Here is a 57,671-nt window from a genome sequence, read left to right on the forward strand (position 1 = left end):
GTTTTTAAACAACTTCTTGTAGTCATCTATGCTTGGCTCATCGTCACCAATAAAACCAGTCAAGCATTTGTCTTTATATGCTTTTCCCTTAAATTCAGGATTGAAGGCATTTGGATTTGCATCGTCGTCATCATTTATTCCATCCCTGTCCTTATCTTGGTAGAGATTCATCTTGAAAGTTTTCTTGATGTTGTTTCCATCTTTTGTTGCATGGATTGTTACATCAATCACCTTATTAGTTCCATCGAACTTATCATCTGCTATTTCAATAGTTCCTACTATCTTATTTCCTTCTAGCCTTAGGCCATCTGGTAGTCCCTCAGCAGATGTTATTGTAACACCATTGGCAGCCTTGATTGTAAGGTCATCAATCTTTCTGTGGTTAAGGTTCTTATCAGCAAATGTTAGGTCGATATCACCATCGCTAGCTTCAGTTTCTGGTTTTTGTGGATCTACTTCATGACCTGGCTTACTTGGAGTTGACTTATCTTCACTAATAACAAGGAAAACTGCAAATGATGCGTTGTTATTTTTCTCATAAGAATTATCTGTACAAAGAAGTCTTATGCTATCAAACTTAACTCCATCTTTGTCACTCTTGTAGGTGTAAGTCTTTCCACTTACTGTAGTAGTCTTAACTAAGATTTGCTTTCCTAGCTCATCTTTCTTTAGCATTATGCTTTGCTTATCAGCTATATTTTTCTTGTTTTCATATGATAAAGCTGGATTTGCTATCTCTTTCCAATTTTTGCCATCATCTAGGCTATATTCCATTTTCTTTATATAGTCCTTGCTATAAAGACCGAATTTAATAGCTAAATCTACACTTCTCTTTGAGTCCTTGTGGGTAATTGTTGCATTAAGAACTTTTTTATTCTTTACTTCATCTGTAAAGTTCATCTTATCAGAAATAGCTTTTCCATCTTCACCTTTGATTTCTAGGCCATACTTAGCAAAATCCTTGTAGGAAACTATTTCTTCCTTCTTATCCTTGTAAATAAGTTTTACTTTTAAATCACTCAAATCAAGTAAGTCAGCTTTATTTGAAAGCAACTCTACCTTTTTGGTGTAGAAGTTTTTCTCTATCAAGGCATCCTTGTTTTCTACAATTTCAATTTTGTCTATATTGCTATTTGTCTTTTTATCATTTTCTGCTTTAGCAAGGGCAGCATCTACAGATAGGGCTGTTCCTCCAGCTGATAATGTGGCACCTGATACTGCATCATACATTTCCTTAGCCTTGTATTTTGGTGATAGGTAGGCTTTGACTGCATATGAAGCGTAAGCTCTTAGAGGGAAGGATGGATTATCCTTATTATTCTTGATATAGTTTGCTCCATAATCCCCAACAAGCTCCCTAGCCTTAGCAACAGGATCTGTAGCATTTGCAATTTGCTCTACCATATCCATGTGCATTTTCATTATAGCTATGTTACGCTTACCATTTACAGGGTCTTTTAGGAATTTAATTATCTTGGCAGATGTTGTTCTGAATGAGTCTCCATCATCTGGGTAGCTATCTTCATCTCTTACAATGTCTATGATTTTGCCATCTTTTATTTTTACTTTTGTCTTAACTTTTCCTTTTCCAGTATTGTATCCAGAGCCTTCTCCGTCAAATGAACCCTCAGCAAGCTCTCCCTTTCTCATGTTCTCTTCTAGGGCCTTTTCTTCCTTGCTTTGTGGTTTTTCGCCTGGTTTTTCTTCGCTACCTGGACCTGGTTGTGGTTTTTCACCTGGTTTTTCTTCACTGCCTGGGCCTGGTTGTGGTTTTTCGCCCGGTTTTTCTTCACTGCCTGGGCTTGGTTGTGGTTTTTCGCCTGGTTTTTCTTCGCTTCCTGGGCTTGGTGCTGGTTTTTCGCCTGGTTTTTCTTCACTACCTGGGCCTGGTTCTGGTAGTGGTTGTGGTAGTGGTGGAAGAGATGGGTTTGGTTTAGGAATTTCTGGAATCTTACTTGATGAATCATCTATAGCCTTGTTGATTGCATCATTTACTGCATTCATTATTCCCACACTTGAGTAGGTTGCTCCTGATATTGAATCAACTGTTCCGCTTTGTTTGCCTATCATCTTGTTGATTACTCCAAGAGCACTGTTGAAGTAGGCCTGATCATCTTCATTCGTTGTTATATCGACGCTTGCTATTTTACCATCTTTTATTGTTACTGATACGCCGATATTTCCCTTAAAGCCTCTAGCAGATCCTGTGTATGTTCCATCTTTTAGCTTGCCTTCTTTTGGTGGAAGTGGGCTTGGTGTTGGCACTGGGCTTGGTGCTGGTGATGGACTTGGTGTAGGAAGTGGACTTGGTGCTGGTGTAGGAAGGCTTGGGATTTTACTTGATGAATTATCTATAGCCTTGTTGATTGCATCGTTTACTGCATTCATTATTCCCACACTTGAGTAGGTTGCTCCTGATATTGAATCAACTGTTCCGCTTTGTTTGCCTATCATCTTGTTGATTACTCCTAGAGCACTGTTGAAGTAGGCTTGGTCATCTTCATTCGTTGTTATATCGACGCTTGCTATTTTACCATCTTTTATTGTTACTGATACGCCGATATTTCCCTTAAAGCCTCTAGCAGATCCTGTGTATGTTCCATCTTTTAGCTTGCCTTCTTTTGGCCTTGTAGCTTGGGTTGATGGCTTATCTTTGGACTTGCTTCCAGGTTTTTTGTCATTTTCTGTTTTCTTATTTTTTGCTAGTGGCTTGTTTGCAGCTTTTGAATTTGCTTTTCTTTTATTATTTTTACCTTGAGATGGGCCTTCAACTGCCTTATTTAGAGCATCATTTACAGCATTTATTATGCCCACGCTTGAGTAGGTTGCTCCTGATACTGAATCAACATTAGCACTTGTTTGACCAATCATCCTGTTGATTACTGCAAGGGCACTGTTAAAGTAAGCATCATCATCATTGTAGCTAAGGATGTCTACGCCAGCAATTTTGCCATCTCTTACGCTTACAGATACGCTTATATTTCCCCTATATCCTGAGGCAGATCCTTGGTATGTTCCATCTTTTAGGCGACCACCTTCTGGTATATTAACTGATGATGAAGCCAGAGACCTTGCTGGTCCAGAAGAATGACCAATAGCTGATCCACTAGATCTAGATTTTCTGCTTCTAGCGCTAGATTTTTTCTTATTCTTATTCTTTTGGGATTTTCCTTTTTTTGAAGTTCCCTTCTTCTCAGCTTTTTGCAAAGCGTTTTGAACAGCTTCTTTTAAGGCATCTGATGATATGGTTGCTCCTGAGATAGAATCTACGTCAGTACTGTTGGCATCAATTATATCATCTAAGACTTTTACAGCTTCATTAAAGTATTCAGGTGTTTCATCTTGTGAAACAACTTCAATATCCGCTATTTTTCCATCTTTTATAGTAACTTTAACTGTTACATCACTGCTATAACCTCTTGCGCTTCCTTCATAGACGCCGTCAGTATAGGTACTATCATCATTAAGATCATCTTTTTTGTGTTTTTCTGTATTTTTGTCTTTGTCTTCCGTCTGCTCGGTCTTGTTTTTTGGACTATCAGCTTTTTTAGACTGAGAGCCTATGGAAATTGTTCCGAATACAATTCCAGCAGAAATAGCGAGTATAAGTGACGATACAGATATCCACTCTAATCTTTTATTCCCCATTAACTACTCCTAACTTATTTTATTAATTACAGTTATTATTTTTATAATTGTATAAGTTTGTTTGCAATCTTTTCGCTATAGCCAAGTCTTAGAACTAAGTTTCGAATAATAGCAAAGTCCAATCCTATCTAGTAGACAATAAGTTAGCATCAATATTTTCTTATTTTTCGATAAATAAGCTTTTTCATTTCTTTTTCTTATTTACTAGCCTAAGTTCGCCTTTAGCTATATTTAGAGGCTTTAGCCTTGATATCGTTTTTATACGTTCAGTTGAGTATGTAACATTCAAAAATCTAACCTATAGACTCTTAATAATAAATCCACTTTCATAGTGAACAATAAGGATTTTTGTGAAAATTAACAAGACTTCTATGAGATATGGCTTTTCCTATAGGATTCTAACAAGAAGATAAAATACCATAGTTAAGTAGCTTAACTTATCCTTCCTCTGGTCACAGATATTTCCTATGAGTCTAGCTAGAAATTAATCCTAGCTATAGCAATGTAATCCACTTTGCATTTTAAATGTTTGCCGGTTGATAGCTTATAGGGCTTGCAAGCTAGAGAAAATCATCTAGAAAGCAAGCCTATAAACTATATAAAGCCCAGCTTATAGACAAAATCTTTGAGAGCACTAATAGAAACAAAGAAAGAAATAACATATACCTTAGCCGTCAAATTGTGGGAGTTTTGTTTAGACTCAGGTTTTGTTTTCTAGAAAGGATTATCAAGGAGTTTTGTCTATACTCTCAACTTTATATGCAATATTTTATGCAATTATGCAACTATATAAATATAATACTGCAATCAATTCTTATTATAAAGAGAACAATTATCATTGTCAATACTTTTTTAAATTTTTTTAGGGATTTTTTATAATGATTTATTAGTTTCTTATTCTGGGGGTTTATCGCTATAAATGTTGATGTTTACAATTTTTTTGGAGTGCTTCTTTTCTTAGAAGCTTGTAAAAGTGTGATTTGCTTATAAAAAGTTTATTTTTCCTTGAGTCTTGACCACAAAAATTTTAATTTTTTTAATTTTCCCAAATTTTATAAAAGGTTAAAAATTTTATATTTGTGAATAAATATAAAATCATATACTATACCCTCTGGGTATAGTATAAATGATGTGATATTAAATTTCTGTTAAGATTTTATTTTTTTATCTAAAAAGCCCCAGGCAAAAGATAAAGCTTTGAAGGCGTTTTAGAGCGATTTCAAAGCTTTTAGTCTGTTTTTTATTATTTGATTTTCCAGAAAGCCATAATTTTTTTATAGGCGTTCATAAATTTCTTGGCATTTTAGCCGATTAAAGTTTTTTTCTAGTTTTTATTTTCCCAAGACCTCTTTTACAACTTCTCTGATATTTGCTAGTTGGATTATTTTTAGGTCATTAAATTCTTTTTCATCTACAGAATTTTTTGCCACATAGGCATTTTTGTAGCCAAGTCTTTCGATTTCTTTTAGTCTTTGCTTGATTTGGGGAACTTTTTTAAGCTCACCAGTTAAGCCCACTTCGGCTATAAATACGCTCTTATCAGATACTGGGACTTTCATTAGGGATGATGCAATGGAGATCATTATTGCCAAGTTTACTGAAGGCTCGCCTAGTTTTAGTCCTCCAGTTGTTTTTATTATGACATTTTGATCATAGAGATTAAGGCCTGCTCTTTCTTGAAGAATCGAGATTAGGGTGTTTAGGTCATCCCTTCTTAGGGAGTCGCCTATCCTTTGAGGATAGGGCATAAAAGATCTTGATACCAAGGATTCGATTTCTACTTCTAAGAGTCTTGAGCCTTCCTTGGTTACAGAGATTGCCGAACCTTCTATGGCGGTATTTCTTTCTGTTATGAAGTATTCGCTCGGATTTGTTATTTCATTAAGTCCGTCCTCATCCATAGAAAATAGACCTATCTCACCAGTTCTTCCGAATCTATTTTTTGTCGAAGTAAGAACCCTCAAGTCTTCTTCGCTTTCACCATCTAGGATTAGGACGGTGTCAACTAGGTGCTCCAAGGTCCTTAGCCCTGCCATCTCGCCTTTTTTTGTCATATGGCCTATCATTATAACCGCTCTTTTTCTTTGACTATCTTTGGCAAGTTCTACTGCCTTGTTGGCTACTTCTATGGTCTGAGTAGGGCTTCCTGCCTTACTGTCAAATTCAGCTAGGCTAAAGGTTTGAATAGAGTCTAGAAAAATTATATCGCAATCTATCTTCTTTATCTCTTTTATAGCAAGGTCCATAGACCCTGTCGAAAGAATCCAAATATTTTCTGGAAGTGAAGGCATAATCCTATCAGCCCTCGACTTGATTTGGCTTTCACTTTCTTCTCCAGAAATGTAGAGAACTTTTAGACCCTTATCGGCGTAAGATTTAGATAATTGTAGAAGGAGGGTTGACTTTCCTGCTCCTGGTCTTGCTGTAAGGATAGAAACAGAGTCCCTAACAAGACCTCCTCCAATAGCTCTGTCAAATTCACTATAGGTCGACTTGATTCTTTCCGATTCGTCAAGGGCTATGGTCTTTAGCTTTATGGCGTTTTTATTTTCCACTACTAGGCTTTGCTTAGGACAAGTTTTCTCGGAAATAGTTTCATGCATGGTTCCCCACTTGCCACATTCTGGGCATTGACCAGCCCACACAGGCTGGCTATGACCACAATTACTACATTCGTAAGCCTTTTTTAGCTTTGCCATCACTTACTCCTTTGTGAATTATTAGCAGAGAAAACTCTTATGGCCTCTCTAGGATCTTTTTTGTAGAGCTTTTCGTAAATATCTCTAGGGCTTTTTCCTTCTTCAAGAATTTCTCTTAGGGGGTCTAGGAAATCTCCCTCATCATCCAAGGCTTTTTTTGCCAAATCTATAAAGTCTAAGGCCCACTTATAGATTTCCTTATCCTTATACTTGGCATGAAGGCCATATCTTTCGCATCTACTCTTTAGATTAGTTACTTGTGGATAGTCCATATCCTCAAAAATCTCATAAAGTTTGTTTAGGTTATCCTCATCATAAAACAAGCCTTTGATTAGGGCAAGGCAGGCAAAGTTGTAAGGGTAAGGAAGCTCATCTGGCATCCTAATTTCTAGATATTTTTTAGCCCTAACATCAGGAAATACTATGGATAGGGCGTGAAAAATCATCTCATCACTAAAGTCTTCATCCATGATCTCAGAGAATTTGACCCTTCCCTTATAGCTTTCTTCTCCATCTTCCTTGATAAAGATTATGTCTGTATCAAGGATTTTTCTAGCATATTTTTCATAGGAAAGATCATGATCAAAGGCAAAAGGATAGACTCCCGTCCTTTGTCTATCACAATTATCCCAAATCATCTGGCGGAGATTTCTTTTATCATAAACTTCGCCCTCAAAAATATAGGCATTATCGAAAATCGAATACAAAAAGGGGCTTAGGGCACTCGCTAGGAAGTATTTTCTCTTAAAATCTTCTTCATTAGCGTAATCTATGGTTACTTGAAGGCTCGCTGTTCCCTTCATCATATTGTGGGCGTAGGCCCCTCCATTTATCCTAAAATATTCGTACATGAAATCATACCTTTTCTTTGGAATGATTTTTATAGCAGAGATTTTGCTTTTGGGATGATATCCAACACTTGCCAAAATTTGACCCTTATTTTCAAATATTGGGACAAGTTCTGCCATAGCCCTTGTATAGTCCCTATAAAGGTCATTAATGCTCTTTTTCGACCTTATGGCTAGCTCGAATTGACTGGCAGGTTCGATGGAAATATCAAAATTCTCCTTGCTAAGGCCAAGAATGTTTCCTTCTTCTTCTTTTATATCATAGCCAAGCCTTCCTATCTCTGCCATGGACTCACAAATCCCATCTTTACCATAATAGGAAATAGTCGTTAGGCTGTCTTTATCAACTACAAAGTGTTCCGACTCAAAGCCTATAGAAAAGTCTTTAGTCTCTTTTTCTCCACTCTTAATAAAATTTACAATTTTTTCTATCTTTTCTCTAAAATTCATATCAACCTTTCTCTTTAATCTTGCAATTACTATTACTATACGCTTTGTGGCATATTTATCTTCAAATAATATAGTTAAGACATGATCTACGCATATTACAAGACAAAATTAGGCTTTATAAAATTTAGCTATGAAGATTTGATTAAGAAAATAGAATTGGTCGATAAAGTTTCCACAAATGACGAAAAATCTGAAATCACAGATAGGGTTTTTTTTGAAATTGAAGAGTATCTGGAAAATAAAAGAAAGATTTTTACTTCCTATGAGCTCCTCGATACGAGTTTAAGTCCCTTCCAGAAGAAAGTTCTCTCTGAGCTTAGAAAAATTCCCTACGGAAAAACTTCTACCTACAAGAAATTAAGCGAAAAAATAGCAAGGCCCAGAGCCTACAGACCAGTAGCCAGGGCCTTAGCCACTAATCCTTTTTTTATAATCTATCCCTGCCATAGGGTCAAAAAATCAGATGGAAGTCTCGGAGGCTTCGCCTATGGAGAAAAAGTTAAAGAATATTTACTAAATCTTGAAAAAGGAGGAAAGTAAAAGCTCTCGATTGAGAGCTTTTGTTTTAGTTAATTCTTTCAGTTGTTTGGCCATCAAAGAAGTGTAGGGCTTCAGGATCTAGGGTGAAGTCGTGGTCTTCTCCAACAGCATAGTCAAGGTAACCTGGTTGACTTACTGTAAGTTCTGTGCCATCTTTTAGTTTTGTATAGAGAAGTTGTTCCTTACCCAAGGACTCTATTACTTCTATGTTAGCATTTACTGAGTTGTAGTCTCTTTCTTCTGCTATAAATCTTTCAGATCTTATGCCGAGGTGAACTTCTTTACCCTCGTAGGCTTTAATCTTGTCCCAATCTTTATCAGTTGGGCGAACCTTTATTTCTCCAGATTCATTTACAAAAAGACCATCTTTGATTTTTCCTTTGATAATATTCATGGTAGGAGAGCCGATAAAGCCTGCTACGAAAAGGTTGTTTGGTTTTTGGTAAAATTCATTTGGAGCACCGACTTGTTGGATAATACCCTTATCAAGAAGAACTATTTTTGTCGCCATTGTCATAGCCTCTGTTTGATCGTGGGTAACGTAGATACTTGTAGTATCTAGTTGATTGTGGATTCTTACAATTTCAACTCTCATGTGCTCACGAAGTTTGGCATCTAGGTTGGATAATGGCTCATCCATAAGGAATACTTCTGGGTTTCTCGCAATCGCACGACCTAGGGCAACCCTTTGTCTTTGTCCACCTGAAATATCTGATGGTCTAGAGTAGAGGTAATCTTCTAGTTGAAGAATCTTTGCTACGTCTTGAATCCTTTGATCTATAACTTCTTTTCTTTCCTTTTTCATATTTAGTGAAAAGGCCATGTTATCATAAACTGTCATGTGTGGATAAAGGGCGTATGATTGAAATACCATAGCTATGTCCCTATCCTTTGGTTCAACTGTGTTCATGATTTTGTCATTGAAACGTAGGGTTCCTTCTGTAATTGAGTTAAGTCCAGCTATCATCCTAAGTAGGGTTGACTTACCACATCCAGATGGACCTAGTATTACACAAAAATCATTGTCATCTATTTCTAGATTTATATTTCTGATCGTAAATTTATCACGACCCTCATATTTTTTTCCTAAGTTATCTAATATTACTTTCATTTTTAACTCCTATCCCTTAACTGCACCTGATGATAGTCCGCTTACTAGTTCATCTTGTAATACTAAAAATAGTAGCATTACAGGAATAGCTGACAAGAATCCTCCTGCCGCAAAGGCTGGTTGGTTCATATTTCTAACATCTGATATCAATGTGAAAAGTCCTGTAGCAAGTGTGTAATCACTTGGATTTGTTAGTAAGATTTTTGGCATCATGTAATCTAAGAATGGTCCTATAAAACATTGAAGGGCAATTATTGCAAGCATAGGACGAACAAGTGGCATGATTATTAATCTATAAACTTGTATATTTGAACATCCATCTATTTTTGCAGCCTCATCAAGCTCTGGTGATATAGTATCTAGATAGCCCTTTAGGATAAAGGTGTTAGAAGCTATTGCTCCACCAGAATAAATTAAAACTAACATAGCTGCTCTAGAAAATACTGGGATTATTCCAGAAACTATAGAGTGGATAGCGTAGTAAGCTGTAATTCCTGCGAAGGCTGGAATTATTTGTACTAGCATTATAGTTATAAGACTAGCCTTTTTACCCTTAAATCTAAATCTTGAATAAGCATAGCCTGTAAAAGATACAAAGATTAGGGTTAGTAGGGTAGTGGCTGTCGCAATTTTTAAGGTATTAAGTACCCATCTTAAAAATTCAGTTTTCTCAAACAAGTATTTGAAATTATCAAGTGAGAAGACAAAATCTCCACTCATTGATATATATTGACCTTGATTGCCATTAAATGATGATACAACCATTATAACAAGTGGAACTAAGATAAAGGCTGCCCATATCAATAAGATGATGTAGCTAAGGCCTAGTAGGGTCTTTCCGCCAGCAGATAAGGGTTGAAGATCTGATAAATATAAATCGCTATTTTTCTTTTTCTTAAACATATTAATACTCCTTAAAAGCTGAAGAATTCTTATATCCAAAATAAGAAATTATGATTAGTATTATGGATATGAATACTGTAATCGCAGCACCTATAGCCTGGTATTGATTCTCCATAGTTAACTTATATATATAGGATATCAAGATATCTGAGCTTCCTGCAAGGTTTCCATAGACTTCTGGGTTGAATGGACCACCTTGGTTATATAAGTAGATAATTGAGAAGTTGTTAAAGTTAAAGGTGTATTGGTTAATTAGCATTGGAGCTATTTGGAAAAGAACTAGTGGGATTGTAATCTTGAAGGTTCTTTGAGCTCCAGTTGCACCGTCAATACTTGCTGCCTCATAAAGGTCTTTTGGTATAGCTTGAAGCACACCAGTAGTTAGGAGGAAGATATAAGAATGTCCCAACCAACCTTGTAATAATATCAAAGTCGCCCTAGTCTGATAGGTGTTGTTCTTTATATCTAGACTTAGGTGGAATAAGGAATTGATTGCCTCAGCTATAACTCCACCACGGCTGGTCATTATTGAGAAGAACATGATGGTAATAAAGGCTGGTATAGCCCAAGGCAAAAGATATACAGTCCTAAAGAACTTCTTTCCCCTAATTCTTTCGTTATTTACCAAAAGAGCAAAAATAAAACCTAATACTATAGCAAGAGTTGATGCTAGTATAGTCCAAATTATAGTCCAAGCAAAGATGTGCCAGAAGGCTTGACCTGCTATTCCTTGGCCCTTGGCTATGGTTATATAGTTATTTAGGCCTATCCAAGTAAACTTATTTTGGTGTTGAGGATCCATATTAGTAAAAGATATCATTATAGCTGTAAGTATAGGAACTATAACTATAAATATTATTACTATTAGGGCAGGAGCTGTAATTAAGAATGGGAATCCATCTGTTCTTAGCATCTTCTTTGTTTCAAAGAAATTGTTAGGTCTGATACCTGCCATCTCCTTTTTCTCGACACTCCTTACGTCCTTAAAGGATAGGACATAGATTAGAAAAGAAAAAGTTATAAATACTATAGCAAGTATTCCTTCAATCATAAACAGTATTGATCTATCTAGTCTTTTTCCGCCAGCAGCAAGAGAAATAAGTCCTGCTATACCCTCGCCTTGGTAATTACCAAAACCTAGGGCATAAGGTATGGCTATTAGGTAGATAAATAAAGTGCCAAGCAAAAATAACAAGCCTTTTTGCCATTGACCATTTAAAAATTGACCTAGACCTGGAATTGGCAAAGAAATAATAGACCTGTAGGCAGAAGTTTTTTCTACCTCTACTGGAGTCCTTCTCCTAGCCTCAGCCTTGTCAGCTTCAAGGATTTTCATTTCCTTTTTGTAGTCTTTTTCTATCTTGTATTTTATAGAAGCTATTTCTTCCTTTAAGGAAACCTCAGGATTTCTATAATTTAGTCTCTTGTTTTGATCTTTGAACTTTTGTTTTAATTGTTCCTTTTCACTTTGGAAGGCTTTTTTGGAAATTCTTCCACCCTCAAAAGACTCTTTGAGATTGTTATTATCTGCTTCAAATTTATCCTTGAGTACATCCCTATCAGCTTCAATTAACTTCTTGTTTTTTTCAATTTCATCAGTAGTCAATTTCTCAAGCCTATTATTCGCTCTTTCCAATTGACTCTTTAATTGCAAATCATTTTCTATAATCTTTGGGATTTGCTCATAATCTAGTTTGCACAACTTATAATCAAGCTCACTATCATAAGATAAGTCCTTGTTTTGTTCATAAAAAGCTAACATATCATTAGCTATTGACCTGGTATAATATAAGTCTCTCAAATATTTCTGATCAATCTTATAATTTGGGTCATTTTTGGCTTTCTCGCTAGCCTTATTCAAAAGGTCTTTTTTCTTTTCTTCATAGGCTTTTAGTTTTTGATTATAAGGATGGTTTTGGGGGTCAATCTTTGGACCACCACTTTCTTCCGCCTTTATAGAATCTAAAATGTATTGATTTTTCCTTTCTCGGCGTTCACCAATATCATCTATAAGGTATTTATCATATGTCATTTTACACCCTTTCTTCCCTTGCAATAATAAATAATAAAATGAAGTTTAAAATTATAGCTACATAGTAAAATATAGATCCGATTTTAAATTGTAGGATGAGGTTGATAATTTCAATTACAGTCATTCCCGAAAAGAAGACCTTGTAGAAAAAATTAACACCGAATTTTTTTACTGTAAAAAATGTATAAAGGGAAATTACAAGAGGACTTAAAACCCTGATGAATAAGTTAAACATAACCGAGTTAATATATTCATCAAAGCTAAGACCTGGATTTTTTAAGAGAAAGCTTCTATAGACATCCACATCTTTTGCCATCATCAAGGCTTCCATAGACAAGGCCAAGATAAGAATTGCAGAAGTTATTAGAACTCTAATAAGAAATTTTTCTCTCTTTTTTTCTAATTCCTTGCTAATCATAATAGATAAAGGGGATGTTTCATATGAAATTCTTTTCATAAAGTTTAACATCTAAGGCCAGAAGCCAGTCGAGCTTAAAGCCTAAATAGTTAAGCTAAACTTTATGAAAATATGAAAATCATAATTCTAACAGCCCCTTATTTCCTATTGACTATTTGTTAAAGTTTGCCATCATTGATTTAAATGATGCTTGTAATTGTTTATAAGCTTCTTCTTCATTGGCAGGTTTAACTGAGTTCCAAGAAAGAATTGCATTCTTATAAGTATCCCAAACATTGCCCCATTCCTTGAATAATGGTCTAGCTGGAGCTTTCTCATAAGATTTGATTGTAGCTTCTATAATCTTCTTGTCTGAGTCAGGTAGATCAGATTTTTGGTAGTCATCATTCTTTACATTTTCAAGAATTTTACCTGTAGATTTGTATAAATCTGTTGCGAATTTAGGATTTACAATCTCTTTAATCATAGCTTCTGCTATAGCTTTTTTGTTAGCATCTTCTTCGATTCTAGCATTGATTGCAAGTCCCCAACCACTTTGCCAGTGATTTAGTGGTTTACCTGCTAGGGTGATTTGATCAATTGGGCAAATCTCTAGGTTATCTTTTCCAGCTTGCTCAGAAATTGATGCTGCATCCCAAGCTCCGCCAAGTCTTGCAACTCCGCCTTTGCCTTCTTTGAATGTATCATCTATATATCCCCAACCAGCATCTGGGTCAAATAACTTAGTTCCAGCTGCATCATGTTTTTTCCAGTATTCATAAAGAGCTTTAACAGTTGCTTGTTTTTCTGGTTCAAGATCTTTCCAATCCTTAGTAAAGTCAGAGAAGAGTTTTCCTTCTTCATCTTTTCCTAAAAGTTCTATATTTGATGAGTTTGTTGCAGCAACTCCGTACCAAGCGTCAAATATTGGTAGAAGAACTGTTGATTCATCTTTAACATCATTAAGCTCTATAGGTTTTGTTAAATCAACACCCTTAGCTTCTGCATTTTTCTTATTTACATAAGTAATTAATGTTTCGATATTGTATGGGAAAGCAAAATATTCACCATCTATTTTGAAGTTTCCACCTATTCCCTTATCGAAATCATCCCAACCACCAATCTCGTCAGCTAGTTTTTTGGAGTCGATTGATCCTAAAATGTCATTTTCTACAAGACCAGCAAGTCTATCTGCAGGAATTGCAAATAAATCAGCAACATCTTCGTTGCTTGCATCTGTTTGATCGATTACATCTAAGTGGTCAAAAGATTTAACTGTCTTAAATTCGATTTCTGCTTTTGGATATTTTTCCTTAACTCTCTCAGCAGCCTTCTTATAATAATCCATCCATTCTTCTTCTGCTTGAACAGTAATCTTGCCAGAAACATCTCCTGGATCCGCTGCTTTTTTCTCAGCCTTATCGCCACCCTTGCCACCGCATGAAGCAAGAATAACTGATAGAGATAAAGCCATCAACATCTTTAGTTTGTTTTTCATTTAATCCTCCTTCGCTTCCATAATAATGAAAACGTTATTTAGTTCTGTATTATATATTATACATTAAATTGAAATTAAATGGAAGCATTTTCTATTTGCGAAATTTTATCTTTGTTAATTTTTATACATATTTATACCCTCGCAAGGCTTGTAATATACTAATCCACCATATTGACTTTTTTTATCTACTATGCTAGTGCATTCACTTAAATCTAGGTATAAATATTAATTTTTTTATGGATAAGCTCGTATTTACTTCATTTTAACATCTTTCTAATTATTAATTTGATATTGTGAAAATATTTCCAGCTTCTATGTCTAAGTCTGTTCCCAAAGCTAAATATAATAAAAAAATATGAATATATACATTTTTAAAAAGATAAAAAGGAAAATGTGTTCCAGTTTTTTTCTTTATTATTTTCTGTGTGAATTTTCACACAAACCTAGAAATTCTATGCCCTATATTTTTTAATAAAAGATTCCTTTGAAGAGGCATATAAGATTAAGAGTGTATTATTTTTAAGGGGCATTTTTCATTAAAAAAGACTAGGGGCTAGAAAGCTTAGCTTCTTATTGGCTATTTATAGCTTTAACCCTTAGTCTTTGTCTTAACTATTAACTTTTTCTACTTCTTTCTTCTCTTCTCTTTTTTTCTTATCCCTGCTTAAATTTCTAAAGACTAGGCCTTCTCCCCTAACTGATATTCTTATGCTTTCATCTCTGTTAAGTTTGCCATCTAGGATATCTTCTGCTAGCCTATCGTCTATCATTTTTGTGATGTGACGTTCTAGTGGTCTTGCCCCATATTCTGGGTCAAAGCCTTCTTTGGCTAGAAGTTTTACTAGCTTTTGATCATAGTTTATATCTAGGTCGATTTCATTTAGTCTTTCTTTTGTTTTTTCAAGCATTAGGCCTGTGATTTCTTCGATTTCTTTTTCTCCTAAAGGCTTAAACATTATTACTTGATCGAGCCTATTTAGAAATTCTGGAGCAAAGGAGTCCTTGATGGCCTTTTGTATTATATCCTTTGTTCTTTCTTCGTTTATCTTTTTTTCATCTTCTAGTTCAAAACCTATGGTCTTGGTCGTGCTAAGACTTCTTACTCCGACATTGCTGGTCATTATTATGATTGTGTTCTTAAAATCAACAGTTCTTCCTTGACCATCTGTAAGCCTTCCGTCATCTAGGATTTGTAAAAGTAGGTTGAATACGTCTGGATGAGCCTTTTCTATCTCATCAAAGAGGACAACCGAGTAAGGATTTGTCCTTACAGCTTCAGTTAGCTGACCGCCTTCTTCATAGCCTACATAGCCTGGAGGAGAACCTACTAATCTTGAAACTGCAAATTTCTCCATATATTCACTCATGTCAATTCTTATTAGCTTATCGACTGAGCCAAAGAGGTCTTGGGCTAGGGTTTTTGCAAGATAGGTCTTTCCTACACCAGTTGGTCCTACGAATATGAAGGAGCCAATTGGTTTTTTAGGGTCTTTAAGACCTACACGGGCCCTTTTTATTGACCTTGCTACTGAATCTATGGCATCTTTTTGACCTATTACTGCCATTTTTAGCTCTTTGTCAAGCCTTGAATATTTTTCTTTCTCATCTTCTGTGAGTTTTTCAACTGGGACTTTGGACCATTTTGCTACAACACTTGCTATATCATCATAGGCTATAAAGAGTTTATCCTTATTTTCCTTTTCTTTTTCTTTTTCGATTTCTAGGTCAAACTTAGCTTGGTTTATCTTATCTCTAAGCTCTGCTGCTGTTTCGAAGTCTTGATCTCTTACAGCTTTTTCTTTTTTTATAAGCAAATCTTCTAGGAAATCTTTGTTAGAACTTGCTTCTCCCTCTTCTTGGTAGGCTCTTATTCTAAGCTTAGCACAGGATTCATCTATTAAATCTATAGCCTTATCAGGTAGAAACCTATCTGTTATATACCTATCCGATAATTCTACTGCAGCTTTTATGGCATCTTCTCTTATTTCTACCCCATGGTGGGCTTCATACTTATCCTTTAGGCCTTCTATGATTTTTCTTGAATCGTCAAGGCTAGGCTCATCGACTTGAATTGGTTGCATACGACGGCTAAGGGCAGAATCTTTTTCGACATGCTTCCTATATTCATCTATGGTTGTAGCCCCCATAATTTGTATCTCTCCCCTGGCAAGAATTGGCTTTAGGATGTTTGCCGCATCCATTGATCCTTCGGATGCTCCAGCCCCAAGAACCATGTGAAATTCATCTATAAATAAGATTACATCGTCTCTTTTTTCTAATTCTTCAAATAGTTTCTTTAATCTATCTTCGAAATCTCCCCTGTACTTACTTCCAGCTATCATGCTGGCAAGGTCAAGGCTTAGTATTATCTTATCTTTTATAATTTTTGGTACGTCTTCATCGACAATTCTTTGGGCAAGACCTTCTGCTATAGCGGTTTTTCCTACACCAGGTGCTCCTATAAGAATAAGATTGTTCTTTCTTCTTCTCATAAGAATTTGTATGAGTCTTTCTATCTCGTCATCCCTACCTATAACAGGGTCGATTTTGCCAGCCTTAGCAAGGTCATTTAGGTTGTTTGTAAATTTACTTACATTTTCAGAAAATTCAGATGATGAGGCATTTGCCTTATAGACTTCCCTCAACATGTTTTCCAGATTGTTGGCTATGATATTCTTATCAATACCTGATAAGAGAAACATAAGGTTGGTAAAGGAATCGTCATCATTAATTATCGAAAGAAGAATATCTTCCTCGCTTGCCATAGAACTTTTCCTTTTCATGGCAATCTGCCTTGCTCTTTCAAAAATATCCCTTACATTTTTGGAAAACTCTGTGGCAGGTCTTTGGCAAGTTCCCCTGCCTATGTTGTTTATTACAATTGATCTAAAAAGATCATAATTCGCCCCACTTTTTTCTAGGGCCTTGTTGGCTATGGAGCCTGTTTTCATCAAGGCAAGTAGGAGGTGTTCGCTTCCTATATAATCATGATTTAGGGAATACGACTCTCTTCTTGCCTGGGAGGTAAGTCTATTTAGTCTATTATTTTCCATTATCGCTCCTCAATATATTCCTTTAGAAATAGGTTTCTTCTATCATCCCTATTTCCCTCATACTTATTCTTTGTTAGGTTAAATATAAGATAGTCTAGTTCATCATTTGTAAAATCAGTATCGAAGGCTAAAAGTCTGTATTTTTTAAGACCATAGAGGTCTTTTGCTAAAAGCTCCAAGCTCTTATCAAGACCAAGCTTTAGATTACTTAACATAACTTCTATATAATCTTCAATCTCAGCTTCTTTTATACCATTTAAAACTAGATAATCTCTTCTAAATCTTCTCTCATTTCTCACTAAAATATCTAGGGCCTTCTCAAACTTGGCTAAAATCTTGTCTATATCCTTCCAATAATTGCCGATGTTCTTTAGAAGATACAAGTCATCAGCATATCTCTTGTAATTTTTAGGAACAAACTTTTGCAAGTAGATAGCTTCGTGGATGAGGCTTTGCTTTAAGCCAAAATACGCCTTCTCGTCATCAACCATAGCAAAAAAGAAACATTTTACGAAAATCTCAAGGCCATTTCCCGTATTTCTCCCATCCTGGGTCAAATAACCATACTCAGGAGAAAAGGCAAAATCTAAACTTTCATCAAGGCCTTCTTCAAGCAAGGAAGCCTTCTTGTAGGCCGATTTCAAGTCGAGATTAAAATCCCTAACATTTATTGACAAGTGGTCTCTATCATTTATAACTATAATATAATCATCTTCAAAGACAAGACCAATCTTTAGGGCCTTGGTGGTACAATCTTCACTAAGAACGAAAGAATTTATGAGTTCATTAAGGGTATTCTCATCTAATTCTTCTAGAAGGATTAGCCTATCTCCAAAAATCCCCCTGAATATATCTATAATCTCCCCACTCGCCTCATAGGACATGGAAGCTGGAAAATCATAGCCTCTGATATTTCTCCTAAGGGAGAGATTAGAAGATAGGATTATATCTTTTGTATATTCTATCAATTTTTCACCTGCATATTCAATTCGTCTATCTGCTCTTTTATCTCAGCTGCCTTCTCATAATCTTCAATCTCTACTAAAACTTGGAGTTGTTCTTGAAGATTTTTAATTTTTACAGCTATATCCTTAAAGTCCCTCTCTCTTCTAGGAAACTTTCCTTCATATAAGCTGTAATTGTTAAAGGTTTTAAGGATCTTATCTGTAAGCCTATCATCAAACTTATAACAGTCTGGACAAGCAAAGATACCCTTTCTAATAGAAGATGTTAGGTTGCCACAAGTAGGGCAAGAATCATCAGCAAGATTATTTAACAATCCATAGGAATAATTATTCTCCTTGAACCTATAATCATAATATGAATCTATAACTTCATCGAGGCTTGGCAAAAATTGATCAATTAAGTTCTCGATTTTTTTCTTATCAAGCTTTTGAATACCAGTTTTGATTTCGCCCTTATCATCAACAGCAAGGTCTGTAAATTTCATCACACATTCGTTACATAAGTGGAAGTCTTTCTCCTCGCCATTAATTATAGTCTTTACTGTAACAGTCGCTTCATTATCACATCTATCGCATTTCATATCAATTACTCCTCGCCAATAAGCTAAGTAAGATATTTTTTATAATATCTGACCTTATGGCATTTCTCTGTTTAATATCACAAATCCCCGCTAGGGCCTTGTCGCTAATGGCATATCTTGCCATGATACAATCATTGTCTGTAAAATACTTCCTTCTTAACAAATCTCTAAAAAGACTTTCCGCATCGTTTTGGCTCATATGCTTCTTAAGATTTTTGATTAGATAAGAAACGTAAGAATCCTCATCGACTACAGTTATTATCTTAATAAAGCCATTACCTCCACGCTTGCTTTCTATTAGATATCCATTGTATGGAGTAAATCTAGTCGAAAGGACGTAGTTAATCTGACTTGGGGCACAATCGAAACGAAGAGCCAAGTCGTTCCTTCCAATCTCAAGCATGCCATCAACAGAATCCTCTAGCATAGCTTTAAGGAACATCTCTATTTCTGAAGTTAGACCTGCCATAATTCACCACTCTTTCTATATAAATACTAGTCAATTGCATTGACTATCTCTGACCTTCTTATTTAAAAACAAAGAATCATAATGATTCCTAGTAAAATTGTACTATTTACAAAGGTCTTTTCAAGTTAAGCTCCTATTAGCCTATAAAGACTAGGACTTTTTCTATAAAGACAAAACTCTTATTAGATTGAATCAATCCATAAGAGTTTTATATCCGCCCATAATTTCTTCTAATCTCTTCTATTGTTCCTATTTCCATAGAGAAGAAATAGTCTTAAAAATTGGAGGGCTGTTGCAAGGGTTGCTGCAAGATAGGTGTAGGCAGCAGCTTTTAGCATAGCCTTAGCTCCTTCAAGTTCTTCTCCCGCAAGCATTCCACTTTCATCAATTACCCTTATAGCCCTTCTTGATGCATCAAACTCGACAGGTAGGGTTACCAGTTGAAAGATTAGAACTAAGGAAAATAATATTAGTCCTATATCCAGAAGCTTTTGTTGGGATAAGAATATGCCCAAAAGTATTACTGGAAAGGCAAGTTTAGAACCAAAGTTTACCGCAGGAACTATCCATGACTTAACCCTTAAAGGTATATAGCCTTCCTTGTATTGGATTACATGGCCACATTCGTGGGCTGCTACTGCAATAGAGGCTATAGATGTATCAGTGAAGGACTCCTTTGATAGGGCTACTTCTTTTGTAGCAGGATTAAAGTAGTCGGATAGGCTTCCTCCGATTTTCTTAATAGATATATCATTGTAATTGTTAACATCTAGGATATACTTGGCAGCTTGATAGCCAGTTATCCCCCTATTAGATTTAATCTTACTATATTTACTAAAGGCTTTTTGGATATTAGCTTGGGCAAGCATGCTTATGATTAGGCCTATTATAACCAAGAAGTAGGTCTTATCATAAAACATATATCCAAAAGAATATGGATAATACATAGTTATTCCCTCTTTCATTATTTTTTCTTATTATACCCGATTTTTCATCAATTAAATTTACGCACAGAAAAAGGGCTTCGCAAAGCCCCTCCTCCTTATAGAAAAGAATAAGTTAGTCCTAGTTTTCTAAGGGAAAACTATAAGGAATTAATAATGAAAAACCTAGCTATTTAATAGCTAACTTTATTATAACATCATTTATAATTTTATGCAAACTTTTTCTTATTTTTCCTATAATTTATATTTATTAACTTATTTAAGTTAATTACACCCTGGCTATCTAGAGTCCATTACGTTTTCCTAATCAAGTGTTCTCTTCGATGGCTTTAGCGTTTTCATTATCGCCTATGAGGACTAGGACATCGTCCTTCTTAATCAAGGTAGTTGGATCAATTTCCATGATCATCTCTCCCTGTCTTTCGAATCCTACTACATTCATCTTGTAGGTATTTCTAAAATCAAGTTCTATAAGAGATTTTCCTATCCAATCCTTGTGGGCCTTGATTTCGATTAGGGAAAAATCATTCGAAAATTGAATAAGCTCGAGAAGGTTTGAGCCTGCAAGTGACCTAGCCAACCTTTCTCCTGTATCAAGTTCAGGATAGACTATTTGATCGGCTCCAATTTTTTTGAGGATTCTAGCATGGGATTGGCTGGTAGCCTTAGCTATTACCTTGCCAACTCCACTATCCTTACAAATTAAAGTAGCCTCGATTGATGCTTCTATGTCTGTTCCTGTTGCGATTATTGCAACATCGTAGTTATTTATTCCCAAAGACTTCATGGCTAACTCTTCGGTAATGTCCGCTTGGGCAGCACTTGATACAAAATTCGCTATTTTTTCTACCTTTGTGTAATTAGAATCTACTGCTGTTACATAAATGCCTTTTTCAAAAAGCTTGGTTGCAACAGAATAACCGAATCTTCCTAGACCTAATACAATAACATTTTTTTCCATAATCCCTCCTAACCTATACTAATAAAACATTCTGGATATCTGATTAACTTCTCATCTGGCTTGAGGCCAAAGGCAAAGGCCATAGTCATTGGACCAATCCTTCCTAGATACATGCAAAAACCTAGAAGGATTTTTGCAATTTTTGATAAATCTGCTGTAATTCCCTTAGAAGCTCCAACGGTAGCAAGGGCTGATACAGTTTCATACAAGGTGTCCATAAAATTAAAATCATCAGTAATAGTTATGATAAAACTTACCAAAAACACTATAAAGAATGATATCATAAAAATTGATAAGGCTTTTTTGATTGATTCGTCACTTATATGTTTATTAAAGACGACTGGCTCTTTTTGACTTTTTATAACTGAGTAAGTAGCGAGAGCCAAAACACCGAAGGTTGTAGTCTTGATACCTCCTGCCGTTGATCCTGGAGATCCTCCTATAAACATTAGCCCTATAAGGAGAAGTGCTGTCGAATCCTTTATTTGAGATAAGTTTACAGAATAAAAACCAGCTGTTCTGGCGGATACCGATTGAAAGAAGGATTCTGTAATTGAAGCTTGAAGTCCCTCTTTGATTAAAACTCCCCCCTTTATTGATTCAAGGATAAAAAAGCCTACCGCTCCTACAATAATCAAAACAAGGTTAATTACCAATACCAACTTTGAGTGAGTAGATATCTGCTTAAAATTTTTCTTATAGAAAAGTTCACTTGTAACCATAAAGCCCAAACCGCCGGTTATTATTAATAGCATTATGGTTATATTAACCAAAAGATCTTTTCTAAGTGGATAAATAGAATCCCCCATTATATCAAAACCTGCATTGCAAAAAGCTGAAATAGAATGAAATATAGCATACCATATTCCCTTTCCCAAACCATAGCTAGGAATAAATCTAATAGAAAGTAATATAGCTCCGAGAGTTTCTACTATGAGGGTAAAGGCTAAGACATACCTAAAGAGTCTAACCATGCCTGCCATGCTTTCTACATTTAATTGCTCCTTTAGAATTTGCCTTGATTTAATGCCTATCTTTTTTCTCAAGATTAAAGGAATTATGGAGGCTAAAGTCATTATTCCAAGGCCTCCTATTTGTATCAAGATAATGATTACAACTTGGCCAAGGCTATTCCAATGATAGCCTGTATTTACAGGACTTAGACCTGTTACGCAAGATGCACTTGCTGCAACAAAGAAAGAATCGACAAGGCTAGTTCTGGTAGCTGAATTGGTAACATAAGGAGTCGTAAGAATTAGTCCTCCTAGGCTTATCAGAATCAGAAATCCCAAAGACAAAACAAAGGCCGGGTTTTCTGTAAGCTTGTCAAAAGTTCTTTTTAAAAAATTTTTTTGCATTATAACCTTCCTTACACAATCAAAGGGGCCGGCATAAGTAAAGCCCTCCCCTAACTTAAGAGAATTTTACATCTCTTATAAGAAATTGTCAATGATTGAGATAATTTCTTATTTTTATCAAAGCGTCGTGCAAAAGCCACAGAAAAAAATAGAGCCAAGATTAATCTCAGCTCCAAAATTTTTATTCATTTTTAAGCATCTTATCTGAATAACCAAACATGTAGGTTAAAACAAAAGAAACTCCGATAGATATTAATAGCATTAACAAATACATAAAGACATTGTCTAGATACAAGAGTGTACCTGGAATAACTGTTACTGCCATACCAGTTGCTGATAATTTAAAGATTGATGCGAAAAATCCTCCTGCTGCACCACCGACCATAGCCATTACAAAAGGTCTTACAAATCTTAGGTTGATACCAAAAATTGCAGGTTCTGTTATGCCCAAGACTGCTGATAGGGCTGAAGGATAGGCAATTTGTTTAATTTTTTTATCCTTAGTCTTGATTGCAACTGCAAGGACTGCTCCAGCTTGACCTGCGGTAGCTGCTGATATGAGGGCGTTAAAGGCATTTCTACCATTATCTGCCAATAGTTGAACTTCTAGGAAGTTAAATATGTGATGGATTCCTGTAACTACTATCAATTGTTGGAAACCACCTATTAATAGGCCTGCTATACCGAAAGGAAGTCCCAGAGTCCATTTTGTTGCGTTTAATACTACAACTTCGAGTTGGTGGAAAACTGGTCCTATGGCAAAGAGAGATAGTACACTCATTATAGCAAGAACTAGGAAAGGTGTTAGGAGTAAATCCAAACTATCAGGAATTACCTTTCTTAAATTTCTCTCAAGCTTAGCTCCTATAAAGCCTGATATAAAGGCTGGAAGGACTGTTCCTTGATAGCCTACAACTGGTATGAAGCCAAACATGATAATTGGACTAGCATCTCCACTTGCTACTTGATAGGCGTTTGGTAGGTTAGGATGAACTAGCATAAGACCTAGAACTATACCTATAACAGGGCTTCCCCCAAATACCTTAAAGGCTGACCAAGCTACTAGAGCTGGCAAGAAGGCGAAAGCTGTATCTGTTAAAATTTGCGTCCACATCAAAAAATTTCCTGAAATATCATCTGGAGTCATTGAAAAAATTGCAAGAATTTCCTTTTGAGTCAGAAGACCCCTAAGCCCCATAAATAATCCTGTAGCAACAAGGACTGGAATGATTGGCACGAAAACATCACCAAAAGTCTTTATAGCTCTTTTTAATGGATTATTTTGGTTCTTCGACTTATTCTCTACAGCTTTTTCGTGTATTTTTGTAAAGTCATCCGAGCTTTTATCCTTCAAACTTTCATAAGCATCAAAAACCTTATTTACAGTTCCTGTACCAAAAATAATTTGGAGTTGGCCTTCATTGAACATTGCCCCCTTAGCACCTTCAAGCTCTTTAGCCTTATCCATATTGATTTTATCCTTATCCACTACTTCTATTCTTAATCTTGTCGCACAGTGGGCTACAGAAGAAATATTTCCCCTTCCTCCTGCCGCCTTGATGGCTTCTTCTGCTGCTTTTTTGTAATCCATAATTGCTCCTTTAATAATTACAAGATAAAAATGGGAACGGTTCCGTTAATATTATTATAGCAAAAACGTTTCCTTTGTCAAATTATTTTTAAATTTTTTATTTATTTGTTATTATAGGAGAGGAGGATATATGGCAAATATAAATGATATAGCAAAGGCTACAGGCTTTTCAAAATCGACTATTTCAAGATATTTAAACGATGGCTCTGTAAGTGATAAAACGAAAAAGAAAATTAAAGAGGCTATTGATAAGCTCGGCTATGTTCCTAACTCTTATGCGAGGAATCTCAAAAAGACCAAGACCAATATTATAGGAATTATAATCCCAAATTTTATAGGCTATACAAAAAACACAGCCCTAAATTCTATCAACCTCTTTCTAAAGGATAGTGGCTATTCTATGCTTATTTCTTGCTCAAATGACGATATGGATGAAGAAGTAAGGATTATAGAAGAGATGCAGGGGCTTAATGTCGATGGAATAATTCTTTTTGCTTCTAATATTACCAAAAAACATAAGGAAGTCCTTAAAGATTTAGATACTCCTCTAGTTATTTTTGGCCAAGAGCTTGATGGCTTTAGTTCCGTTATAGCCGATGATTACGAGGCTGGTAGGCTAATGGCAACCTATATCAAAAAACTAAAGCATAAGGAAATTAGCTATTTCGATGTCGGAGAATACGATCATGCAGTAGGCAAGAGATTTAAGGGTTTAAGTGATGTCCTTGAGGGAAGTGGAATAAAAATAAACCACCACCACTTCGACTTCACCAAGAAGACTGCCTACGAAAAGGCCAAGGAAATTTTAGATAGGGAAAAATCAACCTTTTACCTAGGAGCTACAGATAATATTGCCTTTGGTATAATCGAAGCTTTAAGAGAGAAAAACATCAAAATCCCTGACGATATTTCCGTAGCAGGCTTTGGCAATTATGAAATATCATCTATCACCAACCCTTCCCTAACGACCGTAGACTTTCCCTACGATAAGCTCGGAAGGCTTGCCATAGAAAGTTTGATTAATATTATTGAGGGTAACAAAAAAGAAAAAATAAGACCTGTCAAGGCCAAGCTAATACTTAGGGATTCTAGCAAATAAGCCTTAGTTTTAAATGATATCTAGGCTAGAAAAAAGGATGAAAATAAATGAAAAAATATTATTTTAAGGAAAAATTTTTCAAGATAACTGATCACTATCCAATCCTCGATGAGGATGGAAAAAAGACATTTTTTGTAGATCAGACCTTTAAGTTCTTGGGCTACGAGGCTAAAGTTTCCGATGCCCACGACAAAGAACTTTTCACTATAAATAGGAAACTCTTATCTTTCCTACCAATTTATTACATATCTTTTTCTGATAAGAGCAAAAAAGATATGACCATAAGGTCTAATCTAGCTTTTTTCAAAAAATCAATAGATATCCTTATGGAAGATGGAAAGATCAACCTTAAGGGTAATTTCTGGGACTATGAATTTAAGATGTTCTATAAGGGAGAGGTCATAGGAGAAGCTAGTAAGAAAATTTTCTCCCTAACTGATCAATATGAATTAAAGGTCTTAGACGAAAATTTCAGCCTAGAGCTTATTGCCCTTTGCCTAGCCCTAAACAATATAAAAGATTTAGAAAACGCATCATCCGCTAGTAACGGTTAAGGAGAATTTATGCAAATATCAACAATAACAAAATATATAGAAGACTTAGTAAATACACCATCACCAACAGGTTTCACAAAACTTGCTGAAAAATATCTTATAGAAGAGTTCCAAAAGCTAGGCTATAAGCCTTATCAAACTAACAAGGGCAATGTAGTAGTTCCTGTAGTCGAAGGAGATAAAAATGGCCTTCTTCTTTCAGCCCACGTCGATACCCTAGGGCTTATGGTAAGAAGCATCAAGGCAAATGGAAGGCTCAAGGTAACAAGCCTTGGTGGCTATCCTTTCAATTATGCAGAAGGTGAAAATGTTATAATCCATACCAGATCTGGCAAGACTTTTACAGGAGTTTTTAGATTAAACGAGCCTGCTGTTCACGGATCATCCGACCCAAGAGATGCCAAGAGGGATGATACAAGCATGGAAATCGTAATTGACGAGATTACAAGATCAGCCGAAGAAACTAAAAAGCTTGGGATTTCTCCTGGAGATTTCATATCCCTTGATCCAAGATTTAGAATAGATAATGGCTTTGTTAAGTCCCGCCATCTCGATGATAAGGCAAGTGCTGGAGTCCTCCTAGCCCTCGCTAAGGAGATTAAGGAGAAGAATATCAAAATCAATAGACCCCTCTATATGACCTTTACTATTTATGAAGAAGTTGGTCATGGGGCTGCAAGTGGTCATCCTCAAGGAATAAGAGATATGATAGCTGTCGATATGGGAGTAGTTTATGATGATCTTACTTGCGATGAGACCATGTTATCAATCTGCGCTAAGGATTCTTCAGGCCCTTATAATTATGATCTAACCAACGAACTAGTTGACCTAGCTAAAGAATTAGACCTTTCCTATGGCTTAGATATCTATCCTTACTATGGATCAGACGCTTCTGCTGCAGTGGCAAGCGATAATGATTTTCGCCATGCCCTAGTAGGAAGTGGAGTTGCTGCAAGCCATGGCTATGAGAGAACTCACGAGAAAGGCCTTATGAGCCTATATAAATTGCTTTTTAACTTTATACAAAAATAGTTGTAAATAATATAAATTATTATATAATATAGGTAAGCAAAAGGGAGTAGCCCAATTATTCAATCGTCAGAACGGATTTTATCCCGGTTGGATAAACCCTAAAAGGTGGCAAGACTTTTGGCATTTATTGCCAAAAGTCTTTTTTATATCTTTTGTGAAAATTTAATGGAGGAAATATGGACTATAAAGGAAGTTTAAACGAAGTAATCAAAAAGCATAAAAGCGATCCTAATCGTGGTCTAACTTCTGATGAAGCAAGAAAAAGACTAGAAGAATTCGGTCCAAACTCAATCGAATCTTCTAACAAAAAATCTCTTGTTAAAAAAATCATCGAGCAAGTTGCCGACCCTATGGTAATCCTTCTTGTCCTAGCTGCCCTTGTGTCAGCTTTTACAGGAGATGCCATAGAATGTGCTATAATCATAGCCATTGTTGTTATCAACGCTATTATGTCTATAATCCAAGAAGGTCGTGCGGAAGATTCTGTAGCAGCCCTTCAGAAGATGAGCTCGCCTGAGGCAACCATCATAAGGGATGGAGTCAGAAAAAAGGTTAAGGCAGAAGAACTTGTCCCAGGAGATGTCGTAGTAATAGAAACTGGTGATATTATCCCAGCCGATTTGAGATTGTTAGAATCAAGCAACCTCCAAATCGATGAGTCATCTCTTACAGGAGAATCTGTTGCCGTAGAAAAAGATTTTAATAAAGAATTTAATGAAGATATAGGAATCGGTGATAGGGATAACTTCGCCTTTTCTTCTTCAATTGTAACCTATGGCCATGGTAAGGGCCTTGTTACAGCTACAGGAGCTAATACAGAAATAGGAAAAATCGCAAGGAGCCTTGAAAATGTAGAGGCCAAAGATACTCCTCTCCAAAGACAATTAAAGAGATTATCAAAATTGCTTGCAGTTTTAGTGGTTGTAGTTTGTATCTTAGTCTTTGTGGTAGGATATTTTAGATCAAACATGGGTATATTAGAAAACTTCATGATAGCAGTCTCCCTCGCTGTTGCTGCCATACCAGAAGGCTTAACCGCTGTTGTAACTATTGTTTTATCAATAGGCATGAATAGGATGGCAGAAAGAAAGGCTATTGTTAAAAATCTCCTCTCAGTAGAAACCCTAGGCTCAACAACTGTCATCTGTTCGGATAAGACTGGAACCCTCACCCAAAACGAAATGACCATCACCAAAATATATACTGATGAAAATGAATTTGAGGTAGAAGGTTCAGGTTATGAACCAGTTGGAGATATTAGGGATGATAAGGGAGAAATTGTAAAAAACCATGAGCAAATCAAGCTTTTAATGACTATAGCAAGCCTTTGTAATGATGCAAATCTTACTAGAGAAGATAACTCCTACAAAATTACAGGCGATCCTACCGAAGGAGCTATGCTAAGCTTTGCTGAAAAATGGAATATAAACCAAGAAAATCTTAACGAAAAACATCCAAGGCTAAATGAAATTCCTTTCGATTCTACAAGAAAGATGATGACCACCTTCCACGAGCAAGAAGGTGAATACTATGCCTTTACCAAGGGTGCTCCAGACATTATCATAAGTAAGTGTTCAAAAGTCTTGCTTGATGGAAAGCTAGTAGATTTTAGTGAACAGCTAAAGAAAAAGGCCCTCGATGTGAATACCGACCTTGCGAGCCAAGCCCTAAGGGTCATGGCCTATGCCTTTAAACCACTAGAAAGCATGGATATAGACCTTACTACAGAAAATATTGAGCACGATATGGTCTTTGTAGGACTTACTGGCATGATTGATCCACCAAGACCTGAAGCTAAGGCTGCCGTAAAAGAATGTCACGAATCTGGAATTGACGTTATCATGATTACAGGTGATTATTTCGAAACAGCCCTTGCCATAGCAAAAGATTTAGGCATAGCTACCAGTAGAGACCAAGCCATGCAAGGAAGCGACCTAAATAACAAGACAGATGCTGAAATAAGAGAGATTGTAAAAACTAAGAGAATTTTCGCTAGAGTTTCTCCAGAAAATAAGGTTCAATTAGTGAAAGCTTTGGGAGAAAATGGAGAAATAGTAGCCATGACTGGAGATGGAGTAAATGATGCTCCAGCTATAAAAAATGCAGATATCGGTATATCAATGGGTATAACAGGAACTGACGTTGCCAAAGATACGGCAGATATGATTCTTGTCGATGATAACTTTGCAACAATTGTAAATGCAGTAGAAGAAGGCAGGGTAATCTTTGCAAATATCAAAAAATTTGTCTCCTTCCTCCTATCTTGTAATATAGCAGAAGTCGCCATAGTATTTTTATCAATCCTATTTGGCCTTCCAAGCCCTCTTACCCCTATCCAACTCTTGTGGCTAAATCTTGTTACAGATGCCTTCCCAGCCCTTGCCCTTGGTGTTGAACCAGCAGAGCCAGGCATCATGAAAGAAGATCCAAGAGATCCTAGAAAATCAATTATATCTGGAAAGACAAGGACAAATCTTATTTCCCAATCAATCTTTATCACGATTGCAGTCCTTCTTTCCTATGTAGTCGGCCTAAAATTAATCTTCCCTGATTCAATAGAGGGAGCCCATACCATGGTATTTGCAACTTTAATCACAAGCGAACTTCTAAGAGCCTTCTCAGTAAGGTCAGAAACATATACTCTCAAGGAATTAGGCTTTGCCTCAAACCCACAACTAATAAAGGCAACCATCCTATCCTTTGCCCTCTTATTGCTTGTAATGTATGTTCCTATACTTACTAAATTGTTCGAAGTAGTAGCCCTAACTTGGGAGTGGATACCAGTTCTAATCCTTTCCCTCATACCACTAATACTCGGAGAGATTGCAAAAGTCGCTAGAAGAAAATAAAAACATTCGAAAATTGCCTACATGAAATTCTTGTAGGCAATTTGTTTGTATAAACATTAAATTGTAGCTATAAGCAGGTACGCTTACTTTTTATAAGCCAAGCACAATACCTAGACCTGCTGACAAAATTATTATAAATATAGGATTTATCTTTTTAAACTTAATAAGCATAAGAAAAAATATTGTAAATAAAACTATTGGGATTGGTCTAAATAAATCAATTAATCTATAAGTTTGCCTAAAGCTTTCAAGATCAAATAAACTTAGAAGAAGAACTGAGCTCATAGCTCCAAGGATTAGTCCTGCTGTTGCTGGACGAAGGGCAAGGAAGGCATCCTTTACTATTTTTGAATTTTTGAAACTATCCATAGCTCTTGCAATAAATAAGATAATAATAACAGGAGCTGTTATTAAAGAAAGGGTTGCAAGTAGACCTCCTAGGTTGCCGTAGGCGTTTATACCTGCATAGGTTGACATATTTATGCCTATTGCCCCTGGGGTCGATTCTGAAACAGCTATCATATCCAAAAGCTCTGCTGACGAAAAATATCCAAACTTCTCCCCTATATCATAGAGAAAGGGAATAGTCGCCATACCTCCACCAACCGCAAAAAGTCCAACCTTAAAAAATTCCCACATAAGTCTAAGCATCTTTTTTTCTCCTTCCGAGAATTACACCAAAAATTCCAACGCATACTACCACAAGTATAGGAGAAATTGATAAAAGGCCTATGGCTATGAAGGTTACAAGAAATATAGAAAATTTAAGCCTAGTGTTGGCATCTTTCTTAATCATCTTTACCACTGAATAAAAGACTAGGGCACAAACTCCTATCCTTATACCAGAAAAGGCATGTTGAACAAGGGCAAAATCACTAAAATTTTTAAGAAACTTAGCTATTATTGTAATTATTATTATAGAAGGAGTAACAAAGCCAAGGCTTGCCACTATCCCTCCAAAATTTCCTGCGACATTGTAGCCACAAAAAGTCGAAGTGTTAATGGCAATAATACCTGGAGTCGATTGGCCGATAGCATAGTAGTCTAAAATCTCTTCATGACTTGCCCATTTTTTCTTTTCTACGACTTCTCTTTCCAAAAGTGGAAGCATGGCATAGCCCCCTCCAAAGGTGAAAAGACCCATCTTGAAAAATGTCAAATAAAGTTCTAATAAAGTATTCATAATATCTCCTTAGCCTAATTATATAATAAATCTATCTATGAGGCAAAGCGGTATAATGGGTCTAAGTTTATAGCTAGAAAGAATAAAAACTAATGAATTAAGAAATGTACTAAGAGCTAAACATGAAAGGATAAAAATGTACGGACTATTATTTGATGTTGACGGAACCATACTCGACTCCATGCATATTTGGATAAAGCCTCTCGAAGACCTCTTCAAAAAATATGACAAGGACCTTAACAAAATCCCCAAAGAAGAAAAGGGAGAGCTAGAAGCTTATTCTTTTGAAGATATGTGCGGATACTTGGCAGAAAATCTCAGCTATGATATGACTAAGGATGAGGTGAAAAACTTCTTTGAAGAAAGGATAGATAAAGCCTACAGCAAAGAACTTATGCCCAAAGAAGGAGCTATAGATTTTCTTAAAGCTTTAAAGAAAAAAGGCTACAAGCTATCTGTCGCATCATCTACAAACCACACCTACCTAGAAAAAGCCTTCCAAAGACTAGGCATAAGCGATATCTTCGATTTTTTTGCGACACCAGAAATAACTGGCCTAAAAAAATCCCAAGGCGAATATTGGAAGTATTCCATAGACAAGCACAAGAAAAAGCCTTGTGATTTAATACTTTTTGATGATGCCCTCTATGCTATTAAGGCCGCCAAAAAAGAAGGTATAAAAACTGTTGGAATAAAGGACTTTCCTTGGAACGAAAAAGAATGGGAATTCATAAAAAAAGAAGCCGACTACTATGTAGATAATCTCGCTTCTTTCGATTTCGATAAAATATTAAAGGACTAATCCTTATCTATTACAGGCTTTACTCCCACAAGGAAGTAAGGCCTTTTATATTTTTTCTTTTAGCTTAATTACTTTTTTTCTAAGGAAAATTAGGGAGAAAATCCCCTTCAAATTACTTGATAAGCTCATAGAAATCCACACTCCGTGAACTCCAAAAAAAGGCATAAGGATTAAGGAGATTGGTATTCTAGATGTGTTCATTACAAGACCTATTATAGATGGAGTCTTGGTATCAGCTAAGCCATTGAAGACTCCTGCCATACCTATTTCTATAGCCATCATAAGTTGGCTTAATGAAAGTATCAAAAGATAATCAGCACCAAGGCCTATCGCTTTTATATCATCCGAAGTAAAGAGCCTAAATAAATCATACCTAAAGATGAACAAGACAAGACTTGCTATAAGACCGATACTTGCTACAAGCTTTAAGCTTACCTTGATAATATCAATCACCCTTCTAAGTTTGCCTGCCCCATAATTTTGTCCTACCAAAGCTTGGATTCCAACTTGGATTCCCTCGGTCGTATTCCAAGAAATCGACTCGAGTTGAGCTCCGATAGATGCAACCGCAACAGGAACAGGTCCAAAACTTGCCATAAATCTATTTAAAATCATAGATATTGACGCATGAAATCCACTCAAGATGCCAGCAGGAAGACCTAACTTAAAAATCTCCACCTGCCAATCCATCCTATAATCAATACCAGAAATCGCCTTTTTTATTAAATCATCTTGCCTAATAACTGCTATCAAAAAGCAAAGACTAACCAAAAACTGACTAAAGATAGTAGCTATAGCAGCTCCACTTATAGAAAGGGCAGGAAAAGGCCCTAGACCAAAGATTAAAAGAGGATCTAGGATCATGTTGGCAAAAAGACCTATGGCATTTATCTTAAAAGGAGTAATGGAGTCTCCCAAGGCAGTAAAGGATTGGGAAAACATGGGGTTGATAAAAAAGAAAATCAGACCACAGCCTATTATAAAAAGATATTTCTTAGCAAATAACTCAGAGGCTTCTCCTAGATGATAAGCCTCTATAAAGACATTTCTAATAAGAAGGACAAAAATAGTAAAGGAAAAACCTATGATAAGGGCCTGTATTATCCCATTATTTATGACTCTTACCGTTTCCTTCTCATTGCCCTGGCCAAAAGATTGAGAAGCGTAAACTCCCGTTCCAACCTTTGGTATAAGGCCCAAAGAATTGGCAATCCAAAAGACAAAACCAGCGATCCCTACTCCTGCAACAGCATCAGTACCGAGTTTTGATATCCAAATCATATCTACAAAACCATAGGCTATTTGTATAAAGGCAGTTAGGGCTAGGGGAATAGAAAGCTTTACCAAAGTTTGCCAAATTGGTCCCCTAGTGAGATCTAATTTTTGATTCATCTCTTTTATCTCCTTTCTTTTATCAATTAAAACAATAAATTCAAATTAATCTGTTAATATTTTATTATTGAACAACAATATTTCCCCCTTGTCAAAGATTATCTTAAATAATCAGGACTGTATTTTATCAAAAAGCATGCTAATTTAAAAATATCTTGGGATGCCAACTTATTTTTCTTCGATAAAATTTAATTAGCCTTTAAAAATTTTCTTTTTTGCGGTATAGTACATCATTATATCATACTAATAAAGTTTATTAAGTTGATGGTCTATGCTAAGCTAAAGGGGCTTACTTGAGACTTGTATTAAGTTAGGAGAAATTATGGAAAACTTAAATGTAATTATTGGTAAAATTAATTCCTTGCTATACTTTCCCATACTTGTAGTTTTACTTATTGCTGTGGGTCTGTATTTCACAATAAGAACAGGCTTTATCCAAGTAAGCCTTCTTAAAGAAGCTTTTAAGGTTATAAGGGAAAAACCAGAAGATGCATCCGATGTATCAAGCTTCCAGGCCCTTATGATTTCGACAGCTTCAAGAGTCGGAACTGGAAATATAGTTGGTGTATCTTCTGCTATATGCTTGGGTGGCTATGGAGCAGTATTTTGGATGTGGCTTGTAGCAATTATTGGTGCTGCTAGTGCTTTTGCTGAATCAACCCTCGCTCAAATTTACAAAAAGAAGGGAAAACACAGCTCTTATGGTGGCCCTTCCTACTATATAGAAGAAGGTCTAAAGAGCAGAGGTCTTGGCGTAGTATTTTCTATCGCCCTAATAGTTTGTTACGCAGTAGGCTTTAATATGCTTGCAAGCTTCAACCTCCAATCATCCTTCGCTTCTTATGCGATTTATGATGCAAATATAACACCAAAAATCATAGGCGGATTCTTCGCCATAGCCGTTGCTTTTGTAATCCTCGGCGGTGGCAAGAGAATAATAAAGATTACCCAAGGACTCGTGCCTTTTATGGGAATTATCTTTGTAATAGTATCTTTGATAATGATTTGCTTAAATATTGCTAGGATTCCTGAAGTCTTTAGAAGAATATTTGAAGATGCCTTTAACTTTAAGTCTATATTTTCTGGTCTTGCAGGTTCTTCAATGATCCTAGGTATGAAAAGGGGCTTATATTCTAACGAAGCTGGTATAGGTTCTGCACCAAATGCAGCAGCCGCTGCCAAGGTAAGCCACCCTGTTAAACAAGGTCTAGTACAAATGATATCAGTTTTTATTGATACCCTCTTGATCTGTTCAGCCACAGCCTTTATGGGTCTAAGCTCAGGTATTGAACCAACAGCTGCCCTTGACGGAGCTCCTTTTATCCAAGAAGCTTTGGCAAGTGTCTTCGGTTCTCTCGGCTATTACTTTATATCAGCCTCCCTAGTCCTCTTTGCCTTTACAACTTTTATCGGCAATCTATACTATGTAGATTCAAACTTCGATTATCTATTTGGCAGACAACTTGAAGAAAAACAAAGAGTTCCTTACAGACTAATAGCTGCCTTCCTAATATTTTTTGGAGCTATCCAAGAGCAAGCCTTTGTTTGGAACCTATCCGACCTCTTTATGGGAGTTATGGCCCTAATAAACCTACCAGCAATTATGGTCCTATCAAATAAAGCCCTAGCCTGCCTAAATGATTATAGAAAACAAATAAAGGAAGGTAAAGACCCAAGCTTTGTTTCTAAAAGTATAGGAATCAAAGATGAATTAGATTATTGGAAATAAAATTTCGCACAGAAAAAGGTGATGCTCTAGAATAGAAAAACTATTCTAAGCATCGCCTTTTTTTAATCTCTATTTACCATCTATATATTTAGCCTTTAGCTTTAGGGCTGATGGGCAAACTGCTATACCACCTTCGCCTGTTTCTCTAAGGGCTGCTGGTAGGGCATCTCCAACTCTCTTTAGGGCATCTACCGCTTCATCAAAAGTAACTACCATCCTCACTCCTGCCATAGCCATATCGGCACTTGCTAGGGTATTCATTACTCCATTAGCGTTTCTAATATTGCAAGGAAATTCTACCATACCTCCGATTGGGTCGCATACCAAGCCTAGGATATTTAAGATTGCTGCTGTCGCTGCATTTTCTTGAATCTTTATATCATAACCCCTCAAGAAACATACAGCTGCCGCTGCCATTGCTGCAGCAGAGCCTGTTTCTGCTTGACATCCACCTTCTGCACCAGCAAAGGTCGCATTATCGAAGATTACTTGTCCTACAATACTTGCCACTAGGAGGGCTTTTTTAAGATCCTCATCGCTGGTCTTATACTTATATCTCATAGTCATAAGAGTCGCAGGAAGGATTCCTGAAGAGCCTGCTGTTGGTGCAGCAGCGATAATTCCCATAGCTGCATTAATTTCTGAAGTAGAAAGGGCCATAGCCATAGCTATTGATGGAATCTCGCCAAGGACAGACTCTCCCTTTAAGAAATAATCATGCATTGTTTTCGCATTTCCACCAGTCATACCCGTAACAGAATATACTTCTGTTTCGAGGGCTGCCTTAGCAGAATTTTTCATAACATCTAGGGTTCTTTGCAATCTATCCCAGATTTCTTCTTCACTCTTGCCCGTATTTTCTATTTCGTCTTCTAAGGCTAGTTGCCAAAGTTCTTTATTTTCTTCTTCACATCTTTGTTTTAATGATTTCATAGTAGTTATCATACTAAACTCCTATATATTTTAGGAAGGTAAAATCCTTACCTGCCCTTATTTTTTCTAAGATATCTTCTCTAAGTGGATCATCTAACTCGCATACCAACATAACATTGTTGCCTTCTTTGATAGTTTTCATAGTGTTGATATTATAGCCATTATCAAAGAGAATACCTGAAACGAAAGCTATAACTCCCTTTTGTTCAGCATAGGACATAAAGAGAGTAGGCTTGTTGGCCTTAAATTCAATAGGGTTGCCATTCATCTTTGTAATGACTATAGCTCCACCACCAATGGATGAGCCTTGAACTGAAAGAGCTGGTCTATCTGGATACTTGAAGACAATATTAACTGTATTTGGATGAACATCTCCTAGATCTGTTTCCACAAAAGAATATTTTATACCTGCCTTATCAGCATAATCAAAAGAATGGATTATTCTTTCATCTTCTGGGTCAAAACCCAAGACTCCTCCTACAAGAGCCCTATTTGTACCATGTCCCTTGTAGGTTTTGGCAAAGGAACCATGGAGGTAGAAGATTACTTCGTTGAAATTTCTATCTACCATACGTCTTGCTGTATGAGCTATCTTACAAGCTCCTGCTGTATGAGAGCTTGAAGGCCCAACCATATTTGGACCTATAATATCGAATACAGATACATTTACTGTCATAATCACTCCTTAATAAACAAAGGGCAGCATAAGCCACCCCATACTTTTTTGCAAAGGTAAATAGGCCGCGGCCTAGTTAAATTTTACTGGATCTCTCATCCAATATTTTTACCCAATATTTTCTTATTGCAAATTCTTAACTCTTACTTCAAAAATAGATTATACAGGAGGATAAAGGGTATGTCAAGCATTTTGGTCAAACGTTTTCAATAGCTTGCTTATTAAAGGATTTATTATAAATCCCCCAATCAATCTCTGTATCATCTTGCTTTTTTATATTACCCTTGTAACATGGTATATAGATAAACAAATTTATCAAAACATTTTCCTGATATGTTAGAGGATTTTATAGATTTATCCAACAAATTTACAAGCAGGCATTTTCCTCATATTTTTTGAAGTTTAAACAAGCTCTTATGGATCATTCTTATTCATTGTAACCACAAGACTTATCGCTTGCTATGAACTTTCCTTCTAATAGATTTCTTCCTTGGCTATAAAATCTAGTTGACCCATCCCAGGCCTTCTTTCTTAGTTCATCTATAAGACCATAATTTTCTCTATGAATTATCAGAGATATTTCTGTTAAATCATAAGATGTAAGCATGGCCAAGTCGCCATCGCTATCTCCACCTACCATTATAGGCCCGTAGTTAGTGGCATTTTTGATAAGTTTATCTATGGTTTCAACCTTGCCTTCTCTGATGCTTATTGGATAAGTTTTATCAAGACTTGGAAGTATCTTTCCTCCTAAATCCCTTTCTAATCTTAATCCTAGGACCTTTTTTTTATTTAGTTTGTAGAAATTATCCTCATCGCTAGCAAAGGCCCTTACCACATCTATGAAGGAGGCTGATACTATGTAGGTGTCTATACCATTTTCTTCGAAAGTTTGATAGAGATCTACCATCTCAGGAAGGGGGCTTATTCCTACGAAATAATCTATAGAGACCCTGCCAGCTTTTGATTCTATAGCTGGCGAAGTAAAGTTTTCCACCCTTATTTTTTCTTTTCTCATGGCTTCATAGGCCTCTTTGCAGAGGGCTTCGACTTCTTGGGTCTTGTAATTTTTCAAAAGAAAGCTCATCCAACAATAAGGATCCTTTGCCTGCCTGTCATAATCGCTTACCCTATATCTATAAAACATCTTTGTTACAAATTCCTTGTAGTAGTCGCTTTTCTTTAGCTCATCAAGACTTTGATTTCCTCCGAATTTATCAAGCCTTTTGTATAGGAACTCATAGGCCTTTTTGATATCATAGGCTATAAGGTCGATGTTTAATCTCTTATTTTCAAGATTATTATATTTATCGGCATAGAAATTCTTATCTACATTCTTGATTATTAGGTCAAAAAACTCGTCAACTTCCATCTTAAAGCTAAGATTTGTTATCATATAGTAGAGAAGAGCCTCCTCTACATCGCCTATAATAGAGGTATTATCCCAATCAAAGACAGCAAATGGTCTCTTGTTGGGGTCATAGGCTGGACTGTCTATACCATGTTTTGCTATTAAGTTGTTAATTGCTCTATAATTTTTTTCATCCCAATTTAATCTTTTAATGTAGTTTTTCATTTATCTTCCTATCAAATCATATTTCTTGGATCTACTATTTCTAAAAACTTCCCATCTTCTATAAAAGCCAGTTCTTTGTTAGCTTCTCTTAGACTTAGACCCTTTTTGTAGGCATATTTGGCAAGATCTGCTGCCTTGTCATAGCCTATATAGGGGCTAAGGGCTGTAACTAGCATGAGGGATTTGTCGAGATTTTCCTTAATTTTTGCTTCGTTTGCGAGAAGGCCTACAAGCAAGTTCCTCCTAAAGGATGCCATTGACTTAGTTAGAAGCTTGATAGATTTTATCATATTATAAATTATCAAAGGCATATAGGTGTTAAGTTCCAGTTGACCGCAAGCATTAGCAAAGGTTATGGCGGTATCATTTGCCATAATTTGAATGGCTACCATAGTTAGCATCTCGACTTGAGTCGGATTTACCTTACCAGGCATTATAGAAGATCCTGGTTCATTTGCTGGTATAAGCAATTCTCCTATACCAGTTCTTGGCCCACAAGATAAAAATCTTATGTCGTTTGCAATTTTATTTAAGTCTTCAGCAAGTACCTTAATAAGCCCATGGACTGTCGCCATAGCCTGCTTGGAAGATAGACCTACGAATTTGTTTCTATCTTCTATTAGTTTAAGGCCACTTAGCCTTTCTAATTCTTTTACCATTAGCTTGCTGTAGCCTTCCGGAGCATTAAGACATGTTCCTACTGCAGTCGCTCCTATTGGAAGAAGCCTTAATTCATCTATTCCCCTTATTAATCTATCCCTATCTCTTCTTATTATTTCTCCATAAGCTCCAATTTCACTAAAAAGACCCATGGGGGTTGCATCTTGGAGGTGGGTCCTTCCAGTTTTTATAATACCTTCAAATTCGCTTGCTTTCTTGTCCAAGGCTCTTATAAATTTATCAATTTCTCTTAAGAGTTCATTTTCAATCAAGCTAAGGCTTGCTAGATGCATGGCTGTTGGGAAAGTATCATTTGAGCTTTGAGACTTATTCACATGATCATTTGGATGAATTAATAACTCTCCTGCCTTTTCATTAGCTATATGGGCTATTACTTCATTAACATTCATATTGCTTTGAGTGCCAGATCCAGTCTGCCAAACAGTTAGTGGAAAGTTGTCATCAAAATCTCCACTAAGAATCCTATCTACGGCATAGATTATCAGATCCTTCCTCTTATCATCAAGCTTATTAAGCTTGTTATTTACAAGGGCAGCCGCCTTTTTTATGAGGCTTAGGGCCATGATTTGCTCTTTTGGCATTAGATCTAAGCCTTGTGGAAAGTTTTGGTAGGATCTTTGTGTTTGGGCACCCCAATACTTGTCAGATTCTACTTCGATTTCACCCATGCTATCTTTTTCAATTCTTTTATCCATAGCTAATCCTTGTTTATGTTCTCTTCATCAATTATCCCTGCTTTGGTCATATTTTCATAGTCTAGTATCTTATCAATCTCTTCTTTTGTCATAATTTTATCTCTAATGAGAATTTCTCTTACGGATACCCCCGTTCTTAGGGATTCCTTGGCAACTCGACTAGCCCTATCATAGCCAATGTGTGGGGCAAAAGGAGTAATTATTGCAACTGAGTTTTCTACCTTCTTTTCTAATTTTTTCTTATCTGAACTTATTCCGTCTATGCAGTTTGTATAAAGGGTATAAACTCCTGCCTTTAGGGTTTTTAAGGATTCAAATAAGCTGTAAAATATTATAGGTTCAAAGGCGTTAAGTTCAAGTTGACCTCCCTCAACAGCCATAGTTACAGTTATATCATTTCCTATAACTAGAAAGGCCACCTGATTTACAACTTCTGGTATAACAGGGTTAACCTTACCAGGCATTATTGATGAGCCTGCTTGTTTGGCAGGTAAATTGTAATCGCTAATTCCTGTTGTAGGTCCTGAAGAAAGAAGCCTTAGGTCGTTAGATATCTTTGATAAGTTGCTAGCTAAAGTCTTTAGGACAGAAGAAGCGAATAAAAAACAATCCAAGTTTTGGGTCGCATCTACCAAATCATCTGCTTGGAAAAGCTCTATACCACAAATTTCAGAAAGGATAGGAACTACTTCTTTGATATATTTATCATCCGCATTAAGTCCCGTACCTATGGCTGTCCCTCCTAAGTTAAGGTAGGATAATTGACGAATTGCCGCATCGAGCCTCTCGTAATCCCTTCTTATGGCCTTGGCATAGGCACTAAATTCTTGACCCAGCTTTATTGGCACCGCATCTTGGAGTTGAGTCCTGCCCATTTTTATATAAGAATCAAATTCCTTAGCCTTTCTTTCAAATGAATCTATCAAGTTTTTAACTTCTATTTTTAATTCCATAGTATATCTTATTAGGGCTATCTTTCCAGCCGATGGTATTACATCATTGGTTGATTGACCCTTGTTTACATGATCATTTGGGTGGATAAACTCGTAAGTTCCAAGCCCTCCTCCCATTAGCTCATTTGCGATATTAGCTATAACTTCATTTACATTCATGTTGAAAGATGTTCCTGCTCCACCTTGGATTGGATCAACTACAAAATACTCAAAAAACTCCCCGTCCAAGACCCTATCACAAGCTTTTACTATAGCATCTTTTTTTCTATCAGATAAAATCCCTACCTTGTTATTTTCAATAGCACAGGCTTTCTTGACTTCTACTATAGCCCTGACTAAGAATGGATCCATGTGTCTACCTGTAATATGGAAATTCTCCAAAGCCCTTTGAGAATTAGCTCCATAATAGGCATGCTTTTTTATCTTAATCTCTCCAAGTGAATCACTTTCAAATCTAAAATCTTCCATAAAGCCCTCCTATACAATTATTATAACTCAAGAAAAGGTTTTTTTGAATAGAAAAACAAATTTTATTCATAAAAAAGGACGAAGATTTTTGACCTTCGCCCTATAAATTTTGTTTACTTCTTGATAATCCATGCAACCGTTACTTCTGCCTTTAATCTATCAAAAGTATGTTTTTCCCTTGTATTTTTATCTGAATAGTAAGGGTCATTGATTAGGAAATATCCATCCTTGTAGGAATCTATTACCATGAAATGACCACCGTTTATGAAATATCCCGGCCCTACTCTTACTACCATAGTTCCTGTCTCTAGGGCTTGGATGAAGGCTTTTTTGTTTACTGGAACGTCATAGGAATTTAATCCATACACCCTAGGATTTTCTATAAAATATTGCCATTCGGTTCCATCGTTTTCGTAATCATTGGCATCTATGGCTGTATTAGTTGGGTAGATGTCATTTCTATGAAGCTCTCTTGATAAGACCATGGCCATGGCAGTTGGTCCGCATCCGTATCCTGAAAATGTTCCATTTGAAAATCTTCTGTTAGCCCATCTAGGGTCTTTCTGGGTAAAGTAAGGAGTTTTTCTATTAAGATATTGAGAAAATCCTGGCTTAAAAAGTCCCCTGGTTCCCATAACCGCTTGTCTAGTATCGATTTTTCCGATAAATGTCGCACGACCATGGCTATCTAGCTTGTATCTGTTAAAATTAATTACCTTGGTCGTATTGGTCATGGTCTCCTTGGTTAGTTCATCAAATATATAGGTTACTCCGCCAATTTTTTGTAGGCCTTCTGCAGGCTTTCCGTCTGAGAAGTAATACCTATCTCCAACCCAACCTTTGGCGAAATTTCCTGAGTGTTTGCTTGCTTCGCCATACTTATTGAAATAATACCATTGATTGCCAAACTTCTTGTATTGTCTATTGAAAATCTTACCATTTTCGTCAAAACCGTAGGTGATTCCGTCAATAGTCCTAAGACCCTTGGTGTAAGTTCCATCTTCATTGAAATATCCAAGCTTGCCCTTGGAATAGTCCCAGCCTATGTAGTGGGCAATGCCGTTGGCCTCAGAATATATCCTATCAAAGCCCTTCTTGTTGATTTCACTGCGGGCCATGGCTCCAGTTTCCTTATCAAAGAAATACCTGTTAGTTCCCGTATCGTAAAGGCCTCTGGCAAGCTTGCCGTCATTTTGGAAGAAATAGCTCCTGCCTTCCAGGTCTATCCAACCTGGCTTTGATTTTTCTACTAGAGTAAGCTCTCCACTAGAGTTTGCGGCAAACCTTCCCCCATCAGCTATGACTTCACTTTCCTTTACTAGGCCCTTGTCCTTATCGAAGTAATAGGACTTGCCGGAAAGTTCTCTTTTACCAGAAAGCTTCTTGCCTTCTTTGTCATAAAGATAGGTCGTCTTATCCTTATTGATTAATTTATAATCTCCGCTTACCTTGATTTTCTCATCAGCTGTTTGTTTGTTTTCCTTAAAAATCTCATCTATATCTGAAGTGTCGTAATAGACTATAGGAAGGCTACTTGTATCTCCTGTATTAGTCTTAGGGTCTTTCGATATCTCTTCGATTTCTTCTTCCTGCTCGTAAGATATCGGATCTTCTTCCTTGATTTCTTTCAATATCTTACGAATTTCTCCTTCATCAATGACTTTTTCTGAAGGAGTCTCTTTAACATCCTCACTAGGATTATCTTTTTCTATATTGGCTTCATCTTTGTCTCCACCAACATTATCAATAGATTCATTATAAAGACTTTCTTGATATAAATCTTCCTCTAGCTTCTTCCCTCCATCAGCAAATGAAGGACTTAAACTTGTAAAGCTAGATAAACATATCAACAAAGCAATTATCTTCTTATTATTCATTCTCTACTCCTTTATTTATAGATATTATATTATAAAAAATAATTTTACACAAATTAAAAGACCCCTAGGGGCCTTTTATTTATAGATAAAGGAAGTTTTTAGATGATAATCGTTCTTGTAGAGATTGGGGTTAATTTTAAATTTTTATACTTCCTTGTATCAAACTTTTTATTTAGCCATCTTGCTACTTTCGATAGCTTTTTCTATGTTCTTTTGTAATTTTGCTTGTTGGTCTGGGTTTGTTAGGGCACCTTCAACAGGATCTCCTATTACATTACCATTTTTGTCTACAACTATAGTTGTTGGATATACAAAGATGTTCTCAAGGAAGGTCTTCATATCTCCTTCATTTTCAACTCCTAGGGCTTGGTAAGTTGGCTTTTTATCTTTAACTATTCTTTCGTAAGCTTGTTTGGTTGAATCATCATAGTTTTTGTCTGTACACATAGAGATGAAGTTAACCTTATCTTGACCCTTAATCTTTGTTGCTAGGTCATTTAGTTCAGCCATTTCTTCAACACAAGCAGAACAGCCTGTAAACCAAAGATTGATTACTGTGGCATCATTTTTTCCTATGTCTTCTTTGCTAAATTCTTTGCCATCTTGGTCAGTTGCCTTGAAGTCAGGTAACATCTTAGCTCCAGCTTTTGATGCATCTACTGCCTCTGTTTTGTCATCTTTTTTAGCTTCTTGTTTTTTGTCATCTTCTTTGACTTCTTTAGCATCTTCTTTTTTAACTTCTTCTTGTTTAGTTTCTGGTTTTTCTTCGGCTTTTTTTTCTGTGTTTGCCTTTCCACAAGCTGTTAGTGTTAGTGCAGCAAGTATTGCTACAAGAATTTTATTTTTCATAGTCTCTCCTTTGCTTGAATGAGGAAGATATGGCCTTTGTTGGACATTGCTTCTTGCAATCACCGCATCTTATACATTCTAAGTGATGATCATTTTCCCTTATATCTACATCCATCCTACAGATCCTGGCACACTTGCCACAATTTATGCATTTACTCTTATCGACCTCCATCTGATAGAGGGAGTATTTGTTAAATAAGGAGTAAAAGGCACCAAGTGGACATATCCACTTGCAGAAGGGTCTGTAGAATACTATAGACAGGATAATTGTTATGATTAAAATAGTAAGTTTTAAGTTAAACAAGCTTCCTAAGCCTAATCTTAAAGATGGATTCTTGATTGCGAGTGGTATAGCTCCTTCTAGTATTCCTTGAGGGCATATATACTTACAGAATATGGGAGGAATTACCTCATACTTATTTTCTAGTATGAGAGTCATAGCAAGTACTAGTCCCAGAAGAATTACATACTTAATATAACGCAAGGCCCTTAATTTTTTTGTACTTAATTTTTTGGAGGGAATCTTTGCCAAGAGGTCTTGGAAGAATCCAAAAGGACAAAGAAATCCACATATAAGCCTTGCAAATATCACTCCAAAAAACATCATAGTTCCTACAACATAATAGGAAAACTTATATTTTTTGGCACCCATTACAGCTTGCATAGATCCTATGGGGCAAGATCCAGCTGCTGCCGGGCAAGAGTAACAATTAAGACCTGGCACACAAGCTCTTTTAGTAGGTCCTGTGTATATTCTGCCAGTAAAGAAGTTTTGGATATGGATATTAGTCATAAGGCTTGCAAGGGCCTGAATGACAGTGCGGTTTAATTTTTTTATCTTATCCAATTCCTATACACTCCAAACATAATTTTACAGCTTTTGATAAAACTGTATCCATCTCCCCTCTCCTAGCTCCATATATTATGAAGGCTAGGGAGATTAGCAAAAGTAACTTTCCAACATTTCTTCTTTTGTTTATCATATCCTTACCTCAATTATATCTTAGCATAAGAGTTGTTAAATTCATGTTAAATATTTTTAAAAGTTAATAAAAATATGCTACCTTTTGGTTTATTATCTTTAACCTCGATTTTACCGGATAGGCTTTCTGCTATCTCCTTAGAAAGGGATAGGCCTATACCGAAACCTTCCTTGTTTCTCGAATCGTCAACCTGATAGAATAAATCGAAAATTTCTTCCTTCTTCTCATCACTTATGCCTATACCCGTATCAGATACCTTAACAAGGACATCTTCACCAGCTTCACTTACTTCTATATCAACCCTGCCCGACTCCTCGTTGTACTTTATTGCATTTTCTATTATATTGAAAAGCAATCTTTGGACTAGACCGTCATCAGATGTTAGGTTTATATTAGAATAATTGTAGTTAAGGCTAATATTTTTCTTGCTAGCCCTATCTTCTAGATCAAATAGAATTTCATCAATCATATCATCCAAGCTGATATGGCTAATATTTAATTTATTTTTCCTACTCAAGAGCAAAACAGAATCTATCAATTTTTTTAGCCTCTTTAGATTACTATCCATGGTTTCAATAAATTCTATATGGCTAGCATCTTTATTTTTCTGTCTAAAGACATCTACTTGAGCTTGCATTATAGCTATGGGTGTTCTAAGTTCATGGGCTACATTTGATGCAAAATCCTTCTGCCTTTTGTAATCCTTATATATCCTATGAATAAGATCATCAAACTTTTCCGATAATTCCATGATTTCACTTGGCCCTTCTTCCATGGCAAAGCTTCCCTTAAAACTTTCCGGCTTTTCTATATCGACTTTTCCAATTTTTTCTTCCAATTTCTTTAGGGGCTTGAGGCTTTTATTTATAATATAGGCGAAAGTAAGAGAACCTATTAGCAAAACCCCTCCCATAACAAGACCTAGATAGAGCCTAAAGTCACTAGTTGATTTAAGTTGAGCGCTATCAACTAGAAGGACCATGGACTCGTTATTAGGGGGAAGATTTTGGGAAAATCTATCAAAAACCGCCTCCATAACCAATACTTGCTTCCTATTTATAAGATAATTAGAAGCACTTATCATCAATATGAAAATTATAACTACAGAAGCTATAAGTCTTATGACTATAGAATCGTAAGATTTATTAGTTTTCATAAATTTTATAACCCTTGCCAATAACATTTTCTATATAATTTTTGCCTGTTGCCTTTTTAATCTTCTTTCTTAGGGAAGACATATGAACCCTTACAGTATTTGAAAAATCATCAGCGTTGGAATCCCATACATGCTCCATTATCTCTTCTACAGTAACATATCTTTGCCTATTTAAGAAAAGATATTCTATAATCCCAGTCTCCTTGGCTGTGAGGGCTAGGATTCTTCCATCGTAGACAACTTCTCTTTTTACGGTATCAAAACTTAAATCATTTATCATAATTTCAGTTTCTTCCATGATTGACTTTCTTCTAAGGAGGGAACGCATCCTAGCATCAAGCTCCTTTAAGTCGAAAGGCTTAGTCATGTAATCATTAGCCCCGTAATCAAGCCCCCTTACCCTATCATCAATATCGCTTCTTGCTGTAAGCATGATAATGTTAACTTCCCTATTAAACTGCCTGATATCTCTTAGGACTTCAAAACCGTCTTTCTTAGGTAAATTTATATCAAGAATAATGATATCATAATTTTCTACATAAGCTAGATCAAGGGCTTCTTCGCCATCTGAAGCCGTATCTGTAACATAACCTAAAATATTAAGCCCTTCTTCTAAAAGCCTTAAAAGCTTCTTTTCATCTTCAACAATCAATACTTTCATTCAAACTCCTCCTCTTATCTAATAAATTATATCATAAGCAGGTTAAATTATTATAAAGATGGCTGCAAATAGGGGCTTATTTTTTTTAATTTTTGTTTTACAAATTAAGATTTGGGTATATAATTAATACGTAACAATTCATTGTTAACGAAAAAAAGGGAGTGATAAAAATGAAAACAAACAAATTAGCAGCAATATTACTAGTTGCATCATTCGCACTTGCAGGTTGTGGAAACAACGCTGAAAAAGACGCAAAACCAGCTGATACATCAGCAGAAACAAAAGTAGAAGAAAAAGCTGAAGACAAAAAAGCTGAAGACAAAAAAGACGAAAAAGCTGAAGACAAAAAAGCTGAAGACAACAAAGCTGAAGACAAAAAAGACGAAAAGTCTGAAGACAAAAAAGCTGAAGACAACAAAGACGCAGCTCAAGAAAACAAAGACGCAACTCAAGAAAACAAAGACGGCAATAAATAGTCGTAATATACAAGGAGCTAGCTTAGGCTGGCTCTTTTTTTCTGCCTTAAAAATCTCTTATTTTCTAAAAACTTTCTTTTGGAAATATCTCCACATAAGCTTGTAAAATAGCGAAATCATATAAGTAATAAAGACTAGTAGATTTTATGGAGAAGTTTTTACTAGGATTAGATAACTTCTCACCCTTCCTTCTTCTTAATTAGCTAAGAAGCTCTCACTTTCCATATTTAGGATAAAGTAAAAGACCTCCCAAACTAGGGAGATCCTTTAAGTTAAACAGCTAATTTATAATACTTGATTTATTTCTTTTGTGAAGCAGCTTTTGCTTTTTCTTCTCTACGTTTTTTCATAGAGTCTTTAATTCCTTCAACTATAGCATCCATATCGCCTTCTTTTTGTGATTTAAGGCTTGATACAATGTCTAGTCCTTCTGGAAGCACATCCATTAGTCTCATTTCTTCGTCAAGGAATTTTTCCATTTTTTCTGCTGCTTGTGGTGCCCAAGTACCATTTCCGATAATTGATACAGCCCTATTTTGTATATTTAAAGCAGCCATATCATTTAGGAAGTCCTTCATCTTTGGATAGATACCTAGGTTATAGGTTACTGATGCAAGGACAAGGTTAGAATACTTGAAGGTATCTGCGATTAGGATTGATATATCTGTGCTTGAAACATCTCTTAGGGCGATGTTTGTAATGCCTGCTTCGCAAAGTTTGCTTGCGAGCGCTTGAGCAGCGTATTCTGTATTACCATACATTGACGCATAAGCGATTAGCACACCTTCTTCTTCTGGTTCATAAGTTGCCCAGTGTACATACTTATCGATTATATATCCGAAGTTATCTCTCCAAACAAGTCCGTGAAGTGGGCAGATATATTTAAGGTCTAGTCCGCCTGCTTTTGCTAGGGCACTTTGTACGAATGTTCCGTATTTACCAACTATGTTTGTATAGTATCTTCTTGCCTCGTCTAGGTAGTCTCTGTCCCAATTTACTTCATCTGCAAATAGTCTACCATTGTTTGCTATAAATGAACCGAAAGCGTCTGCTGAGAATAGAACCTTGTCATGTGAGTCATAGCTCATTAGAACTTCTGGCCAGTGTACCATTGGAGCTTCAACGAAAGTAAATTCGTGTTTACCAAAGCTAAAGGTATCTCCTTCTTTTACTTCGATGTATCTATCATCTACATGGTAGCCAAATTGTCTCATAAACATTACTCCCTTTTCAGAAGAAATGATTTTAAGATTTGGATATCTTTGTAGCATAAGTTCAATTGATGAACAATGGTCTGGTTCCATGTGATGGATTATCATATAGTCAAGATCACGACCGTTTAGCACACGGCTAACGTTAATCATATATTCTCTTGTTATAGCCCAGTCAACCGCATCGATTAGAACTGTTTTTTCGTCCATTAGTAGGTATGAGTTGTAAGAAACTCCTTCAGGAATTGGAAATATATTTTCAAATAAGGCTAATCTTCTATCATCCCCACCTACATAATATAAATCATCTGTTACTTTTCTAACTGTATACATTAAATCCTCCTACTACTTTCTATCTTCTGGGAATTCCATTTTGATGAATTCGTCTTTGGCTTCTCCAGAAACTGGGCTTACCCATTCATCTGGTAATTTGTCAAATGGTGTTCCTGGTTCGATACCTTGGCTAGGATCGCCTACTTCTGGGTCATATTCGTAACCAGATCCCAAATCCACGTAAATATCTTCTTTGGGTGCCATTTTTCTTGGTTTAGATCTTTTCATTTTTTTCATAGGTGGAGCTGGTTTCTTTTCTTCGCCATTATCAAGTTCTTTGATAAGTAGTGGAAGGATAACCATAGCATCTCCTACTATACCGTAGTCACAGTTATTAAAGATTGGAGCATTTGCACTATTATTGATTGCAACTATAGTTGAAGCATTCTTCATGCCCTTTAAGTGTTGGCCTGCACCTGATACTCCTACACCAATGTAGAGGTTGCCCTTAAATGTTTGACCACTCATACCTATATATCTATCAAGTGGGACATATTTAAGTGTTTCTGCTACTGGTCTTGATGATGAAATAGCTGCACCTGCTTGATGAGCAAGTTCTTCTATTAGTTTCATATTTTTCTTCTCACCTATACCACGACCTGCAACAACTACTCTTTGTGCATCTGGAATTGGAGTATTTGGATCAATTCCAACTGTAAAGTCATAGCCATCTTTCTTTAGGGCTTTTACTAAATTCTTTACAGCTTCTTTTGGATCACCTGTATAGATTTCTTTTTTACGAACACCTGCTATAGGACCTGCTTCTTTGGCACTTCCGCCTGATCTTTTCATCTTTGGAGGACGTCCAACAGTATTAGCACCAACTACAACTCTCATTATTTCGTTAGTACCTTCGTAGATTTGTGTAATCTTTGCATCTCTAAAGAATCTTTCAACATCAACACCCTTGATAAATCCAGAACCACCGTAGATTTGTATAGCTTCTGTAGTAATCTTCATAGCAAGGTCTGATGCGAATTGTTTAGCCATAGCAGCTTCAGCAGAATATCTTTCATGATTTTCTTTTAACTCTGCAGCTGTATATATCATAAGTCTTGCAGCATGAAGATTTGTAGCCATGTCAGCAAGTTTGAAGGTATTTGCTTGTAAGTGAGCAATTGGAAGACCGAATTGTTCACGTTCTTTACCATAAGCTAGAGCTGATTCATAAGCACCTTGACCAATACCTAGGGCTTGTGAAGCGATACCAATTCTACCACCATCAAGAGTTGCCATAGCAATCTTAAATCCTTGACCTTCTTTACCTAGTAGGTTTTCCTTTGGAACTTTAACATTATCAAAGTGAAGTTCAGCTGTAGAAGATGATCTGATACCTAACTTGTCATAATGATCTGAGAAAGTGAATCCTTCAAAACCTTTTTCTACGATAAATGCTGAAATACCATGAGTACCGATACCTGGTGTAGTAACTGCGAATACTACATATGTATCTGCCTTTGGAGCATTTGTTATAAATATTTTTTTACCATTTAGGATATAATAATCTCCGTCAAGTTCTGCTGTTGTTTCTGTACCACCAGCATCTGAACCAGCGTTTTCTTCAGTTAGTCCAAAGCCACCTAATTTTTCACCCTTAGCAAGTGGAGTTAGGTATTTTTTCTTTTGTTCTTCTGTACCAAAAGCAAAGATTGGCCATGAACCTAAAGATGTATGAGCTGAACAAATAACACCAACACCGCCATCTACTCTTGATAATTCTTCTACAACGATTGCATAAGAAATAACATCTAGACCTTGGCCGCCGTATTCTTTAGGATAAGGTATTCCCAAGAATCCCAATTCACCCATTTCTTTTACTATATCATCTGGAAACTCGTTTTTTTGATCTAGGTCAAAAGCGATTGGTTTTACTTTTTCTTCAGCGAAAGCTCTAACTTTTTTACGTAGGGCCTCATGTGCATCTGTTGTCTTAAAAAGCATAAAATCCTCCTTTTATAATTGTCATCTAATTAAATTGTAATATTAATAAGTAGATTTGTCAAATATATTTACCTGTCAAAATATTTATAAAAATTTTACTAATATATCTAAAATTTTCATGAAATAGCTTGCCTTTGTCAAGATGATCTACAATTTAACTAGCTTAGCAAAAAGCATAAATTAAAAAGCTTTTCCTATTTTACTTATAACCATTTTCAACTTTTCCTAATCGTTTTTGTTAGGTATTTTTCATAAGTCATAAAAATAGAGGTAGAATATCTAGGAGGTGAAAATTATGAAAAAAATTAGCAGAAAAATATTTTTATTACTTGCCCTATCCCTAATCCTTTCTTCCTGCAAGGCAGATAATAAGAATAGTGATTCGACTAAGGAAAAAAATATAGAAGTCGAAGAAAATGATACCCCAAAAAAGGAAACCGATAAGAAAAAAACTAAGGAAGCAGAAAATACCGATAAGTCTAAGGATACTTCTAATAAAACAAGTGAAAAAGCAAAAAGTGAAGAAAGTCCAACTGAAGATAAGAAAAATGAGAGCGAACAAGCTTCTAGCAAGCAGTCTTCTTCCTATAAGGACGGTATGTATCTAAGTATTCTTTCTTCAGATAAATCGGGCGAAGCTCAAGGAGAAATAGGCTATTGCAAATCATCCTACGCTGACTCAAACAAAAATATATTTACTATCGAGGGAAGCCTATCCTATAACAAGGACCCTAAAGCCCTTGAGGGTTACGAAATAATGGCTAATTCAACTTACGAATTTCCCTTTGATGAAAACACAGTATTTCAAGCAACAAGTGGCATGGCAAAGCCTGATATCATGACAATTGATGAGTTTAATAAATATCTAAAAGAATGTAAGGACTCAGGCTTAGGATTAGTTCTAGTAATAGAAAATGGACATCTTAAAAGCGTAAGTATTTCTTCATAAAATAATAAAGCAGAAAACAAGCTAAAAACTTCTTTTCTGCTTTTCTTTCCTTTATTTTTACTCTTCAATCTTTTCAAAGACTGAGTGAGCTGTTTGTTTTAATACTTCATTTAGGCTTTGGATGTTTTCTTTGCCTGTTGTTTCTAGCCATTTTTTTGCTTCTGCTTGGTCTTTGCCAAAGATTGCTACTGAGTCTTTCCATGTTGCTCTTCCGCATAGGACGCCGTTAAATTTGGAGTCTGCTTCTTTTGCAAGTTTTAGTGTTTCTTGGAAAAGTTCTGCTGTGATTCCTCCTGATAGGAAGATAAATGGCAAGTTTGTTGAGTCTGATTGGTCTTTGAAGTGTTTGATTGCTTCTTTTCTTGTATATACTGCTTCTTCTTTGCCAAGACCTTCTACAAAGTTCATATTGGTTGGTGTTTCAACTTTAAGGACGTCTACCTTATATCTTGGATTAGAGAATTCTTTCATGGCACTGTTTACCTTGTGTGGTCTAACTTTAGCGTATTCAGCACCTTTTTCTGAGTCCATATTTCTATCGTAGGTTATAATCTCCAAAAAGTGTGGAAGTCCTAGGCCTTCACATTCATAGCCAACTCTTTCTACCCAAGCTTTTTTGATGTCATTTGTTTTTTCTTCATCATCGCAATCATAGTAAAGTAGGGTTTTAATGGCATTGGCTCCCATTTCCTTGGCCCTAAGAACGCTCATAAAGTCGATTAGGCGAGGTAGTCTTCCTTCGTCGTATTCGTCGTAGCCTGTTTGTTCATAACTTAGGATAAGACCACGTCCTTCTGCCTTAGCAGCAATTCCTTTTTCTCCATAGATAGGATCTAGGAGGATTGATGATGCGAAAGGAGTAAGTTCTTTAGAAACTAGTTCTTTGTAAGCACCTATACCTTCGACATTGTTTAGGTCAGGGTTGGCTTTATCCATCATTTTTTCCATTGAGCCTCTTTGGTCTATTGCAAGGGCAGCTATAGCTCCGTCTTCATTTATTAATTTTTTGAGATTTTCTAATTTTTCTTGTGAAATTTTCATCTTAACTCCTCAACTTTTATTTCGTTAAAATATTTATCGAACTTCTCTATTTCTATGTGGGCAATTTCTTCTGTAAGGACATTTAGTATACCGCAAGTCATAGAGGTCTTTATTATATTTATATCATCATAATCCTTATCTATTGCAAAAAGGGCACCAGCAAGGGAGGAGTCTCCACTTCCTACTGGATTTATGGCTTTAACTTTAGGGACTTGGGCGTTGTAAATCTTATCTTTAATTTTAACCATAGCTCCGTCTTTGCCCATAGATACTATTATATATGGGATATCTTTAAAAGGTTCTTCTTTTAGGATATCTTTTAAGTCTTCTTTTTTTATTTTTTTAGCTAGTAGGTCGGCTATTTCTGTTTCGTTAGGTTTTATTAGGTCTGGTTTTATTTCTGCATTTACAAGGTCTTTTAGGCTTTGACCTGATGTGTCAACTGATACGAATTTACCGTGACTTTTGGCGTATTTAATGATTTGTTTATAAAAATCACTTGTTAATCCCTTAGGAAGGGAACCTGATATATTTATTATCCTTGAGCCTTGGCTTATTTCATCAAGGCTCGATATGAATTTTTCTGCCTCTTCATTTTTTATTGTAGGTCCCGCTTCTAGAATTTCAGTTTGTTTTCCTTCGTGAAGGATGGCTATACAATTTCTTGTTTCTCCTTCGATTTTTATAAATCTAGATTCTTGGTCTCTTTTTTTTAAGCCTTCTTCTATAAATTCGCCGAGTTTTCCTCCAACAAAGCCTGAATGAACAGGCTCAGCCCCGAGTTCTTTTAGGACATAGCCAACGTGGATGCCCTTTCCTCCTGGTTCTTTGTTGATAGTTGATGTTCTTGTTACATCGTCTATATTAAATTTATCTAGTTGGTAAGATATGTCTACAGAAGGATTTGCTGTTATAGTTAGTATCATCCAAATACCCTTTCTCCATTAAGGAAAGTTGCAAGGAGGTCTAAGTCTTTGTTAAGAACTATGAAGTCTGCATCAAAGCCCACATGAAGCTTACCACACACATCATCAATTCCAACTGACTTGGCAGGTATAAGACTTGCCATTTGTATAGCCTCAAAGACATCTGCAATTTCCCATTCTACTACATTTTTGACTGCTTGTTTTAGTTTTAGGATTGATCCTGCAAGAGAGCCACCATCTTTTAGTCTTGCTGTTCCATCTTTTACTATTACAGGAAAGTCTCCTAACATATAGTCGCCTTCAGCCATGCCTCCTGCTGACATACAATCGGTAATTAGGGCTATCCTATCACGTCCCTTTACATCCATTAGGATTTTTGCAGCGGCTGGATTTACATGGTGGCCATCGCAAATCAATTCTCCATAAGAATCTGTATTCATAGCAGCTCCTAGCATACCAGGCTTTCTATGATGAAGACCACTCATGCCATTATAGACATGGACAAAGATATTTGCTCCTGCTTCTACTGCTTTTTTTGCTTGCTCATAACTTGCATCGGAATGGCCCAAGGCAACCCTCACTCCCATGGCGTTAGCTTCTTTTATAAATTCTATAGCCCCCTTTCTTTCTGGAGCTATGGCAATTTTATTTACTAGACCCTTAGATAAGTCTTTCCATCTTCTGAGTTTTTCGATAGAAGGATCGGACATATAGGAAGGATTTTGAGCTCCCTTGTATTTTTCTGTGAAAAATGGTCCTTCAAGAAAGATTCCTCTGACCTTTGCGCCTTCAACGTCTTTGTATTCTTTTCCTATTAGCTCACAAGCCTTATCTAGCTTTTCACTTGAATCGGTAAGGGTTGTAGGAAGAAAACTTGTTACTCCGCACTCTAAGATGCCCTTTGATATTTCATTAAGATAGCCTTCCTTGCAATCCATAATGTCCTTACCGCCATAACCATGGATATGAGTATCTACAAGACCTGGAGCGATTATTTCTCCTAGATATTCGTATTCTTCCGGCTCTTTTTTGGAAAATGATTTAATTTTTCCATTTTCCACTTCCATATAATAATCTTCTAAAACTTCATCTTCTAATAGAATATATTTTGCACAATAATACATTTAATCTCCTTACTTATCTAGGACTGTAGCTAGTTTCATAATAGAACTTATCCCCTCTGGCGTAGGAAATGGTGTATTCGACCAAATTTTCGTCAAAGTCGAAGCTCTTTCTAATTATCTTTAAGCTTGGGGCATCAGGGTTTTGCCCCAAGAAATTTGCTATTTTGTTATTTAACTTAGAAACAGAAAATCTTTCATTTACAGTAAAAATCGCAGCATTAGATTCATCAAAGATGTCATAAAGGGGCTTCTCGCTAATAAGCTCCCTGGAAATATTAGTAAATCTATCGTAAGGAATGTAAGTTGTTTCATACATCATAGGCTCATCATCTGCAAGCCTAAGTCTTACTAGTTCAATAATCAAATCTGCGTTATTAATTTGCATTTGCTTAGCCAAATCCTTGTTGGCCTTTTTGATCCTAAAGTCAAGTATCTCTGACTTTGGTACCATACCATTGGCAATGGTTCTTTGGGTAAAAGAATAATAGTTTGATAGGTTGTCGGTTAACTTGTGCTTACCAGTTACAAAACTACCCTTGCCTTGGATTTGGATTATTAGGCCAGAACTTACTAGCTGTCTTATGGCATTTCTAACTGTTGTCCTACTGACATCATAATCAATGCAAAGTTGCCTTTCAGAAGGAATCTTATCGCCCTTCTCCATTGTATAAATTTTGTCTGTAATATCTTTTACAAGCTCAGAATAAAGACTCATTTTCACCTACTTATTATATTTGTGTATAGTAACTCCCTTTACTACCCTGTTTACTGTATGGGACTTGGATGGATTATCTGGTGTATTGCCAACCCTTAGTGACGTAATTAGACTAATAAGTTGGGCAACAAGAGCAAAAAGGACAGAAAGATAGGCATCATCTAGACCATCTACCTCATAAACTAACTTTTCATAAGACACCTCTAGGTCCTTGCCTGAAACAGCTATGACCTTCTTTGCTATCTTATCAAGGCTAATCTCTTCTAATATATCCCTATCATAAGAATTTGTGTAAGGATTTGATGAAAGGAAGGATACCACTAAACTATTTTCATCTATAAAGGACTTAGGACCATGCCTAAAGCCCATCGAAGACTCATACATACTAGAAACCTTGCCTGCTGTCAATTCTAGAACCTTTAGCCTTGCTTCATTAGTCAATTTATACAAAGGCCCACTGCCAAGATAAATTATCCTATCGAAATCAAAATTGACCATACTTTCAATATTTTCCTTATCAGCAAGAATTTCTCTTCCTGCACTAACAAGCTTTCCTACAAGCTCTTTCTTATTTTGATTTTTCCTATCGAATACTAAAAGACAAGTTAGAAGCATAGATGTAAAAGAACTTGTCATAGCAAAACCCTTGTCATTTGTACCAGTTGGTTCTATAAACACATAGGCCTTCTCATCATCATATAATTTTTCTGCAAGCTTTCCATCCTCCGCACAAGTTATAGCAAGGTTATAATGATCATCCACAAGATCATTCATAAGCTCTACAGCAGCTAGGGATTCTGGAGAATTGCCACTTCTTGCAAAAGAAACAAGGAGAGTCTTACAGTCTTTCTTAAAATGAAGGTAAGGGCAAGAAACAAGGTCAGTTGTAGCAACAGATTCAAAGTCAAAATCACCATAGGCTTTCAAATATTCCTTAGCGATATTTCCCACATATTCGCTAGTACCTGCACCTGTGAAAATTACCTTGCATCCCTTGACCTTTCTCAAGAAATCATCAATTCTTTCCTTCTCTTCTTCATACTTATCATAAACAAGCTCCCAGATATCCGCTTGCTGAAAAATCTCCCTATAAGTATTTATAGCATCATTTTCTCTAATATAATCTTCTTCTAAAAACATTTTTACCTCCTACTGGTAACTACCACTATTATTATATAAGTTGCCTAATCTTTAGTCAACCAGCAGGGGCAAGGCTTTTAGTTTAATTAATTAATTTTGTATATTTTTCTATTTCTTTCTTTCCCTTAGGGCTAATTTTGTCATCGCTTATCACATCCGCATTTTCTATATTATAGAAAGCATAGAAATCCTCAACTCCAATTTTGGAAGAATCAGCTATAAGATAGGACTTATTAGAATTTTCCAAGATTTTAGCTTGGAGAAGGCCCTCATCCACACTATAAGTGTAAGCCAAACAATCACATATCCCATTTACTCCAATAAAGGCCCTGGAGAATCTAATTTTTTCCACAAGATCTAAGGCTAAGCTTCCAACAAAGGCCCCAGTAATCTCCCTAAACTCTCCTCCAATAAGAAATACCCTAAGACCTCTAATCATCTTGAGTTTTTGAAACAAATATAAGGAATTAGTATATATATTACAATTCTTGTTTGCCATGTAGGAGCTTACATACTCAATAGTAGTTCCTGCTCCCAAAAAAATATTCTCATCATCCTCAATCAAAGATGCGATAATCTTCGCTATATATTCCTTCCTATCCTTATTCTTTAAAATTTTCTCTTCATTAGAAAACTCTCGAGTCAAAGACTTATCCAAGCCCTTAGCCCCACCATGAACCCTTATAAGGAGCTTTTGATCTTCAAGCTCTTTAAGATCACGCCTTACAGTCATGTCCGTTACATCTAGAATATTAGCAAGATCAGAAACCTGTATCATCCCATCAGTTTCCAATTTATTTAGTATAATTTCGTGTCGTCTTTCCTTTAACATAGTTATTTCCTTTAGTAAAAATAGCGTCTCCATCACGCCACTTTAACTATACTCGAATTAACTACTTCAACTGCCTACTTTCAGATAATTCCTTCCACCAATAAGCTGATTTCTTGGGATATCTTTTCTTATATATCCGCCACTAATCTCTATAAAATAATAGACTATCCAGGAATTAATATATCCAATTGTCTATTATCGCAAGCCTAATTGAAGTAATTTAATAACCTTATATTTAATTAAAGAAAGTACCTAATCGTGGTATTCTCCCCTATCCCATTTTTCTATAAATTCATCAAAGAACTTATCATTATTAACTTGCTCTTTCTCATCATCCCTATATTTTTCTTCTATAGCCATAATTTTTTCTATAATTTTTTCATTCTCAGCTGTTTTCTTATACTCAGCATTTAGGAATGAATCTATTATTTCGAAAGCAAGGTCTCTACCAACAATCATGCCACCAAAAGCTATTACATTTGCATTTAATTCTTCTTTAGCATAAATTGCAGTAGCACAATCTCTAACTAGGGCACAACGAGTGCCAAAAGCCTTATTAACTGATGTGGAAATTCCGACTCCTGTTCCGCAAAGTACGACCCCTAGATCACATTTCCCGCTTGCTACTAGCTCTCCCACCTTTTTACCAAAAATCGGATAGTGAGTTCTGGTATTATCATAGGTTCCTACATCTACTACATCATGACCGAGACTTTTGAGATGATCTGATACTTCCATTTTTAAACTAGTGACTATATGGTCACATCCTAATGCTATTCTCATCATA

48 protein-coding genes are annotated in these 57,671 nt (G+C 36.1%); 9 read left to right on the forward strand and 39 right to left on the reverse strand.

Going from position 1 to position 57,671, the window contains the following annotated elements; all coding sequences use genetic code 11:
- From HMPREF0077_RS08050 to HMPREF0077_RS08060, 3 genes are all read right to left on the reverse strand, one after another.
- Positions 1 to 3,648, reverse strand: a 3,648-nt coding sequence (locus tag HMPREF0077_RS08050) for an FMN-binding protein (protein ID WP_004837515.1), incomplete at its 3' end; no start/stop codon positions are given.
- Between the two features lie 1,331 nt (positions 3,649 to 4,979).
- Entirely contained in the window at positions 4,980 to 6,347 is a 1,368-nt protein-coding gene (gene radA / locus HMPREF0077_RS08055) for a DNA repair protein RadA (protein WP_004837516.1), read from the reverse strand.
- The gene (locus tag HMPREF0077_RS08060) at positions 6,347 to 7,645 is read right to left on the reverse strand and encodes a glutamate--cysteine ligase (protein WP_004837517.1); all 1,299 of its coding nucleotides are present in this window, start codon (positions 7,643 to 7,645) and stop codon (positions 6,347 to 6,349) included. Before HMPREF0077_RS08060 ends, radA begins: the two co-directional genes overlap by 1 nt.
- A gap of 81 nt (positions 7,646 to 7,726) precedes the next feature.
- Between HMPREF0077_RS08060 and HMPREF0077_RS08065 the strand changes: the two genes are divergently transcribed.
- Positions 7,727 to 8,185, forward strand: coding sequence for a methylated-DNA--[protein]-cysteine S-methyltransferase (locus tag HMPREF0077_RS08065; protein WP_004837518.1), 459 nt, complete (start codon positions 7,727 to 7,729; stop codon positions 8,183 to 8,185).
- A gap of 25 nt (positions 8,186 to 8,210) precedes the next feature.
- On the opposite strand, the gene HMPREF0077_RS08070 is transcribed toward HMPREF0077_RS08065, so the two are convergent.
- From HMPREF0077_RS08070 to HMPREF0077_RS08130, 13 genes are all read right to left on the reverse strand, one after another.
- Positions 8,211 to 9,296, reverse strand: a complete 1,086-nt coding sequence (locus HMPREF0077_RS08070) for an ABC transporter ATP-binding protein (protein ID WP_004837519.1) — start codon at positions 9,294 to 9,296, stop codon at positions 8,211 to 8,213.
- A gap of 9 nt (positions 9,297 to 9,305) precedes the next feature.
- Positions 9,306 to 10,199, reverse strand: a complete 894-nt coding sequence (locus HMPREF0077_RS08075) for a sugar ABC transporter permease (RefSeq protein ID WP_040349639.1) — start codon at positions 10,197 to 10,199, stop codon at positions 9,306 to 9,308.
- A gap of 1 nt (position 10,200) precedes the next feature.
- A complete protein-coding gene (locus HMPREF0077_RS08080) occupies positions 10,201 to 12,231 on the reverse strand; it encodes an ABC transporter permease subunit (protein ID WP_004837521.1) in 2,031 nt (676 codons plus the stop codon).
- A 1-nt stretch (position 12,232) separates the two neighbouring features.
- Positions 12,233 to 12,688 carry a hypothetical protein gene (locus HMPREF0077_RS08085; RefSeq protein WP_231723850.1) on the reverse strand — a complete coding sequence of 152 codons (456 nt, stop codon included), beginning with the start codon at positions 12,686 to 12,688 and terminating at the stop codon, positions 12,233 to 12,235.
- A gap of 112 nt (positions 12,689 to 12,800) precedes the next feature.
- The gene (locus HMPREF0077_RS08090; protein ID WP_004837523.1) at positions 12,801 to 14,126 is read right to left on the reverse strand and encodes a sugar ABC transporter substrate-binding protein; all 1,326 of its coding nucleotides are present in this window, start codon (positions 14,124 to 14,126) and stop codon (positions 12,801 to 12,803) included.
- Positions 14,127 to 14,734: 608 nt separating this feature from the next.
- Positions 14,735 to 17,179 carry an ATP-dependent Clp protease ATP-binding subunit gene (locus HMPREF0077_RS08095; RefSeq protein ID WP_004837524.1) on the reverse strand — a complete coding sequence of 815 codons (2,445 nt, stop codon included), beginning with the start codon at positions 17,177 to 17,179 and terminating at the stop codon, positions 14,735 to 14,737.
- The gene (locus HMPREF0077_RS08100) at positions 17,179 to 18,147 is read right to left on the reverse strand and encodes an ATP--guanido phosphotransferase (protein ID WP_004837525.1); all 969 of its coding nucleotides are present in this window, start codon (positions 18,145 to 18,147) and stop codon (positions 17,179 to 17,181) included. The genes HMPREF0077_RS08095 and HMPREF0077_RS08100 overlap by 1 nt, the downstream gene beginning before the upstream one ends.
- Positions 18,144 to 18,725 (reverse strand): UvrB/UvrC motif-containing protein, encoded by a 582-nt coding sequence (locus tag HMPREF0077_RS08105; protein ID WP_004837526.1) that lies wholly within the window; start codon positions 18,723 to 18,725, stop codon positions 18,144 to 18,146. The genes HMPREF0077_RS08100 and HMPREF0077_RS08105 overlap by 4 nt, the downstream gene beginning before the upstream one ends.
- A 1-nt stretch (position 18,726) precedes the next feature.
- Positions 18,727 to 19,194 carry a CtsR family transcriptional regulator gene (locus HMPREF0077_RS08110; protein WP_004837527.1) on the reverse strand — a complete coding sequence of 156 codons (468 nt, stop codon included), beginning with the start codon at positions 19,192 to 19,194 and terminating at the stop codon, positions 18,727 to 18,729.
- A 230-nt stretch (positions 19,195 to 19,424) separates the two neighbouring features.
- Entirely contained in the window at positions 19,425 to 20,159 is a 735-nt protein-coding gene (locus HMPREF0077_RS08115; protein WP_004837528.1) for a zinc metallopeptidase, read from the reverse strand.
- 286 nt (positions 20,160 to 20,445) lie between these two features.
- Positions 20,446 to 21,099, reverse strand: coding sequence for a potassium channel family protein (locus tag HMPREF0077_RS08120; RefSeq protein WP_004837529.1), 654 nt, complete (start codon positions 21,097 to 21,099; stop codon positions 20,446 to 20,448).
- An 8-nt stretch (positions 21,100 to 21,107) separates the two neighbouring features.
- Entirely contained in the window at positions 21,108 to 22,457 is a 1,350-nt protein-coding gene (locus HMPREF0077_RS08125) for a TrkH family potassium uptake protein (protein WP_004837530.1), read from the reverse strand.
- A gap of 181 nt (positions 22,458 to 22,638) precedes the next feature.
- The gene (locus HMPREF0077_RS08130) at positions 22,639 to 24,048 is read right to left on the reverse strand and encodes a sucrose-specific PTS transporter subunit IIBC (RefSeq protein ID WP_004837531.1); all 1,410 of its coding nucleotides are present in this window, start codon (positions 24,046 to 24,048) and stop codon (positions 22,639 to 22,641) included.
- A gap of 130 nt (positions 24,049 to 24,178) precedes the next feature.
- On the opposite strand from HMPREF0077_RS08130, the gene HMPREF0077_RS08135 reads away from it, so the two are divergent.
- The 4 genes from HMPREF0077_RS08135 to HMPREF0077_RS08150 all read left to right on the forward strand — a co-directional run bounded on the left by HMPREF0077_RS08135 (position 24,179) and on the right by HMPREF0077_RS08150 (position 29,582).
- Positions 24,179 to 25,147, forward strand: a complete 969-nt coding sequence (locus HMPREF0077_RS08135) for a substrate-binding domain-containing protein (protein WP_004837532.1) — start codon at positions 24,179 to 24,181, stop codon at positions 25,145 to 25,147.
- 47 nt (positions 25,148 to 25,194) lie between these two features.
- Positions 25,195 to 25,701: an LURP-one-related/scramblase family protein gene (locus HMPREF0077_RS08140; protein WP_004837533.1), complete on the forward strand. Its 507-nt coding sequence runs from the start codon at positions 25,195 to 25,197 to the stop codon at positions 25,699 to 25,701.
- A 9-nt stretch (positions 25,702 to 25,710) separates the two neighbouring features.
- Positions 25,711 to 26,733, forward strand: a complete 1,023-nt coding sequence (locus HMPREF0077_RS08145; RefSeq protein WP_004837534.1) for a M42 family metallopeptidase — start codon at positions 25,711 to 25,713, stop codon at positions 26,731 to 26,733.
- Between the two features lie 176 nt (positions 26,734 to 26,909).
- On the forward strand, positions 26,910 to 29,582 hold the full coding sequence (locus HMPREF0077_RS08150) for a cation-translocating P-type ATPase (RefSeq protein WP_004837535.1): 2,673 nt from the start codon (positions 26,910 to 26,912) through the stop codon (positions 29,580 to 29,582).
- A gap of 90 nt (positions 29,583 to 29,672) precedes the next feature.
- Here HMPREF0077_RS08150 and HMPREF0077_RS08155 read toward each other — a convergent pair whose 3' ends face one another.
- Positions 29,673 to 30,233, reverse strand: coding sequence for a chromate transporter (locus HMPREF0077_RS08155; RefSeq protein WP_004837536.1), 561 nt, complete (start codon positions 30,231 to 30,233; stop codon positions 29,673 to 29,675).
- Positions 30,226 to 30,765: a chromate transporter gene (locus HMPREF0077_RS08160; RefSeq protein ID WP_004837537.1), complete on the reverse strand. Its 540-nt coding sequence runs from the start codon at positions 30,763 to 30,765 to the stop codon at positions 30,226 to 30,228. The genes HMPREF0077_RS08155 and HMPREF0077_RS08160 overlap by 8 nt, the downstream gene beginning before the upstream one ends.
- 136 nt (positions 30,766 to 30,901) lie before the next feature.
- Here HMPREF0077_RS08160 and HMPREF0077_RS08165 point away from each other — a divergent pair, with 136 nt between their 5' ends.
- Positions 30,902 to 31,567 (forward strand): HAD family hydrolase, encoded by a 666-nt coding sequence (locus HMPREF0077_RS08165; RefSeq protein WP_004837538.1) that lies wholly within the window; start codon positions 30,902 to 30,904, stop codon positions 31,565 to 31,567.
- Between the two features lie 45 nt (positions 31,568 to 31,612).
- Here HMPREF0077_RS08165 and HMPREF0077_RS08170 read toward each other — a convergent pair whose 3' ends face one another.
- A complete protein-coding gene (locus HMPREF0077_RS08170) occupies positions 31,613 to 32,959 on the reverse strand; it encodes an MATE family efflux transporter (RefSeq protein WP_004837539.1) in 1,347 nt (448 codons plus the stop codon).
- Between the two features lie 322 nt (positions 32,960 to 33,281).
- Between HMPREF0077_RS08170 and HMPREF0077_RS08175 the strand changes: the two genes are divergently transcribed.
- Complete coding sequence (locus HMPREF0077_RS08175; protein ID WP_004837540.1) at positions 33,282 to 34,688, forward strand: alanine/glycine:cation symporter family protein; 1,407 nt, start codon at positions 33,282 to 33,284, stop codon at positions 34,686 to 34,688.
- Positions 34,689 to 34,757: 69 nt separating this feature from the next.
- Here the strand turns inward: HMPREF0077_RS08175 and sdaAA are convergent, their stop codons facing one another.
- From sdaAA to HMPREF0077_RS08225, 11 genes are all read right to left on the reverse strand, one after another.
- Positions 34,758 to 35,633, reverse strand: coding sequence for an L-serine ammonia-lyase, iron-sulfur-dependent, subunit alpha (gene sdaAA / locus HMPREF0077_RS08180; RefSeq protein WP_004837541.1), 876 nt, complete (start codon positions 35,631 to 35,633; stop codon positions 34,758 to 34,760).
- A 1-nt stretch (position 35,634) separates the two neighbouring features.
- Complete coding sequence (gene sdaAB / locus HMPREF0077_RS08185) at positions 35,635 to 36,297, reverse strand: L-serine ammonia-lyase, iron-sulfur-dependent subunit beta (RefSeq protein ID WP_004837542.1); 663 nt, start codon at positions 36,295 to 36,297, stop codon at positions 35,635 to 35,637.
- Between the two features lie 427 nt (positions 36,298 to 36,724).
- The gene (locus tag HMPREF0077_RS08190; protein WP_004837544.1) at positions 36,725 to 37,873 is read right to left on the reverse strand and encodes an HAD family hydrolase; all 1,149 of its coding nucleotides are present in this window, start codon (positions 37,871 to 37,873) and stop codon (positions 36,725 to 36,727) included.
- Between the two features lie 11 nt (positions 37,874 to 37,884).
- Positions 37,885 to 39,249 carry a class II fumarate hydratase gene (locus HMPREF0077_RS08195; RefSeq protein ID WP_004837545.1) on the reverse strand — a complete coding sequence of 455 codons (1,365 nt, stop codon included), beginning with the start codon at positions 39,247 to 39,249 and terminating at the stop codon, positions 37,885 to 37,887.
- Positions 39,250 to 39,251: 2 nt separating this feature from the next.
- Positions 39,252 to 40,670 (reverse strand): aspartate ammonia-lyase, encoded by a 1,419-nt coding sequence (locus HMPREF0077_RS08200; protein ID WP_004837546.1) that lies wholly within the window; start codon positions 40,668 to 40,670, stop codon positions 39,252 to 39,254.
- 113 nt (positions 40,671 to 40,783) lie between these two features.
- Entirely contained in the window at positions 40,784 to 42,547 is a 1,764-nt protein-coding gene (locus HMPREF0077_RS08205; RefSeq protein WP_004837547.1) for a C39 family peptidase, read from the reverse strand.
- Positions 42,548 to 42,715: 168 nt separating this feature from the next.
- On the reverse strand, positions 42,716 to 43,396 hold the full coding sequence (locus HMPREF0077_RS08210) for a TlpA disulfide reductase family protein (protein WP_004837548.1): 681 nt from the start codon (positions 43,394 to 43,396) through the stop codon (positions 42,716 to 42,718).
- On the reverse strand, positions 43,386 to 44,243 hold the full coding sequence (locus tag HMPREF0077_RS08215) for a 4Fe-4S binding protein (protein WP_004837549.1): 858 nt from the start codon (positions 44,241 to 44,243) through the stop codon (positions 43,386 to 43,388). The genes HMPREF0077_RS08210 and HMPREF0077_RS08215 overlap by 11 nt, the downstream gene beginning before the upstream one ends.
- Positions 44,236 to 44,379: a CD1871A family CXXC motif-containing protein gene (locus HMPREF0077_RS10795; protein ID WP_004837550.1), complete on the reverse strand. Its 144-nt coding sequence runs from the start codon at positions 44,377 to 44,379 to the stop codon at positions 44,236 to 44,238. The genes HMPREF0077_RS08215 and HMPREF0077_RS10795 overlap by 8 nt, the downstream gene beginning before the upstream one ends.
- Before the next feature lie 46 nt (positions 44,380 to 44,425).
- The gene (locus HMPREF0077_RS08220; RefSeq protein WP_040349648.1) at positions 44,426 to 45,535 is read right to left on the reverse strand and encodes a sensor histidine kinase; all 1,110 of its coding nucleotides are present in this window, start codon (positions 45,533 to 45,535) and stop codon (positions 44,426 to 44,428) included.
- Positions 45,525 to 46,196: a response regulator transcription factor gene (locus tag HMPREF0077_RS08225; protein WP_004837552.1), complete on the reverse strand. Its 672-nt coding sequence runs from the start codon at positions 46,194 to 46,196 to the stop codon at positions 45,525 to 45,527. The genes HMPREF0077_RS08220 and HMPREF0077_RS08225 overlap by 11 nt, the downstream gene beginning before the upstream one ends.
- 170 nt (positions 46,197 to 46,366) lie before the next feature.
- Between HMPREF0077_RS08225 and HMPREF0077_RS08230 the strand changes: the two genes are divergently transcribed.
- Positions 46,367 to 46,672 (forward strand): hypothetical protein, encoded by a 306-nt coding sequence (locus tag HMPREF0077_RS08230; protein ID WP_004837553.1) that lies wholly within the window; start codon positions 46,367 to 46,369, stop codon positions 46,670 to 46,672.
- Positions 46,673 to 46,971: 299 nt separating this feature from the next.
- Here HMPREF0077_RS08230 and HMPREF0077_RS08235 read toward each other — a convergent pair whose 3' ends face one another.
- Both HMPREF0077_RS08235 and HMPREF0077_RS10520 read right to left on the reverse strand, forming a co-directional pair.
- Entirely contained in the window at positions 46,972 to 48,216 is a 1,245-nt protein-coding gene (locus tag HMPREF0077_RS08235; RefSeq protein ID WP_004837554.1) for an FprA family A-type flavoprotein, read from the reverse strand.
- Positions 48,217 to 48,228: 12 nt separating this feature from the next.
- Complete coding sequence (locus tag HMPREF0077_RS10520; protein ID WP_004837555.1) at positions 48,229 to 50,157, reverse strand: acyl-CoA dehydrogenase family protein; 1,929 nt, start codon at positions 50,155 to 50,157, stop codon at positions 48,229 to 48,231.
- Positions 50,158 to 50,452: 295 nt separating this feature from the next.
- Here HMPREF0077_RS10520 and HMPREF0077_RS08245 point away from each other — a divergent pair, with 295 nt between their 5' ends.
- A complete protein-coding gene (locus HMPREF0077_RS08245) occupies positions 50,453 to 51,106 on the forward strand; it encodes a hypothetical protein (RefSeq protein ID WP_004837556.1) in 654 nt (217 codons plus the stop codon).
- 57 nt (positions 51,107 to 51,163) lie between these two features.
- Here the strand turns inward: HMPREF0077_RS08245 and HMPREF0077_RS08250 are convergent, their stop codons facing one another.
- The 7 genes from HMPREF0077_RS08250 to lacB all read right to left on the reverse strand — a co-directional run bounded on the left by HMPREF0077_RS08250 (position 51,164) and on the right by lacB (position 57,667).
- Complete coding sequence (locus tag HMPREF0077_RS08250) at positions 51,164 to 52,147, reverse strand: tagatose 1,6-diphosphate aldolase (protein ID WP_004837557.1); 984 nt, start codon at positions 52,145 to 52,147, stop codon at positions 51,164 to 51,166.
- On the reverse strand, positions 52,144 to 53,073 hold the full coding sequence (locus tag HMPREF0077_RS08255) for a hexose kinase (RefSeq protein WP_004837558.1): 930 nt from the start codon (positions 53,071 to 53,073) through the stop codon (positions 52,144 to 52,146). The genes HMPREF0077_RS08250 and HMPREF0077_RS08255 overlap by 4 nt, the downstream gene beginning before the upstream one ends.
- A complete protein-coding gene (gene nagA / locus HMPREF0077_RS08260; protein WP_004837559.1) occupies positions 53,070 to 54,197 on the reverse strand; it encodes an N-acetylglucosamine-6-phosphate deacetylase in 1,128 nt (375 codons plus the stop codon). Before nagA ends, HMPREF0077_RS08255 begins: the two co-directional genes overlap by 4 nt.
- Positions 54,198 to 54,210: 13 nt before the next feature.
- Positions 54,211 to 54,912 carry a GntR family transcriptional regulator gene (locus HMPREF0077_RS08265; RefSeq protein ID WP_040349642.1) on the reverse strand — a complete coding sequence of 234 codons (702 nt, stop codon included), beginning with the start codon at positions 54,910 to 54,912 and terminating at the stop codon, positions 54,211 to 54,213.
- A 6-nt stretch (positions 54,913 to 54,918) separates the two neighbouring features.
- The gene (locus HMPREF0077_RS08270; protein ID WP_004837561.1) at positions 54,919 to 56,052 is read right to left on the reverse strand and encodes an SIS domain-containing protein; all 1,134 of its coding nucleotides are present in this window, start codon (positions 56,050 to 56,052) and stop codon (positions 54,919 to 54,921) included.
- A gap of 82 nt (positions 56,053 to 56,134) precedes the next feature.
- Entirely contained in the window at positions 56,135 to 56,917 is a 783-nt protein-coding gene (locus HMPREF0077_RS08275; RefSeq protein WP_004837562.1) for a DeoR/GlpR family DNA-binding transcription regulator, read from the reverse strand.
- 219 nt (positions 56,918 to 57,136) lie between these two features.
- On the reverse strand, positions 57,137 to 57,667 hold the full coding sequence (lacB, locus tag HMPREF0077_RS08280) for a galactose-6-phosphate isomerase subunit LacB (protein WP_040349644.1): 531 nt from the start codon (positions 57,665 to 57,667) through the stop codon (positions 57,137 to 57,139).
- Positions 57,668 to 57,671 lie beyond the last annotated feature (4 nt).

It is taken from the genome of Anaerococcus tetradius ATCC 35098 (genome assembly GCF_000159095.1).
Lineage (GTDB): Bacteria > Bacillota > Clostridia > Tissierellales > Peptoniphilaceae > Anaerococcus > Anaerococcus tetradius.

What these genes read in the sequence shown, in the direction of transcription:
- radA (WP_004837516.1), bottom strand. Translation starts at nt 6,347, where the DNA reads ATGGCAAAGCTAAAAAAGGCTTACGAATGTAGTAATTGTGGTCATAGC.
- HMPREF0077_RS08060 (WP_004837517.1), bottom strand. Translation starts at nt 7,645, where the DNA reads ATGAATTTTAGAGAAAAGATAGAAAAAATTGTAAATTTTATTAAGAGT.
- HMPREF0077_RS08065 (WP_004837518.1), top strand. Translation starts at nt 7,727, where the DNA reads ATGATCTACGCATATTACAAGACAAAATTAGGCTTTATAAAATTTAGC.
- HMPREF0077_RS08070 (WP_004837519.1), bottom strand. Translation starts at nt 9,296, where the DNA reads ATGAAAGTAATATTAGATAACTTAGGAAAAAAATATGAGGGTCGTGAT.
- HMPREF0077_RS08075 (WP_040349639.1), bottom strand. Translation starts at nt 10,199, where the DNA reads ATGTTTAAGAAAAAGAAAAATAGCGATTTATATTTATCAGATCTTCAA.
- HMPREF0077_RS08080 (WP_004837521.1), bottom strand. Translation starts at nt 12,231, where the DNA reads ATGACATATGATAAATACCTTATAGATGATATTGGTGAACGCCGAGAA.
- HMPREF0077_RS08085 (WP_231723850.1), bottom strand. Translation starts at nt 12,688, where the DNA reads ATGAAAAGAATTTCATATGAAACATCCCCTTTATCTATTATGATTAGC.
- HMPREF0077_RS08090 (WP_004837523.1), bottom strand. Translation starts at nt 14,126, where the DNA reads ATGAAAAACAAACTAAAGATGTTGATGGCTTTATCTCTATCAGTTATT.
- HMPREF0077_RS08095 (WP_004837524.1), bottom strand. Translation starts at nt 17,179, where the DNA reads ATGGAAAATAATAGACTAAATAGACTTACCTCCCAGGCAAGAAGAGAG.
- HMPREF0077_RS08105 (WP_004837526.1), bottom strand. Translation starts at nt 18,725, where the DNA reads ATGAAATGCGATAGATGTGATAATGAAGCGACTGTTACAGTAAAGACT.
- HMPREF0077_RS08110 (WP_004837527.1), bottom strand. Translation starts at nt 19,194, where the DNA reads ATGGCAGGTCTAACTTCAGAAATAGAGATGTTCCTTAAAGCTATGCTA.
- HMPREF0077_RS08115 (WP_004837528.1), bottom strand. Translation starts at nt 20,159, where the DNA reads ATGAAAGAGGGAATAACTATGTATTATCCATATTCTTTTGGATATATG.
- HMPREF0077_RS08120 (WP_004837529.1), bottom strand. Translation starts at nt 21,099, where the DNA reads ATGGAAAAAAATGTTATTGTATTAGGTCTAGGAAGATTCGGTTATTCT.
- HMPREF0077_RS08125 (WP_004837530.1), bottom strand. Translation starts at nt 22,457, where the DNA reads ATGCAAAAAAATTTTTTAAAAAGAACTTTTGACAAGCTTACAGAAAAC.
- HMPREF0077_RS08130 (WP_004837531.1), bottom strand. Translation starts at nt 24,048, where the DNA reads ATGGATTACAAAAAAGCAGCAGAAGAAGCCATCAAGGCGGCAGGAGGA.
- HMPREF0077_RS08135 (WP_004837532.1), top strand. Translation starts at nt 24,179, where the DNA reads ATGGCAAATATAAATGATATAGCAAAGGCTACAGGCTTTTCAAAATCG.
- HMPREF0077_RS08140 (WP_004837533.1), top strand. Translation starts at nt 25,195, where the DNA reads ATGAAAAAATATTATTTTAAGGAAAAATTTTTCAAGATAACTGATCAC.
- HMPREF0077_RS08145 (WP_004837534.1), top strand. Translation starts at nt 25,711, where the DNA reads ATGCAAATATCAACAATAACAAAATATATAGAAGACTTAGTAAATACA.
- HMPREF0077_RS08150 (WP_004837535.1), top strand. Translation starts at nt 26,910, where the DNA reads ATGGACTATAAAGGAAGTTTAAACGAAGTAATCAAAAAGCATAAAAGC.
- HMPREF0077_RS08155 (WP_004837536.1), bottom strand. Translation starts at nt 30,233, where the DNA reads ATGCTTAGACTTATGTGGGAATTTTTTAAGGTTGGACTTTTTGCGGTT.
- HMPREF0077_RS08160 (WP_004837537.1), bottom strand. Translation starts at nt 30,765, where the DNA reads ATGAATACTTTATTAGAACTTTATTTGACATTTTTCAAGATGGGTCTT.
- HMPREF0077_RS08165 (WP_004837538.1), top strand. Translation starts at nt 30,902, where the DNA reads ATGTACGGACTATTATTTGATGTTGACGGAACCATACTCGACTCCATG.
- HMPREF0077_RS08170 (WP_004837539.1), bottom strand. Translation starts at nt 32,959, where the DNA reads ATGAATCAAAAATTAGATCTCACTAGGGGACCAATTTGGCAAACTTTG.
- HMPREF0077_RS08175 (WP_004837540.1), top strand. Translation starts at nt 33,282, where the DNA reads ATGGAAAACTTAAATGTAATTATTGGTAAAATTAATTCCTTGCTATAC.
- sdaAA (WP_004837541.1), bottom strand. Translation starts at nt 35,633, where the DNA reads ATGATAACTACTATGAAATCATTAAAACAAAGATGTGAAGAAGAAAAT.
- sdaAB (WP_004837542.1), bottom strand. Translation starts at nt 36,297, where the DNA reads ATGACAGTAAATGTATCTGTATTCGATATTATAGGTCCAAATATGGTT.
- HMPREF0077_RS08190 (WP_004837544.1), bottom strand. Translation starts at nt 37,873, where the DNA reads ATGAAAAACTACATTAAAAGATTAAATTGGGATGAAAAAAATTATAGA.
- HMPREF0077_RS08195 (WP_004837545.1), bottom strand. Translation starts at nt 39,249, where the DNA reads ATGGATAAAAGAATTGAAAAAGATAGCATGGGTGAAATCGAAGTAGAA.
- HMPREF0077_RS08200 (WP_004837546.1), bottom strand. Translation starts at nt 40,670, where the DNA reads ATGGAAGATTTTAGATTTGAAAGTGATTCACTTGGAGAGATTAAGATA.
- HMPREF0077_RS08205 (WP_004837547.1), bottom strand. Translation starts at nt 42,547, where the DNA reads ATGAATAATAAGAAGATAATTGCTTTGTTGATATGTTTATCTAGCTTT.
- HMPREF0077_RS08210 (WP_004837548.1), bottom strand. Translation starts at nt 43,396, where the DNA reads ATGAAAAATAAAATTCTTGTAGCAATACTTGCTGCACTAACACTAACA.
- HMPREF0077_RS10795 (WP_004837550.1), bottom strand. Translation starts at nt 44,379, where the DNA reads ATGATAAACAAAAGAAGAAATGTTGGAAAGTTACTTTTGCTAATCTCC.
- HMPREF0077_RS08220 (WP_040349648.1), bottom strand. Translation starts at nt 45,535, where the DNA reads ATGAAAACTAATAAATCTTACGATTCTATAGTCATAAGACTTATAGCT.
- HMPREF0077_RS08225 (WP_004837552.1), bottom strand. Translation starts at nt 46,196, where the DNA reads ATGAAAGTATTGATTGTTGAAGATGAAAAGAAGCTTTTAAGGCTTTTA.
- HMPREF0077_RS08230 (WP_004837553.1), top strand. Translation starts at nt 46,367, where the DNA reads ATGAAAACAAACAAATTAGCAGCAATATTACTAGTTGCATCATTCGCA.
- HMPREF0077_RS08235 (WP_004837554.1), bottom strand. Translation starts at nt 48,216, where the DNA reads ATGTATACAGTTAGAAAAGTAACAGATGATTTATATTATGTAGGTGGG.
- HMPREF0077_RS10520 (WP_004837555.1), bottom strand. Translation starts at nt 50,157, where the DNA reads ATGCTTTTTAAGACAACAGATGCACATGAGGCCCTACGTAAAAAAGTT.
- HMPREF0077_RS08245 (WP_004837556.1), top strand. Translation starts at nt 50,453, where the DNA reads ATGAAAAAAATTAGCAGAAAAATATTTTTATTACTTGCCCTATCCCTA.
- HMPREF0077_RS08250 (WP_004837557.1), bottom strand. Translation starts at nt 52,147, where the DNA reads ATGAAAATTTCACAAGAAAAATTAGAAAATCTCAAAAAATTAATAAAT.
- HMPREF0077_RS08255 (WP_004837558.1), bottom strand. Translation starts at nt 53,073, where the DNA reads ATGATACTAACTATAACAGCAAATCCTTCTGTAGACATATCTTACCAA.
- nagA (WP_004837559.1), bottom strand. Translation starts at nt 54,197, where the DNA reads ATGTATTATTGTGCAAAATATATTCTATTAGAAGATGAAGTTTTAGAA.
- HMPREF0077_RS08265 (WP_040349642.1), bottom strand. Translation starts at nt 54,912, where the DNA reads ATGAGTCTTTATTCTGAGCTTGTAAAAGATATTACAGACAAAATTTAT.
- HMPREF0077_RS08270 (WP_004837561.1), bottom strand. Translation starts at nt 56,052, where the DNA reads ATGTTTTTAGAAGAAGATTATATTAGAGAAAATGATGCTATAAATACT.
- HMPREF0077_RS08275 (WP_004837562.1), bottom strand. Translation starts at nt 56,917, where the DNA reads ATGGAGACGCTATTTTTACTAAAGGAAATAACTATGTTAAAGGAAAGA.
- lacB (WP_040349644.1), bottom strand. Translation starts at nt 57,667, where the DNA reads ATGAGAATAGCATTAGGATGTGACCATATAGTCACTAGTTTAAAAATG.